At 67.4% G+C, this 56,339-nt stretch carries 55 protein-coding genes and 1 tRNA gene (2 of these 56 only partly in view); 36 read left to right on the top strand and 20 right to left on the bottom strand.

Annotated features, from left to right (window positions below; translation table 11 throughout):
* Together pbpC and Q331_RS20365 are read left to right on the top strand one after the other, a co-directional pair.
* A protein-coding gene (pbpC, locus tag Q331_RS0106560; protein WP_034491255.1) for a penicillin-binding protein 1C crosses the window boundary here: on the top strand, positions 1–13 show its 3' portion. It extends 2,072 nt beyond the left edge of the window; 13 of the gene's 2,085 nt are visible here — the last part of the coding sequence; the start codon falls outside the window, past its left edge; its stop codon occupies positions 11–13.
* Positions 14–59: 46 nt separating this feature from the next.
* Positions 60–641, top strand: a complete 582-nt coding sequence (locus Q331_RS20365; protein WP_245615524.1) for an HD domain-containing protein — start codon at positions 60–62, stop codon at positions 639–641.
* Positions 642–657: 16 nt separating this feature from the next.
* On the opposite strand, the gene Q331_RS0106550 is transcribed toward Q331_RS20365, so the two are convergent.
* Entirely contained in the window at positions 658–2,097 is a 1,440-nt protein-coding gene (locus tag Q331_RS0106550) for a homospermidine synthase (RefSeq protein ID WP_026380022.1), read from the bottom strand.
* 518 nt (positions 2,098–2,615) lie between these two features.
* Between Q331_RS0106550 and Q331_RS23675 the strand changes: the two genes are divergently transcribed.
* A complete protein-coding gene (locus Q331_RS23675; RefSeq protein ID WP_245615523.1) occupies positions 2,616–3,896 on the top strand; it encodes a tetratricopeptide repeat protein in 1,281 nt (426 codons plus the stop codon).
* Between the two features lie 4 nt (positions 3,897–3,900).
* Here the strand turns inward: Q331_RS23675 and Q331_RS20355 are convergent, their stop codons facing one another.
* From Q331_RS20355 to hutI, 7 genes are all read right to left on the bottom strand, one after another.
* Complete coding sequence (locus Q331_RS20355) at positions 3,901–4,425, bottom strand: flavin reductase family protein (RefSeq protein WP_034491254.1); 525 nt, start codon at positions 4,423–4,425, stop codon at positions 3,901–3,903.
* A gap of 400 nt (positions 4,426–4,825) precedes the next feature.
* Positions 4,826–5,872, bottom strand: coding sequence for a sensor histidine kinase (locus Q331_RS20350; RefSeq protein WP_169738472.1), 1,047 nt, complete (start codon positions 5,870–5,872; stop codon positions 4,826–4,828).
* A gap of 492 nt (positions 5,873–6,364) precedes the next feature.
* Positions 6,365–7,147 carry a response regulator gene (locus tag Q331_RS0106530; RefSeq protein WP_026380020.1) on the bottom strand — a complete coding sequence of 261 codons (783 nt, stop codon included), beginning with the start codon at positions 7,145–7,147 and terminating at the stop codon, positions 6,365–6,367.
* 242 nt (positions 7,148–7,389) lie between these two features.
* On the bottom strand, positions 7,390–9,057 hold the full coding sequence (hutU, locus tag Q331_RS0106525; RefSeq protein ID WP_026380019.1) for a urocanate hydratase: 1,668 nt from the start codon (positions 9,055–9,057) through the stop codon (positions 7,390–7,392).
* Positions 9,058–9,085: 28 nt separating this feature from the next.
* Positions 9,086–9,886, bottom strand: coding sequence for an N-formylglutamate deformylase (gene hutG, locus Q331_RS0106520; RefSeq protein WP_026380018.1), 801 nt, complete (start codon positions 9,884–9,886; stop codon positions 9,086–9,088).
* A complete protein-coding gene (hutH, locus tag Q331_RS0106515; protein WP_026380017.1) occupies positions 9,883–11,433 on the bottom strand; it encodes a histidine ammonia-lyase in 1,551 nt (516 codons plus the stop codon). Before hutH ends, hutG begins: the two co-directional genes overlap by 4 nt.
* Positions 11,430–12,662: an imidazolonepropionase gene (gene hutI, locus Q331_RS0106510; protein ID WP_026380016.1), complete on the bottom strand. Its 1,233-nt coding sequence runs from the start codon at positions 12,660–12,662 to the stop codon at positions 11,430–11,432. Before hutI ends, hutH begins: the two co-directional genes overlap by 4 nt.
* Positions 12,663–12,721: 59 nt before the next feature.
* Here hutI and Q331_RS0106505 point away from each other — a divergent pair, with 59 nt between their 5' ends.
* Positions 12,722–14,071, top strand: a complete 1,350-nt coding sequence (locus Q331_RS0106505; protein WP_026380015.1) for a formimidoylglutamate deiminase — start codon at positions 12,722–12,724, stop codon at positions 14,069–14,071.
* Entirely contained in the window at positions 14,068–14,826 is a 759-nt protein-coding gene (hutC, locus tag Q331_RS0106500; RefSeq protein WP_051630718.1) for a histidine utilization repressor, read from the top strand. The genes Q331_RS0106505 and hutC overlap by 4 nt, the downstream gene beginning before the upstream one ends.
* 44 nt (positions 14,827–14,870) lie before the next feature.
* Here the strand turns inward: hutC and Q331_RS0106495 are convergent, their stop codons facing one another.
* Entirely contained in the window at positions 14,871–15,593 is a 723-nt protein-coding gene (locus Q331_RS0106495; RefSeq protein WP_026380013.1) for a 3-keto-5-aminohexanoate cleavage protein, read from the bottom strand.
* Between the two features lie 234 nt (positions 15,594–15,827).
* On the opposite strand from Q331_RS0106495, the gene Q331_RS0106490 reads away from it, so the two are divergent.
* The gene (locus Q331_RS0106490; RefSeq protein WP_026380012.1) at positions 15,828–17,420 is read left to right on the top strand and encodes an ABC-F family ATP-binding cassette domain-containing protein; all 1,593 of its coding nucleotides are present in this window, start codon (positions 15,828–15,830) and stop codon (positions 17,418–17,420) included.
* A gap of 211 nt (positions 17,421–17,631) precedes the next feature.
* Here Q331_RS0106490 and Q331_RS0106485 read toward each other — a convergent pair.
* Positions 17,632–17,707 (bottom strand) — tRNA-Ala (locus tag Q331_RS0106485).
* A 163-nt stretch (positions 17,708–17,870) separates the two neighbouring features.
* Positions 17,871–18,311, bottom strand: coding sequence for a TIGR02300 family protein (locus Q331_RS0106480; RefSeq protein ID WP_026380011.1), 441 nt, complete (start codon positions 18,309–18,311; stop codon positions 17,871–17,873).
* Between the two features lie 191 nt (positions 18,312–18,502).
* Between Q331_RS0106480 and aroA the strand changes: the two genes are divergently transcribed.
* The 12 genes from aroA (at position 18,503) to Q331_RS0106420 (ending at position 32,211) form a co-directional block, all read left to right on the top strand.
* Positions 18,503–19,870, top strand: a complete 1,368-nt coding sequence (gene aroA, locus Q331_RS0106475; RefSeq protein ID WP_026380010.1) for a 3-phosphoshikimate 1-carboxyvinyltransferase — start codon at positions 18,503–18,505, stop codon at positions 19,868–19,870.
* On the top strand, positions 19,867–20,526 hold the full coding sequence (cmk, locus tag Q331_RS0106470) for a (d)CMP kinase (protein WP_245615522.1): 660 nt from the start codon (positions 19,867–19,869) through the stop codon (positions 20,524–20,526). The genes aroA and cmk overlap by 4 nt, the downstream gene beginning before the upstream one ends.
* Positions 20,527–20,712: 186 nt before the next feature.
* Entirely contained in the window at positions 20,713–22,443 is a 1,731-nt protein-coding gene (rpsA, locus tag Q331_RS0106465; RefSeq protein WP_026380008.1) for a 30S ribosomal protein S1, read from the top strand.
* Between the two features lie 183 nt (positions 22,444–22,626).
* A complete protein-coding gene (gene otsB / locus Q331_RS0106460) occupies positions 22,627–23,364 on the top strand; it encodes a trehalose-phosphatase (RefSeq protein WP_026380007.1) in 738 nt (245 codons plus the stop codon).
* Positions 23,365–23,468: 104 nt separating this feature from the next.
* A complete protein-coding gene (locus Q331_RS20345; RefSeq protein WP_084174830.1) occupies positions 23,469–25,019 on the top strand; it encodes an alpha,alpha-trehalose-phosphate synthase (UDP-forming) in 1,551 nt (516 codons plus the stop codon).
* 156 nt (positions 25,020–25,175) lie between these two features.
* Positions 25,176–25,967: a TOBE domain-containing protein gene (locus Q331_RS0106450; protein WP_026380006.1), complete on the top strand. Its 792-nt coding sequence runs from the start codon at positions 25,176–25,178 to the stop codon at positions 25,965–25,967.
* A gap of 16 nt (positions 25,968–25,983) precedes the next feature.
* The gene (modA, locus tag Q331_RS0106445; RefSeq protein ID WP_026380005.1) at positions 25,984–26,739 is read left to right on the top strand and encodes a molybdate ABC transporter substrate-binding protein; all 756 of its coding nucleotides are present in this window, start codon (positions 25,984–25,986) and stop codon (positions 26,737–26,739) included.
* A gap of 6 nt (positions 26,740–26,745) precedes the next feature.
* Positions 26,746–27,429 carry a molybdate ABC transporter permease subunit gene (gene modB, locus Q331_RS0106440; RefSeq protein WP_026380004.1) on the top strand — a complete coding sequence of 228 codons (684 nt, stop codon included), beginning with the start codon at positions 26,746–26,748 and terminating at the stop codon, positions 27,427–27,429.
* Positions 27,422–28,567, top strand: a complete 1,146-nt coding sequence (gene modC / locus Q331_RS0106435; protein ID WP_245615521.1) for a molybdenum ABC transporter ATP-binding protein — start codon at positions 27,422–27,424, stop codon at positions 28,565–28,567. Before modB ends, modC begins: the two co-directional genes overlap by 8 nt.
* A 189-nt stretch (positions 28,568–28,756) precedes the next feature.
* Entirely contained in the window at positions 28,757–29,752 is a 996-nt protein-coding gene (locus Q331_RS0106430; protein WP_026380002.1) for a DctP family TRAP transporter solute-binding subunit, read from the top strand.
* Between the two features lie 134 nt (positions 29,753–29,886).
* Positions 29,887–30,591 carry a TRAP transporter small permease gene (locus Q331_RS20340; protein WP_084174828.1) on the top strand — a complete coding sequence of 235 codons (705 nt, stop codon included), beginning with the start codon at positions 29,887–29,889 and terminating at the stop codon, positions 30,589–30,591.
* 21 nt (positions 30,592–30,612) lie between these two features.
* Positions 30,613–32,211 carry a TRAP transporter large permease gene (locus Q331_RS0106420; protein ID WP_026380001.1) on the top strand — a complete coding sequence of 533 codons (1,599 nt, stop codon included), beginning with the start codon at positions 30,613–30,615 and terminating at the stop codon, positions 32,209–32,211.
* Here the strand turns inward: Q331_RS0106420 and Q331_RS0106415 are convergent.
* Genes Q331_RS0106415 through Q331_RS0106405 form a run of 3 tightly spaced genes read right to left on the bottom strand, consistent with a single transcriptional unit; the run spans position 32,201 to position 34,073 of the window.
* On the bottom strand, positions 32,201–33,397 hold the full coding sequence (locus Q331_RS0106415; RefSeq protein ID WP_026380000.1) for a pyridoxal phosphate-dependent aminotransferase: 1,197 nt from the start codon (positions 33,395–33,397) through the stop codon (positions 32,201–32,203). The genes Q331_RS0106420 and Q331_RS0106415 overlap by 11 nt on opposite strands.
* The gene (locus Q331_RS0106410; RefSeq protein ID WP_026379999.1) at positions 33,394–33,786 is read right to left on the bottom strand and encodes a type II toxin-antitoxin system VapC family toxin; all 393 of its coding nucleotides are present in this window, start codon (positions 33,784–33,786) and stop codon (positions 33,394–33,396) included. Before Q331_RS0106410 ends, Q331_RS0106415 begins: the two co-directional genes overlap by 4 nt.
* Positions 33,783–34,073, bottom strand: coding sequence for a hypothetical protein (locus Q331_RS0106405; RefSeq protein ID WP_156953273.1), 291 nt, complete (start codon positions 34,071–34,073; stop codon positions 33,783–33,785). The genes Q331_RS0106410 and Q331_RS0106405 overlap by 4 nt, the downstream gene beginning before the upstream one ends.
* 143 nt (positions 34,074–34,216) lie before the next feature.
* Here Q331_RS0106405 and Q331_RS0106400 point away from each other — a divergent pair, with 143 nt between their 5' ends.
* From Q331_RS0106400 to denD, 6 genes are all read left to right on the top strand, one after another.
* Positions 34,217–36,037: an IlvD/Edd family dehydratase gene (locus Q331_RS0106400; protein WP_026379997.1), complete on the top strand. Its 1,821-nt coding sequence runs from the start codon at positions 34,217–34,219 to the stop codon at positions 36,035–36,037.
* Between the two features lie 81 nt (positions 36,038–36,118).
* Entirely contained in the window at positions 36,119–36,355 is a 237-nt protein-coding gene (locus Q331_RS0106395) for a type II toxin-antitoxin system Phd/YefM family antitoxin (protein WP_026379996.1), read from the top strand.
* Positions 36,352–36,765 (top strand): type II toxin-antitoxin system VapC family toxin, encoded by a 414-nt coding sequence (locus tag Q331_RS0106390; protein ID WP_026379995.1) that lies wholly within the window; start codon positions 36,352–36,354, stop codon positions 36,763–36,765. Before Q331_RS0106395 ends, Q331_RS0106390 begins: the two co-directional genes overlap by 4 nt.
* 74 nt (positions 36,766–36,839) lie before the next feature.
* Entirely contained in the window at positions 36,840–37,676 is an 837-nt protein-coding gene (locus Q331_RS0106385) for an isocitrate lyase/PEP mutase family protein (RefSeq protein WP_026379994.1), read from the top strand.
* Positions 37,663–38,352, top strand: a complete 690-nt coding sequence (locus Q331_RS0106380; protein ID WP_026379993.1) for a GNAT family N-acetyltransferase — start codon at positions 37,663–37,665, stop codon at positions 38,350–38,352. Before Q331_RS0106385 ends, Q331_RS0106380 begins: the two co-directional genes overlap by 14 nt.
* A 13-nt stretch (positions 38,353–38,365) precedes the next feature.
* Positions 38,366–39,349, top strand: a complete 984-nt coding sequence (denD, locus tag Q331_RS0106375) for a D-erythronate dehydrogenase (protein ID WP_026379992.1) — start codon at positions 38,366–38,368, stop codon at positions 39,347–39,349.
* Between the two features lie 22 nt (positions 39,350–39,371).
* On the opposite strand, the gene Q331_RS0106370 is transcribed toward denD, so the two are convergent.
* Positions 39,372–40,295 (bottom strand): polyprenyl synthetase family protein, encoded by a 924-nt coding sequence (locus Q331_RS0106370; RefSeq protein WP_084174826.1) that lies wholly within the window; start codon positions 40,293–40,295, stop codon positions 39,372–39,374.
* Between the two features lie 20 nt (positions 40,296–40,315).
* Here Q331_RS0106370 and mtgA point away from each other — a divergent pair, with 20 nt between their 5' ends.
* The 4 genes from mtgA (at position 40,316) to Q331_RS0106350 (ending at position 44,884) form a co-directional block, all read left to right on the top strand.
* On the top strand, positions 40,316–41,080 hold the full coding sequence (gene mtgA, locus Q331_RS0106365) for a monofunctional biosynthetic peptidoglycan transglycosylase (RefSeq protein ID WP_407637762.1): 765 nt from the start codon (positions 40,316–40,318) through the stop codon (positions 41,078–41,080).
* Positions 41,081–41,208: 128 nt separating this feature from the next.
* On the top strand, positions 41,209–41,394 hold the full coding sequence (gene rpmF, locus Q331_RS0106360; RefSeq protein ID WP_026379989.1) for a 50S ribosomal protein L32: 186 nt from the start codon (positions 41,209–41,211) through the stop codon (positions 41,392–41,394).
* Positions 41,395–41,478: 84 nt separating this feature from the next.
* A complete protein-coding gene (locus Q331_RS0106355; protein WP_026379988.1) occupies positions 41,479–43,062 on the top strand; it encodes a gamma-glutamyltransferase family protein in 1,584 nt (527 codons plus the stop codon).
* Between the two features lie 91 nt (positions 43,063–43,153).
* On the top strand, positions 43,154–44,884 hold the full coding sequence (locus Q331_RS0106350) for a bifunctional diguanylate cyclase/phosphodiesterase (protein ID WP_026379987.1): 1,731 nt from the start codon (positions 43,154–43,156) through the stop codon (positions 44,882–44,884).
* A 26-nt stretch (positions 44,885–44,910) separates the two neighbouring features.
* Here Q331_RS0106350 and phaR read toward each other — a convergent pair whose 3' ends face one another.
* A complete protein-coding gene (gene phaR, locus Q331_RS0106345; RefSeq protein ID WP_026379986.1) occupies positions 44,911–45,492 on the bottom strand; it encodes a polyhydroxyalkanoate synthesis repressor PhaR in 582 nt (193 codons plus the stop codon).
* Positions 45,493–45,751: 259 nt separating this feature from the next.
* On the opposite strand from phaR, the gene Q331_RS0106340 reads away from it, so the two are divergent.
* The 5 genes from Q331_RS0106340 (at position 45,752) to Q331_RS24270 (ending at position 50,257) form a co-directional block, all read left to right on the top strand.
* The gene (locus Q331_RS0106340) at positions 45,752–46,927 is read left to right on the top strand and encodes an acetyl-CoA C-acetyltransferase (protein ID WP_026379985.1); all 1,176 of its coding nucleotides are present in this window, start codon (positions 45,752–45,754) and stop codon (positions 46,925–46,927) included.
* Positions 46,928–47,088: 161 nt separating this feature from the next.
* On the top strand, positions 47,089–47,814 hold the full coding sequence (phbB, locus tag Q331_RS0106335) for an acetoacetyl-CoA reductase (protein ID WP_026379984.1): 726 nt from the start codon (positions 47,089–47,091) through the stop codon (positions 47,812–47,814).
* Between the two features lie 93 nt (positions 47,815–47,907).
* Positions 47,908–48,849 (top strand): YihY/virulence factor BrkB family protein, encoded by a 942-nt coding sequence (locus tag Q331_RS0106330; protein WP_026379983.1) that lies wholly within the window; start codon positions 47,908–47,910, stop codon positions 48,847–48,849.
* A 332-nt stretch (positions 48,850–49,181) separates the two neighbouring features.
* Complete coding sequence (locus tag Q331_RS24275) at positions 49,182–49,925, top strand: linear amide C-N hydrolase (RefSeq protein WP_281173888.1); 744 nt, start codon at positions 49,182–49,184, stop codon at positions 49,923–49,925.
* Complete coding sequence (locus tag Q331_RS24270) at positions 49,922–50,257, top strand: linear amide C-N hydrolase (RefSeq protein WP_281173887.1); 336 nt, start codon at positions 49,922–49,924, stop codon at positions 50,255–50,257. Before Q331_RS24275 ends, Q331_RS24270 begins: the two co-directional genes overlap by 4 nt.
* Positions 50,258–50,676: 419 nt before the next feature.
* Here Q331_RS24270 and Q331_RS0106320 read toward each other — a convergent pair whose 3' ends face one another.
* A complete protein-coding gene (locus Q331_RS0106320; RefSeq protein WP_026379982.1) occupies positions 50,677–51,129 on the bottom strand; it encodes a cupin domain-containing protein in 453 nt (150 codons plus the stop codon).
* A gap of 3 nt (positions 51,130–51,132) precedes the next feature.
* Entirely contained in the window at positions 51,133–51,903 is a 771-nt protein-coding gene (gene gloB / locus Q331_RS0106315; RefSeq protein WP_026379981.1) for a hydroxyacylglutathione hydrolase, read from the bottom strand.
* Between the two features lie 139 nt (positions 51,904–52,042).
* On the opposite strand from gloB, the gene Q331_RS0106310 reads away from it, so the two are divergent.
* Positions 52,043–52,783: a class I SAM-dependent methyltransferase gene (locus Q331_RS0106310; RefSeq protein WP_026379980.1), complete on the top strand. Its 741-nt coding sequence runs from the start codon at positions 52,043–52,045 to the stop codon at positions 52,781–52,783.
* Positions 52,784–52,806: 23 nt separating this feature from the next.
* Here Q331_RS0106310 and metW read toward each other — a convergent pair whose 3' ends face one another.
* Entirely contained in the window at positions 52,807–53,451 is a 645-nt protein-coding gene (gene metW / locus Q331_RS0106305) for a methionine biosynthesis protein MetW (RefSeq protein ID WP_407637763.1), read from the bottom strand.
* 5 nt (positions 53,452–53,456) lie between these two features.
* Positions 53,457–54,629: a homoserine O-acetyltransferase MetX gene (gene metX / locus Q331_RS0106300; protein WP_051630716.1), complete on the bottom strand. Its 1,173-nt coding sequence runs from the start codon at positions 54,627–54,629 to the stop codon at positions 53,457–53,459.
* A 131-nt stretch (positions 54,630–54,760) separates the two neighbouring features.
* Here metX and pheA point away from each other — a divergent pair, with 131 nt between their 5' ends.
* Together pheA and hisC are read left to right on the top strand one after the other, a co-directional pair.
* Positions 54,761–55,594, top strand: a complete 834-nt coding sequence (gene pheA, locus Q331_RS22930) for a chorismate mutase (protein WP_051630713.1) — start codon at positions 54,761–54,763, stop codon at positions 55,592–55,594.
* Positions 55,591–56,339, top strand: the 5' portion of a protein-coding gene (gene hisC / locus Q331_RS0106290) for a histidinol-phosphate transaminase (protein ID WP_026379977.1). Its footprint extends 337 nt past the window's final position; 749 of the gene's 1,086 nt are visible here — the first part of the coding sequence; it begins with the start codon at positions 55,591–55,593; its stop codon lies off the right edge, out of view. The genes pheA and hisC overlap by 4 nt, the downstream gene beginning before the upstream one ends.

Here is a 56,339-nt window from a genome sequence, read left to right as displayed (position 1 = left end):
CTTTCTTGAATAGTATCTTTCTTGAATAGCCGGGCGCGGCGGGCTACGGCATGAGGAACATGCCCCGTCCCGCTTCCGATACCGTCCTTCTCGCCCGCGCCTTCGACTACGCCTCCGCGCACCATAGCGGCCAGACCCGCAAGGGCTTCGCCGGCGCGCCCTATGTCGACCATGTGGCCGAGGTCGCCGCACTGCTGGCGGAGAACGTGGAGGGCGTCGGCGCGGAGGTCGTCGCCGCCGCGCTCCTGCACGACACGGTGGAGAAGAGCCAGGCGAGCCTTGCCGAGATCGCCGAGCTCTTCGGCGAGCGCGTCGCCGGCTGGGTGGGCGAGCTGACCGACGACGAAAGCCTGCCGGAGGAAGAGCGCCGGCGCCGCCAGGTGGAGGCCTTCAAGACCGCCTCGCGCCCGGCGCGCCTCGTCAAGCTCGCCGACAAGACGAGCAACCTTGCCGAGGTGGCGGCCTCGCCGCCCGAGGGCTGGGCGGCACAAGAGCTTGCCGATTACGTGGAATGGGGCGCCGACGTCGCCGCCCATTGCCGCGGCCTCGACGAGAGGCTGGAAGCGCGCTTCGAGGAGGCCTTGAAGGCGGCGCGCGAGACGGCCGACCGTCTTGGCACGAAAGCGGCACGGTCCGGCTGAGGGGGCGGCCCGCCGCTCAGCCGTGCACCAGCACGTTGCGGAACTGCCAGGGGTCTTCCTCGTCGATATCCTCCGGAAAGAGGCCAGGCCGGCCCGATAGCGGCGTCCAGTCGGTGAAATGCCCCTCCACCGGGCCGAGATAGGCAAGCTGGACCTCAAGGCAGCGGCGGTAATCCATCTCGTCCGTCTCCACGATGCCCGCCTCCGGGTTCTCCAGCGCCCAGACCATGCCGGCGAGCACGGCCGAGGTGACCTGCAGGCCCGTGGCGTTCTGGTAGGGGGCGAGGTCGCGCGTCTCTTCGATGGAAAGCCGCGAGCCGTACCAATAGGCGTTCTTGGCGTGGCCGTAGAGGAGGACGCCAAGCTCGTCGATACCGTCCTCGATCTCGTTCTCGTCGAGAATATGGTGCGCCGGCTGCGCCTTGCCGGCCTGGCCGAACATCTCGTGCAGCGACAGCACCGCGTCGTTCGCCGGATGATAGGCGTAATGCACGGTCGGCCGGTATTGCGGGTCGAGCCCCTCGCCGATGGTGAAATAGTCGGCGATGGAGACCGATTCGTTGTGCGTGACGAGGAAGCCGTATTGCGCGCCGGGCGTCGGGCACCAGCTTCTGACGCGCGTATTGGCGCCCGGCTGCAACAGGAAGCGCGCCGATTGGCAGCCCGATTTCTGCGCCCGCATATTGTCCGGCATCCACTTCTCGTGCGTGCCCCAGCCGAGTTCGGCCGGCTGCAGGCCCTCCGCGATGAAGCCTTCCACCGACCAGGTGTTCCAGAAGACGTTGAGGGGCTTGGGGTGCTTGGCGCGCTGCGTGTCGCGCTCGGCGATATGGATACCCTTCACGCCGGCATCGCGCATCAGCCGCGCCCAGCCGAGGCGGTCGCCCGGTGCCGGCTCCTCGAAATCGAGGCCGATATCTTTGGCGACGTCGACGAGGGCCTTCTTCACGAACCAGGAGACCATGCCGGGATTGGCGCCGCAGCAGGAGACGGCCGTGGTGCCGCCCGGGCTTCTTGCTTTCTCGTCGCGCACCGTCTGACGCAGGGCGTGGTTGGTCCGGAGCGCCTGGTCCATACCGCGGTCGAAATAGAAGCCCTTCCACGGCTCCACCACCGTGTCGATATAAAGCGCGCCGATCTCGCGGCAGAGTTTCATGAGGTCGAGCGAGGAGGTGTCGACGGAAAGGTTGACGCAAAAGCCCTGGCCGCCGCCCTCCGTCAGGAGCGGGATGAGAAGCTCGCGGTAATTCTCGCGCGTCACTTCCTTGTGGATGAAGGCAACGCCGCGCTCGTCAAGCAGCCGGCGGTCCTGGTCGTCGGGGTCGATGACGGTGAAGCGGTCCTTGTCGAAATCGAAATGCCGCTCCAGGAGCGGCAGCGCGCCCTTTCCGATCGAGCCGAAGCCGATCATGACGAGGGGGCCGGTGATACGGCCATGGACGGGCCAGACGGACATGGGGCGGCTCCTTGCGGCGGGCTTTCTTGAACGAATCTCGCGCCCGGTTTTCACCAATCGGCGGCAAGAGGCAAGGCAAGAGGGGAGAAAGGGCGGGCGAACCCGTGCCACGAGGAGCACGGGCCCCCACCTCCCCCTTGAGGGGGGAGGTCACCGCGCCGGGCGAAGCAAGGCGCGGTGGGAGGGGGTGAGACGAAAGGCCGGGCGCCCTTGGCTTCACCCCACCCCGGCCCTTCAGGCCGACCCTCCCCATCAAGGGGAGGGTGGGAGATCGTGGCTGCGACGCATGCAACCGGGAGGGGTGATCGGCTTGATGGCCCGGCAGGGTTGCGTCACCTTGCCTCCAGCGAAGGAGGAGAACCTTGGGAAGCTTGGCTCTCTGGGGTCTGGGTGCATTTGGCGTAGCGGTCGCCGGTTATGTGGGCGGCATGCTCACGCATCTCGTTCCGACGCCTCGGGAGCTCGCTCGCTTTCTGGGCTTCCGATACAAGAGCTGGCGGCGCCAGCAAAAGCCTACATTGAGAGAAGAGCAACGCTTTCGTATCGTGATCGTCGATCTGAGGCATGACGGCGACGGCAGGCAGACAGCTCATCTGGAAGCTGCGCTCAGGAGCTATCCCGGCCTCGATAGTCAGCCTGTCGGGCCAATCCTCGAATGGGGCTTCGGCAACCATAGCGAGCGAAAAACGCGGGCAGGGAAGCTTCTCAAGGCGGAGGATGGGGATGTCCTCATCTTCGGCGAGGTCGCCAAGGCCGACGAGCGGCTTCGCCTCAACATCCTCGGCAACCACGCCGGCGCCGAGGGCCGGCACAGCTCCTACGAGTTGCAGAAGGCCGACCTCCCCTCCGATTTCAACAAGGACTTCGACGCAGCCCTCGTGGCCCTCGTCCTGGCTCAGGTCGCGCCGGCGACCGAACGGGCAGGCCAAGATCTGGCCGGCCTCCTCCGGCCCGTCGCCGAAAAGCTCCGGCATCTGTGCGAGAACATGCCGGCAAGCCTCGACGTCGACCAGCGCGGTGGCCTGTGGCACGCGCTCGGCCTGGCGCAAGCTGTTGTCGGCGAGCAGACGGGCGACAGCGCCTGGCTGGTGGGCGCAGCTACGGCCTTCCAGAAGACCTCGGAGGAATTCACCCGCGAACGCGTCCCGCTCGACTGGGCCACGACGCAGAACAATCTAGGCAATGCGCTCCAGGCACTCGGCGAGCGCGAGAGCGGCACGGCGCGGCTGGACGAGGCCATTGACGCCTACCGCGCCGCGCTGGGGGAATTCACCCACGAGCGCGTCCCGCTCGGCTGGGCTATGACGCAGAACAATCTCGGCACTGCGCTTCTCCGCCTCGGCGAGCGCGAGAGCGGCACCGAGCGTCTGGAAGAGGCCGTTACCGCATTCCGCGCCGCGCTTGAGGAATTCACCCGCGAGCGCGTCCCGCTCGACTGGGCGATGACGCAGAACAATCTCGGCAATGCGCTCCAGGCACTCGGCGAGCGCGAGAGCGGCACGGCGCGGCTGGACGAGGCCATTGCAGCCTATCACGCCGCACTGAAGGAATGGACTCGCGAGCGCGTCCCGCTCCAATGGGCGACGACGCAGAACAATCTCGGCAATGCGCTTAGAACCCTCGGCGAGCGCGAGCGCGGCACGGCGCGGCTGGAGGCGGCGGTTGCAGCCTATGAGGGAGCGCTCGAAGTCCTCCGAGAGGCTCACGCCTCATTCTACATCAAAGGAACCGAGCGCAACCTCGCCCGGGCCAAAGCCTTGCTGGCCGAGCGCCGAGCCCCCTCAGAAGCCGGCGACTAGCCCCTCACCAGAAATCGGCCACCTTGTGCGCCGCGCCCTCAGGCTCACGCGCAAGGTGGTGATAGGCTGAGGCGTAGTAGAGCAGCGGCTCGCCGGGGAACGCCTCCATGGCGCGGATATGGCCGAGATAGAGCGTGTGGTCGCCGCAATCATGCGCGGCATGACGGTCGGCGAGGATATGGGCGATCGCCCCTTTGACGGCCGGCGCGCCGTGAAAATCGGCGAAGTCGGGCTTGGCATCCGGCGCCGGGCGGCCGGCGAAGAGGTTGCTGAGGGCCTCCTGCTCGCGGGAAAGGAAGCTCACCGTATAGCGCTCCGCCTCTTCCATGACGGCGTGCATGCGCGCCCGCTTGGCCACCGCGACGACGCAGAGAGGCGGATTGAGCGAGCCGGAGAGAAACGCATTCGCCGTCATCGCCCGCACGCCCGCCCCCGTCTCGGCCGCGATCACCGTGACGCCGCTGGCAAAGCGCGACATGACGGAGCGGAAGAGCTTGGGGTCGATGGCGGAAAGCGCCGTCTGATCCATGTGAGTTCCTTCGATCGGGAGCGCCGCCAGGCCGCTCCCCTCATTACCTAGGCGGCCTCTCTAGGCCATGAAGGGCCAAGCCTCAAATCCGCGCCAAGGCTGGCAGCTATGCCAAGGCCCGATCAAGCCACCCCGCCCCGCCCGGCTCCGCCGGGCACCCTCTCTCTCGGCGCGGGAGGGTCGCGAGCCTGTGGCAGCGCCTAGCCTTAAGGCCGCGCTCGGCGCGCGCGGCGCCCCGGCGGACGCCGCCTCCCCCGGCACCCGCGAAAGGCACGCTTTCTTGCCGGCGGCAGGCTTTCTTGCCGGCGGCAGGCTTTCGGTCCTGCGCCACCAGGCGAGCGGCGAAAGGCAGGCGGCACCCCCCCATGCGCGCGGGGGGCGGCGGCAGGAAAGAGCCGGCTTAAGGAATGAGCTGCGTCTTGGCGAGCGTCAGCTCGTAGCAGAGCCCGGTCTCCTCAAAGTCCAGATCCGCCTCGCCTCCGACCGTCGTCGGCACCACCTCGCACAGCATCACGACGCCGAAGCTCTTCGCCTTGGGCTGCTTCACCGGCGGGCCGTTGCACTCGTACCAGGAGAAGCGGTAGCGGCCACAATCGCCATGCACGCGCTCAAAGGCGACCTTCACCCGCCCCTCATCGGTGCCCAAAGCGCCGTATTTGATGGCGTTCGTCGTCAATTCGTGCAGCGCCAGGCCGAGATACTGGGCCGCGTTCGGCCGCAGGAAGCCGTTGGTGCCGCTCACTTCCACCTGGTCTAGGCGCGTCTCCGCGTAAAGGGCGATCTGCGAGCGCACCAGGTCGAAGATGCGCGCCCCGCGCCAATCCGCCTCCGTCAACACGTCGTGGGCGCGCGACAGGGAGAAGATGCGGCCGTTGAAGCGGGAAACGAACTGTTCCGTGGAGCTGGCATTCTCCGCCGTCTGGCGGGCGATGCCCTGGATCACCGCCAAGAGGTTCTTGGAGCGGTGGGCAAGCTCGCGCATGACGATGCGCAGATGCTCTTCCTGGATCTTGCGCTCGGTGATGTCGATCGCCGCGCCGACATAGGCCTGCACGATGCCGTCCTCGTCGTGCTCGGGCACCAGCATGAAGTCGAACCAGCGCGGCGTATCGACGTCGAGCGGCACGAACGCTTCGAATTGCTGCATCTCCCCGGTGCGATCGGCCGCCTGCTTGGCCTCAGCGAGCTGCTCCACGGCCTCCATCGGCAGCACCTCCGCATCGCCCTTGCCGAGTATGGAGGAAGGACTGAGGCCTTCCGGGGCATTGAAGATCCAGGTGAAGTGCCCGGCCGCGTCCTGCGAGAAAAGCGATATTTGCGAGCCGCGCAGCACCTGCGCGCAGCGCTCCCACAGCGCCGCCTTGGCGATATGGCTGACGCCCACTGGCCGGCCCGCTTTGTCGCGCTGGGGCGTGGAGCGCGGGGGCGTCGTCACGAGCGGTGGCACCGGCAAACCATGAAGTGATCAATAGCGAGTGGACGGTGCTGGCACAACGTGAGGCCGTTCAACCGGTTCCGAAGATCGGGGCGAAACTTTGCCGCGCTCCAGGCATCGCCAGGAGTGGGCCTCGGCGCCCTCGGCCCTCGACCCCGACACCGGGCGATCCAGATGGTCGGGCAAATCCTCCGACCCGAACCCGGGCACAAAAAAGAAGGCCTCCCTGAGGAGGCCCACCTTTGCCGCTTTCGCCCCGGAGTTGGAGGGCTTTGGCGGCAGTTGACGGAAACGGCGGACGCTGGGGCAAAGGGGGGAAGAGGAGGCGCGCCCGCCGTTTCCGTAACTTCGCTTTGTTCCCCTCAACGGGCCCATTGGCGAAAGGTTCCGAAAAAAGTTGCGACGGACGATTTTTTTTTGGCAAGCCTCCGGCAACGCGTTTGCCGCCATCGAGACCCGTCCGGATTTCCGGACCAAGCCCAGCCTGCACGCGGCGCGAGAAACCTAGCCTGCGCGCCGCTCGAAGAAGAGCGCCTGACTGATCACCGCCTTCACCGTATCGGGTTGGAAGGGCTTGGTGATGAGGAAGGCGGGCTCCGGCCGCTCGCCGGTCAAAAGCCGCTCCGGATAGGCGGTGATGAAGACGACCGGCACGGCGAAGGATTGCAGCATCTCGTTGACGGCATCCAGGCCGGAGCTGCCGTCGGCGAGCTGGATATCGGCCAGGACGAGCCCAGGCTTGCGCTCCCTGACCGCCTCGATGGCTTCTGAATGGGTGCGCGCCACGCCGGTCACCCGGTGGCCGAGCGTCCTGACCAGCGTCTCGATATCCATGGCGATCAGCGGCTCGTCCTCGATGATGAGGACGTCGGTCGCCACCTGCGCGGCGATTTCCTGGCCGGCCTGATCGACGAGCCGGGAGACCTCCTCGTCCGACACGCCGAGGATCTCCGCCGTCTCGGTCGTGGAGAAATCCTCCACCGACATCAACAGAAACGCCTGGCGCGGCAGCGGCGTGATCGCCTCAAGCCGGCGCATCGACGGATCGCCATTCGGATCGACGGCCTCCTCCTTCAGGTTGATGCCGACGGAATTCCAGTAGCGGCAGAAGGCCTTGAACAGCTCCACCCTGGGATCGTTGTCGGAATCGAAGGAGCTGGGATCGGCGACAAGCGCCTCCAGGACGGAAACGACATAGGTATCGCCGCTCTTCTGCCCTCCGGTGAGCGCGCGGGCGAAGCGCCTCAGATAGGGAAGATGCGGCGCGGTGTTGGCAACGAGGGACATTGTGTCATCCTGAGTGAATAGGCGGGCGAACGGTCGGGCGCATCCGTCGCGGAACTCAGCCGTCCCGTTCCACCCGATGAATGGGTGGCGCAACGCTGCCGTTATGGAATGATTGTGGCAGAACTTGCAAGGCGGCAGAGAATGAGATGCCGCGGAAATAAAGGCTTCAGACGCCATCTCGTCAAGCCGGCCGGCCGCAGCGCCATTACGCCGGCTCAGCTTCCCGCGCCCGACCGCACCCGCTAGCGAAGGATGCCCGGCAGGCGCAGGCCCTTCTGCCTGGCGCAGGCGATCGCTTCCTCATAGCCCGCATCGGCATGGCGCATGACGCCGCTCGCCGGGTCGTTCCACAGAACCCGCGCAATACGCCGCGCCGCCGCCTCGCTGCCGTCGCAGACGATGACCTGGCCGGCATGTTGCGACCAGCCCATGCCGACCCCGCCGCCGTGATGGATGGAGACCCATGTCGCCCCGGAGGCGCAGTTGAGCAGCGCGTTGAGGAGCGGCCAGTCGGAGACGGCATCCGAACCGTCCCGCATCGCCTCCGTTTCGCGGTTCGGCGAGGCGACCGAGCCGGAATCGAGATGGTCGCGGCCGATGACCACCGGCGCGGCGAGTTCCCCGCTCGCCACCATCTCGTTGAAGGCGAGGCCGAGCCGGTGCCGGTCGCCGAGCCCCACCCAGCAGATGCGCGCCGGCAATCCCTGAAAGCGGATCTTCTCGCGCGCCATGTCGAGCCAGTTGTGAAGGTGCCGGTCGTCCGGCATCAGCTCCTTCACCCTGGCGTCGGTCTTGTAGATATCCTGCGGATCGCCGGAGAGCGCCGCCCAGCGAAACGGCCCGACGCCGCGGCAGAAGAGCGGGCGGATATAGGCCGGCACGAAGCCGGGGAAGTCGAAAGCCCGGGCGAGCCCCTCCTCTTTCGCCATCTGGCGGATATTGTTGCCGTAATCGAGGACCGGCACGCCCTTGTCCCACCAGGCGAGCATCGCCTCCACCTGGATGCGCATGGAGTGCTTGGCGGCCGCCTCCACGCCCTGCGGGTCGCGCTCGCGCCGCTCGTCCCATTCGTCGAGGCTCCAGCCGGCCGGCAGATAGCCGTTGAGAGGATCGTGCGCGGAGGTCTGGTCGGTGACGGCGTCCGGCATGACGCCACGAGAAAGAAGCTCCGGAAATACCTCGGCCGCATTGCCGAGAAGGCCGACGGAGACGGCCCGTCCCTCCGCCCGCGCCCGTTCCAGAATGGCGAGCGCCTCATCGATGCTCGTCGCCTTTTCATCGAGATAGCCGGTGCGCTGGCGGAAGGCGATACGGCTTTCCCGGCATTCCACGGCCAGAAGCGAGGCCCCGACCATGGTGGCGGCGAGCGGCTGCGCCCCGCCCATGCCGCCGAGCCCGCCGGTGAGGATCCAGCGGCCGGCAAGCTCGCCTGCGTAATGCTGGCGGCCGAGCTCGACGAAGGTCTCGTAGGTGCCCTGCACGATGCCTTGCGAGCCGATATAGATCCACGAGCCGGCGGTCATCTGGCCGTACATCATCAGCCCGGCCCGATCGAGGGCGTGGAAATGCTCCCAGCTCGCCAGGGCCGGCACCAGGTTGGAATTGGCGATCAAGACCCGCGGCGCGTCGGCGAAGGTGCGAAAGATGCCCACCGGCTTGCCGGACTGCACGAGCAGCGTCTCGTCCTCCTCCAGCTCCTTCAGCGCCGAGACGATGTTGTCGAAGCTCTCCCAGTCGCGCGCCGCCCGCCCGATGCCGCCATAGACGACGAGCGCCTCCGGCTTTTCGGCGACCTCCTCGTCGAGATTGTTCATCAGCATGCGCATCGCCGCTTCCGTCAGCCAGGACTTGGCGGTGATCTCCGAGCCGCGCGGGGCGCGGATCTTGCGGGCGTTGTCGAGGCGGCTCATCGGCTCCGATCCCTTCTTCGGCTCAGCTTCACCCCATCACGCGACTGGCGGCGGCGACATAGGCTTGGAGGACGTCCTTCAGGATGGCGCGCAAACGCGCCGCCTTCTTGGCGTTCCAGACGGGCGGCTCCTCGTCCATGTAGCTGCGAGCGGCGATCTCCATCTGCACCGCCTCCACATGCTTGCCTGGCCGGCCGTAATGGCGGGTGATGTAGCCGCCCTTGAAGCGGCCGTTGAGAACCGTTTCGAAGCCGGAGGCGCGGCAGGCGCCGACCACAGACGCGGCGAGAGAGGAAGCGCAGCTCTTGCCGTCATTGGTGCCGATATTGAACACCGGCAGCATCCCGTCGAACAGGCGCGGCACGCGCGAGCGGATGGAGTGGCAGTCGAAAAGGAGCGCGTAGCCGTGGCGGGCGTGAACGCGCGCGATTTCGGCGGAAAGCGCCGTGTGATAAGGGCAGAAATAATGCTCGTGCCGCACCTTGATTTCGGCCGCGTCCGGCTCCTCGCCGGAAAGATAGAGCGGCAGGCCCTCGAAGGTGGTCAGCGGCACCATGTCCGTCGTCGCCAGCCCGGGATAGAGCGGCGTGCCGGAAGGATCGCGATTGACGTCAATGACGGTGCGCGACATCGACGTGGCGACGAAGCTCGCATCGAGCTCGGCCACGAGCGGCTGATAGAGCCGGTCGATCCACCAATCGGTGTCGGCAAGCGCCCGCTCGCGGCTCACCAGGCGGTATTCCAGCCCCACGGGCATCGCCGTGCCGGCATGCGGCATCGATAGGATGAGCGGCGAGCCGCCGCGGCCGATGCTGACGAAATCGCTCATTCGGCTTCCTCCAAGGCGGGGAACTGGCTCGCGCCGCATGCCGAAAGCGCCGCGCCTTGGCTGACGAGACCGGCCGCGAGCGCCAAATCAGGAGCAAGATAGCGATCCTCGTGAAGGGCGGGAACGGCGGCGCGCAGCCTGGCCATCGCTCTTCCCAGGGCCGGCGAGGTTCTCAGCGGCGCGCGCATCTCCACGCCCTGCGCGGCCACCAGCCATTCGATGCCGACGATGCGCGCAAGATTGCGGGTCATCGGCAGAAGCCGGAAGGCACCGTGGGTGGCCATCGACACATGATCCTCCTGGTCGGCGCTGGTCGGGGTGGAATCGGTGGAGCAGGGATTGGCGCGCTGCTTGTTCTCGCTCATCAGCGCCGCGGCGGTCACTTCCGCGATCATGAAACCGGAATTGAGGCCGGGCTTCGGCGTCAGGAAGGCCGGCAGGCCGTAGGAGAGCGCCGGGTTGACCAGCATGGCGATGCGCCGCTGCGCGATGGAGCCGAGCTCGGCGACGGCGAGCGCGATCTGGTCGGCGGCGAAGGCGACCGGCTCGGCGTGGAAATTGCCGCCGGAGAGGATGTCCCCGGTCTTCGCGATGACGAGCGGATTGTCGGTCGCCGCATTGGCTTCGATGCGCAGCGTTTTCGCGGCCTGGCGCAGAAGATCGAGACAGGCGCCGGCGACCTGCGGCTGGCAGCGGATGCAATAGGGATCCTGCACGCGCTCGTCGCCCTCGCGATGCGCTTCGCGAATTTCCGAGCCGGCCATCAGCGCCCGCAACGTCGCCGCGGCGGCGATCTGGCCGGCCTGGCCGCGCAGATGATGCATTTCCGGGCGAAAGGGCGCGGCCGAGCCCATCGCCGCATCCGTCGTCAGCGCCCCGGTGACGAGCGAGGAAAGGCCGACCCTCCAGGCCTCAAGGAGCCCGGCGAGCGCCAGCGCCGTGGAGCATTGCGTGCCGTTGATCAGCGCCAGCCCTTCCTTCGGCCCGAGCCGGATCGGGCGAAGGCCGGCCGCCTGCATCGCCGCGCCGCCGGCCATCTTCTCGTCGGCATAGAAGGCCTCGCCTTCGCCGATCATCACCGCCGCCATATGGGCGAGCGGGGCAAGGTCGCCGGAGGCGCCGACGGAGCCCTGCCGCGGCACCAGCGGCGTGACGCGCTTTTCCAGCATGCCTTGCAGGCATTCGATGGTCGTCCAAGCAACGCCGGAGGCGCCGCGCCCGAGCGAGACGAGCTTGAGGGCGAGCATCAGGCGCACGATCGCCTCCGGCAGCGGCGAGCCGACGCCGCTCGCATGCGACAGGACGAGATTGCGCTGCAAGTGCGCCGTGTCCTCTGCCGCGATGCGCGTGGAGGCGAGCTTGCCGAAGCCGGTGTTGACGCCGTAGATCGCGGCCTTGCCCGCGGCGGCTTCCGCCACCATCGCCATCGATTTTTCGACCGCAGCCCGACAGTCGCTCGCCAGCCGTGCCGGCAAGCCCTCGCGATAGACGCGCTCCAGCTCGGCGAGGCTGACGCGCCCGGGATGAAGGACGAGCGCCTCGCTCACGCCGCCCTCCTGACGCGTCCGCCGCGCACCACGCCGTGCAGAGGATTGAAGCCGATCCGGTAGGCAAGCTCGGCCGGCTTCTCGATGTCGAAGATGGCGAGGTCGCAATCCTTGCCGGGCAGAAGCGTGCCGATCCGCTCGGCCCTGCCAAGCGCCTTCGCCGCCGCGCACGTCACCCCGATGATGGTTTCCTCCGGCGTCAGGCGGAAGAGGGTCGCGGCCATGTTCATGGCAAGCAGCAGCGAGGTCATCGGCGAGGTGCCGGGATTGCAGTCGGTGGCGACCGCCATCGGCACGCCCGCCTGGCGCAGCTTCGCCACCGGCGGCTTCTGGGTCTCGCCCAGAAAGTAGAAGGCGCCGGGCAGAAGCACGGCGACCGTGCCGGCCCTTTTCATCGCCGCGATCCCGTCCTGCGAGAGATATTCCAGATGGTCGGCCGAGAGCGCGCCGTAGCCCGCCGCCAGCGCCGCCCCGCCCTGGTCGGAGAGCTGCTCGGCATGCAGTCGGACGGCAAGGCCGTGTGCCCTGGCGGCGTCGAAGACGCGGGCGATCTCATCCGGCGAGAAGGCGATCGTCTCGCAAAAGCCGTCGACCGCCTCGGCGAGGCCTTCCTCGACGATGCGCGGCAGCTGCACCTCGCAGACTTCGCGAATATAGCCGGCGCGATCGCCGGCGGCTTCAGGCGGCAGCGCATGCGCGCCCAGAAAGCTGCGCACGATGGCGACGTCGCGCATGGCGCCGAGCCTTGCCGCCGCGCGCAGCATCTTCGCCTCATCCGCGGCATTGAGCCCGTAGCCCGACTTCACCTCCACCGTGGTGACGCCTTCGGCCAGCAGCGCGTCGAGCCGCTTCAGCGCGGCGGCGACAAGCTCCGCCTCGCTGGCGGCGCGCGTCGCCTTGACGGTGGCGAGGATGCCGCCGCCGGCGCGCGCCACCTCCTCGTAGCTGGCGCCCTTGAGGCGCATCTCCCATTCGCCGGCGCGCGTCCCGCCATGAACGAGATGGGTGTGGCAATCGATGAGACCGGGCATCACCCAGCGCCCGTCGAGAGTGAGAACCTTCGCCGCGGCAAAGGCGGGCAGCTCCGCCTCCGGCCCGACCCAGAGGACCTTGCCGTCGCGGGCGGCCAGCGCGCCACGCTCCAGGACGCCGAGCGCGCCCTTGCCGATTCCGGGCTCCAGCGTCGCGATGCGTACATCGCGCAAGAGAAGATCGACCCGTTCCGCCAATAGCCTTTCCCCGATCCTTAAATTTGTCTATACAAATGAGGGTATCCAGGACGAGGTCGATGGGCAAGCTCCGATTTGCCGCTGCGCTGACCCCGCAGGGCTGGGTGGAAAACGTCACCGTGGAGACGGCGGCCGACGGCACCATCGCCGCGCTTGCCACCTCGGGCGAGAGCGGCCGCTATGACGGCATCGCCCTTGCCGGCATGCCGAACCTGCACAGCCACGCCTTTCAGCGCGGCATGGCCGGCCTTGCCGAGCGCCGCGGCACGGCGGAGGATTCCTTCTGGACCTGGCGTGAAGTCATGTACGCCTTCCTGCACCGGCTGACGCCCGAGGATGTGGAGGCGATCGCCGCCGAGGCCTATGTCGAGATGCTGGAAACGGGCTTCACCGCGCTCGGCGAGTTCCACTATCTGCATCATGCGCCGGCAGGCGCGGCCTATGCCGACCCGGCCGAGATGGCCGGCCGCGTCGTCGCCGCCGCGCGCACCGCCGGCATCGGCCTGACCCTTCTTCCCGTCTTCTACGCCCATGGCGGCTTTGCCGGCGCCCCGCTCGGACCCGCCCAGCTTCGCTTCGGCAGCGATCCGGAAGGCTACGCCGCCCTCCTTCAAGCCGCCCGCCCCCATCTCGCCGACCTGCCGGAGGCGCGGCTCGGCATCGCCCCGCATTCGCTGCGGGCGGTGACGCCGGAAACGCTCGCTGAAGTTCTGCCGCTTGCCGCCGGCGGCCCTGTCCATATCCATGCCGCCGAGCAGGAGAAGGAGGTGGCCGACTGCCTCGCAGCTCTTGGCGCCCGCCCCGTGGAATGGCTCCTGAACAACGCGCCCGTCGGTCCCGGCTGGTGCCTGGTCCACGCCACCCATATGACGGAGGCCGAAACGAAGGCGCTTGCCCGCTCCGGCGCCGTTGCCGGCCTTTGCCCGGTGACGGAGGCCAATCTCGGCGACGGGCTCTTTCCGGCGCCGGATTTTCTGGGCGCCGGCGGCGCCTTCGGCATCGGCTCCGACAGCAACGTCCTGATCGACGCGGCCGAGGAACTCCGTCTTCTGGAATACGGCCAGCGCCTCCGCCATCGCCGGCGCAATGTCCTCGGCACGCCGGACCGCTCGACCGGCCGCCATCTCTACGAGCGCGCCTGCCTTGGCGGCGCGGCAGCCCTCGGCCGGCCCGTCGGCGCGCTCGCCCCCGGCCGGCGCGCCGATATCCTCGTTCTCGATGAGGAGCATGCCGCGCTCGCCGGCAAGAAGGGCGACGCGCTTCTCGATTCCTTCCTCTTTGCGGGGGGAAGGAAGGCCGTCCGCGACGTCTATGTCGGCGGCGACAGGCTCGTGGAGGCCGGGCGTCACCGCCGCCGCGACGAGGTCGCCGCGCGCTTTGGCGCCACCATGAAGCGGCTTTTGGCATGAACCCGCGCCAGGCAAATCCCGAAGGAGACGAGGAGCTGCGGCTCGACGGCACCGGCCCTCTGCACGACCAGATCCGCCGCGCCATCGCCGCGCCGATCCTTTCCGGCGCCTGGAAGCCCGGCACCCGTATCGCGCCGGAGATGGAGCTGATGCGCCGCTTCGGCGCCTCGCGCATGACCGTCAACCGGGCGCTGCGCGCCCTTGCCGATCAGGGGCTGATCGCCCGCCGCCGCCGCGCCGGCTCCTTCGTCGCGCCGCGAGCCGGCGAGCACGCCGTCACCTTCATCGGCGACATCCGCCGCGAGATCGAGGCGCGCGGCGAGCGTTACGGCTACGAGCTCGCGCTTCGCCGGCAAAGCCGTGTCACGCCATCGCTGAGCCTTGCGAGCGGCGTTGCCGCCGGCACGCCCGTCCTGCATCTCGCCTGCCGCCATTTCGCCGGCGCGCGGCCCGCCGTCCTGGAGGATCGCTGGATCAATCTTGCCGCCGTGCCGGACGCCGAGGCCGTGTCCTTCGAGCGTGAGCCGCCCGGCCCCTGGCTCCTTGAGAACGTGCCCTTCACAGAGGGCGAGCACCGCATCGCCGCCATCCGCGCCGGCACGACGGCAAGCGCGCTTCTGGCCATCGCGCCCGACGCGCCCTGCCTGTCGGTGGAGCGGCGCACCTGGCGCGGGCGCGAGATGCTCACCTTCGCGCGCTTCGTCTATCCGGGAGAGAGCCACATCCTTGTGGGGCGTTTCGCCGGCGCGAGCTGAGAGCGCCGCTGCCTGTGCTCCAACGACGAGCCCTTGCGAGCCCCTCAGCGCGGCGCGGCGTGAAGGATACCGCACGCATCGGCGACCAGCTCGGCATTGCCGGCGGCGATATCGCCGCTTGAGAGCAGGCAGCCGTCCTCCAGTCCGACCCGCGTCGACCAGCGGCGCCGATGCGCGCGCTCGACGAAATGCCAGACGGTCGCGTCGAAGCCGTGCAGGAGGATAGGCCGCGCGATATCGGCGCGCGCAAGAACCCTTGTGATCCCCTCGGCGGTGGCCTCGGCCGCGTTGAGGTCCTGCCCTTCGATCTCAAGGAGGATACGCAGAACGCGATGACAATCAGGCATCGCCACAAACCGCTCCGCATCCGCGATGTTGGCGAGCCCGGCTTCCACGCCGACGCCCATCCTGTCGAGCAATGCCATGACGGCCGGAGCGTCCGGCTCGCAGAGATTGACGGAGGCGTGGTCGGGCAGGACGCGCCACGCCGCGATGCCATCGCGCGTCCGCTTCTCCTCGCCCTCGATCCAGGCCCCGGTGGAGACGCCGATGAGCGTTCCGGGGCATGCCCGCCGCACGGCGCGCATCGTCTCCTCGACCGCAAAAAGGCTCTCGCGCCCGTCCCGGCCGCGCGGATGCAGGTGTATTTCGCCGGCCCCCGCCGCAACGCATGCGGCGCTTTCAAGGGCCATCGTCTCCGCCGTCAGCGGCAAGCGCGGGTGATAGCCCTCGGGACGTGCGCCATTGATGCAGGCTTGGACGATCATGCCATTCTCCTGTCTTTGATGAGGCGCAACGTTAGCTTTCCGCGGAGCCTGCGCAACCGGCCAAGACCCGCGCGCTGCGCCAATCGGCAGCGGCGAAGATGGCGCGGCCGAGCTTGCATTGCGCCCACGCGCACCTAGCTAGGGCACGAACCTTAAAGGACCGGATCATCCTCCACATGGACAAGAACCTCGCCGCCTTCGCCCATCCGCTTTCGCTGCGAGAAGTCCTGTCCGATGCCCGCATCCCTCACCCTTTCCGGCCTGTCCTGGTCGACGTCTGACGGCACCCCCCTCTTTTCCGATCTGAACCTCAGCTTCGGCTCTGAGCGCAGCGGCATTGTCGGGCGCAACGGCACCGGCAAGACGACGCTGTTGCGGCTCATCGCCGGCGAGCTCTCGCCTGCATCCGGACGCCTTCAGATCTCCGGCACGCTCGCCCTGATGCGCCAGGATGTGCGCGCGCGCCACGGCGACACCATCGCCGATCTTTTCGCCGCAGGGCCCGCGCTGGCGCTGCTGCAGCGCGCCGAGGCGGGCCTCGTCGATACGGCCGAACTGGCCGAGGCCGACTGGACGCTGCCGACACGGATCGAGGCGGCTCTGCTGCGATGCGGCCTGACCGCCGATCCGCAGATGCCGCTGGCCGCCCTATCCGGCGGCGAGCGCGCCCGCGTCGGCCTTGCCGCTCTGGTTTTCGCGCAGCCGGATTTTTTGCTTCTCGACGAGCCGACGAACAACCTCGACCGGGCCGGGCGGCAGGCTGTGGTGGAGCTGCTCGGCGATTGGCGAAGCGGCGCCATCATCGTCAGTCACGACCGCGAGCTTCTTGAGCACATGGATGCCATCGTGGAACTGACGCCGCTTGGCGCCGCGCGATACGGCGGCAACTACAGCTCCTACCGCGCCCGCAAGGCCGCGGAGCTCCAGGCGGCGGAGCGCGATCTGGCGAGCGCCGAAAAGCACCGTGCGCAGACCAGGCGCCGCGCCCAAGAAGCGGCCGAGCGCAAGGCGCGCAAGGACGGCGCCGGAAAGAGGGCCCGCGCGAAGAAGGACCAGCCGAAAATCCTGCTGGATGCGGCCAGGGGCCGGGCCGAGGCCTCCGGCGGGGCGAATGAGCGCCTGCGCGAGGCACGGCGCCAAGAGGCGGAAGCGGCGCTGACCGCGGCCCGAGAGAAGATCGAGGTCTTGCAGCCCCTGCATATGGACATTCCCTCCACGGGCCTGCCGGCGGGCAAGACGGTGCTGCGGCTCGATGCGGTGACCGGAGGCCACGACCCTGCCCGGCCGCCCATCCGCGACATGTCTCTAACCGTCACCGGGGCCGAGCGCCTCGCCATCACCGGCCCGAACGGCAGCGGCAAGACCACCTTGATTAAGCTGATCATCGGGCGGCTTCGCCCGCAAGCCGGCAAGGTGGAACTGAAGGTGCCTTGCGCGCTTCTCGATCAAGATGTCGGCCTTCTCGATGCGGGCCGCACGCTGCGCGAGAATTTCCTGCACCTGAACCCGCGGGCCGACGAGAACGCGGCTCGGGCCGCCTTGGCCCGTTTCCGCTTCCGTGCCGAGGATGCGCTGCGCAAGGCGGCAAGCCTCAGCGGCGGCGAGCTTTTACGGGCCGGCCTTGCCTGCACCCTTGGAAGGGCCACCCCGCCCGCGCTGCTCATCCTGGACGAGCCGACCAACCATCTCGATCTCGATGCGCTCCAAGCGCTGGAGAGCGCGCTCGCGGCCTATGACGGAGCGCTTCTGGTGGTCAGCCACGACGAGACGTTCCTGGACCGTCTGGCGCTGCATCGAAGAGTGGTATTGGGCGAGACGGCGGGCTGAGCGGCGGAAGTGAGAGGCGAAACCGCCAACCGGAGCCGGCGCCACGGCTCGGCGGGCGGCATCGCGCAGCCGGATATGGCGGAACGGAAAATTGGTAGAGATTTGGGGAGAAACCTCAAACCGCAACAAGCCGCGACTGCGGCCCGGGCTTTCGCCCGCCCCCGCGGAGCCATCGAGCGCAGCGAGATTGGCGCGAGCGACGTAGACGTAATGGTGGAGCCGAGGGGAATCGAACCCCTGACCTCGTGAATGCCATTCACGCGCTCTCCCAACTGAGCTACGGCCCCGTTCCTTGGGATTGGCCGGAAGATCCGGCCAGCTTGTCCTGCGCCGCCTTGGAGCGGCCTGGGACTGGCAACGGCCGCGAGACGTCTCGCGACCGAAGCGGGCGGAAACTAGGCGCGCCGCCGCGCTTTTGCAAGCCCTGCTATGCGGCTTTTCAACGGCCGCTCAGCGCTCCTCCTCGTCCTTCACATCGCCGAGAATATCGGAGACGTCTTCGTCCCCATCCTCATCCTCGTCAAGGAAGGTGTCGTCGTCCTCTTCCTCCAGATCGATGCCGCCTTCATCGAGGTCAGGGACGTCCTCATCGTCGTCGGAGGCTTCCGGGCCGGCGCCCTTCGGGCTTGCCTGCTCCTCGTCCTCCTCCTCCGCATCCTCCAGGGAGACGACCTCCACATCGAGGTCCTCCTCCTCTTCCTCCTCTTCGGAGACGTCGGCGATCTCTTCCTCCTCCTGCTCGGCGGCGGCCGCTTCGGCGGCCTTTTCGCGGGCGGAGAGTTCGTAGACGGCGCCGCAATGCGGGCAGATGATCGGATCGCGCGCGAGATCGTAATACTTGGTGCCGCACTCCTGGCACACGCGCTTGGTTCCAAGATCCGGCTTGGCCACGTGGATGTTCCTTGGGCTGTCAGAAAATCGCCGGTCCCGATAACGGCAGGCCCCGGCCCTGTCAAACGCCTTCTCCGTTGATCGCCCTTGCACCGTGCCGGGCGGGGATGACCGAAGGCGGAGAGGATGCTAACGGGGGCCGCCGCAACCGGTCCACCACCTTTTGCGCCGATCGCCAGGAAAAGCTGCCGATGTCCCATCTTCCCGTCCGCCCGCTCACGGCGCACCCCTCCTCCGCCTTGCGCGGCCGGGTCAGGGTGCCCGGCGACAAGTCCATCTCCCATCGCGCCCTGATGCTGGGCGCGCTCACCGTCGGCCGGACGCGGGTGACCGGCCTTCTTGAATCCGAGGACATCCTGGCCACGGGTGCGGCCATGCGCGCCTTCGGCGCGACGGTGGAGCGCACCGGCGAGGGCGCCTGGTCCGTCGACGGCCTCGGCCCCGCCGGCCTTCTGGAGCCGGAGGGGCCTCTCGATTTCGGCAATGCCGGCACCGGCGCGCGCCTTGCGATGGGCATCGCCGCCGCCCATCCCTTCGCCTCCACCTTCATCGGCGACGCTTCCTTGTCGCGCCGGCCGATGGGACGCGTGCTCGATCCTCTGCGCCAGATGGGGGCGGAGGTGATCGCCCGCTCCGGCGACCGCCTGCCGCTGTCCATTCGCGGCGCCGACCCGATGGCGCCGATCGCCTACCGCGTGCCGGTGCCCTCCGCGCAGGTGAAGTCGGCCGTGCTTCTGGCCGGCCTCAACATCGCCGGCATCACCGCCGTGATCGAGCCGGTGGCGACCCGCGACCATACCGAGAAGATGCTGGCCGGCTTCGGCGCCGAGATCGAGGTCGGCCGCAACCCCGATGGCGAGACCGTCATCCGCCTTGAGGGCCTGCCGGCGCTACGCCCGCAGAATATCGAGGTCCCGGCCGATCCGAGCTCGGCCGCCTTTCTCATCGTCGCCGGCCTCATCGTGCCGGACAGCGACATCGTGGTGGAAGGCGTTCTCCTCAATGAACGCCGCACCGGCCTTCTGGAAGTGCTCGCCGAGATGGGCGCCGACATCGCCATTGAGAACGAGCGCCGCACAGGCGGCGAGCGCCTCGGCGATATCCGCGCCCGCACCTCGCGCCTGAAAGGCGTGACCGTCGCCGCCGAACGCGCCCCCTCCATGATCGACGAATATCCCGTGCTCGCCGTCGCCGCCGCCTTCGCGGAGGGCAGGACGGTCATGCACGGCCTGGAGGAGCTGCGCGTCAAGGAATCGGACCGGCTTGCCGCCGTCGCCGCCGGCCTCGCCGCCAACGGGGTGGAATGCGAGGAGGGCAGCGCCAGCCTCGGCGTCACCGGCGTGCCGGGCGGCCAAGGCCTCGGCGGCGGCCGCGTCGCCACGCATCTCGACCATCGCATCGCCATGAGCTTCCTCGTCATGGGCCTTGCCGCCGAAAAGCCGATGACGGTCGACGACGCGGCCATCATCGCCACCTCCTTTCCAGGCTTCGCCGAGCTTCTGGCCGGCCTCGGCGCCAGGCTGGGCGAGGCAAAGACGCCAGCGCGGGGCGCCGCGTGAGGGGGCCGCTGGTCATCGCGATCGACGGGCCCGCCGCTTCCGGCAAGGGCACGCTGGCCAGGAAGCTCGCCGAATACTACGGCCTGAAGCATCTCGACACCGGCCTCACCTATCGCGCCGTCGCCGCCTTGCTGATGGCGGAGGGCGGTCTGGAGCCGAACGGCGAGCGAGCCGTTGCCGCCGCCGGGCGCCTCGATCTTTCCGCCATGGACCGCGACCTTCTTTCCGCCCACGACATCGGCGAGGCGGCCTCCAAGATCGCTGTCATCCCGGAGCTGCGCCAGGCCCTCGTCGAGCGCCAGCGCGCCTTCGCCTCGCAGCCGCCCGGCGCCGTTCTCGACGGGCGCGATATCGGCACCGTCGTGTGCCCGCGCGCCCTTACCAAGCTCTACGTCACCGCCTCGCCCGAGGTGCGCGCCCGCCGCCGCACCGACGAATTGCTCGGCCGCGGCAAGCCGACCGACTTCGCCGCCGTCCTCGCCGATCTGAAGCGTCGCGACGCCCGCGACATGGAACGGGACGACTCGCCGCTGCGCCCGGCCGACGACGCGCACTTGATCGATACCAGCGCAATGACTATAGAAGCCGCGTTCCGCGCTGCTGTCGCGATCGTCGATGCGGCCATCTCGGCCAAGGATCGGGCGAGCCCTTCGTGAAGGGTTTCGCCCTTCTGGCGTATGAGCGGCGGCGCGGGAACGAGATAGGAAAAAGCCGCTTTCTGCCCAATGCGCCGACCGCTGATGAGCGGGGGCCGGAGCGGCCGGTTCAACACTAACCTTGGCGCTGATCCCGCGACTGGCCGACGGAAATGCCGCGCCTCGTGGGCCCTAACAGGAGCATTGATGGCCAATACTGAGCAGGCTGTTCCGCAGCCGACCCGTGAGGATTTCGCGGCGCTTCTCGAGCAATCCTTCGCCGATAGCGATGTCCAGGAGGGCACCGTCGTCGAAGGCACGGTGGTGGCGATTGAGAAGGATGTCGCCGTCGTCGATGTCGGGCTGAAGGTCGAGGGCCGGGTGCCGCTGAAGGAGTTCGGCGTGCGCGGCCGCGACGGCGAATTGAAGCCAGGCGACAAGGTCGAGGTCTATCTGGAGCGCGTGGAGAACGCCCTCGGCGAGGCCATGCTGTCGCGCGAGAAGGCCCGGCGCGAGGAGAGCTGGGTCCGCCTGGAGGCCAGCTTCGAGAAGAACGACACCGTCCAGGGCACCATCTTCAATCAGGTGAAGGGCGGCTTCACCGTCGATCTCGACGGCGCCGTGGCCTTCCTGCCGCGCAGCCAGGTCGATGTGCGCCCGGTCAAGGATGTCGGGCCCTTGATGCAGACGCCGCAGCCCTTCCGCATCCTCAAGATGGACAAGCGCCGCGGCAACATCGTCGTCTCGCGCCGTTCCGTCCTGGAGGACACGCTGGCCGAGCAGCGCTCCGAGCTGGTCGCCAAGCTGAAGGAAGGCCAGGTGGTCGACGGCGTCGTCAAGAACATCACCGAATACGGCGCCTTCGTCGATCTCGGCGGCATCGACGGCCTCCTGCATGTCACCGACATGGCCTGGCGGCGCGTCAACCATCCTTCCGAGATCCTCTCCATCGGCGAGACGGTGAAGGTGCAGATCATCCGCATCAACCCGGAGACCTTCCGCATCTCGCTCGGCATGAAGCAGCTGGAGGCCGATCCCTGGGAGGGCATCGAGGTCAAGTACCCGGTCAGCGCCAAGTTCACCGGCCGCGTTACCAACATCACCGATTACGGCGCCTTCGTGGAGCTGGAGCCGGGCATTGAGGGCCTCATCCACGTCTCCGAGATGAGCTGGACGAAGAAGAACGTCCATCCGGGCAAGATCGTCTCCACCTCCCAGGAGGTCGAGGTGATGGTGCTGGAGGTCGATCCTCAGAAGCGCCGCATCTCGCTCGGCCTCAAGCAGGCGATGCGCAATCCCTGGGAGGAGTTCGCCGACCAGCATCCGGTCGGATCGCTGGTGGAAGGCGAGGTCAAGAACAAGACCGAGTTCGGCCTCTTCCTCGGCCTCGACCACGACGTCGACGGCATGGTGCACCTCTCCGACCTGTCCTGGGACCGCCAGGGCGAAGAGGCGATGGAGGAGTACAAGAAGGGCGAGATGGTCCGAGCCGTCGTCCTGGAAGTCGACGTCGACAAGGAGCGCATCTCGCTCGGCATCAAGCAGGTGGAGGGCGATCCCTTCGCCGAGGCCGTGGAAGGCATCCGCAAGGGCGCCATCGTCACCGGCGAGGTCGTCGAGGTGAAGGATTCCGGCATCGAGGTGAAGCTGGCCGACACGGAGATGACCGCCTTCATCCGCCGCGCCGAGCTGTCGCGCGATCGCTCCGAGCAGCGTCCCGAGCGCTTCGCCGCCGGCGAGAAGGTCGATGCCCGCGTCACCAATATCGACAAGAAGGCGCGCCGCATCACCTTGTCGATCAAGGCGCTGGAGATCGCCGAGGAGAAGGAGGCCGTGGCCCAGTACGGCTCCACCGACAGCGGCGCCTCGCTCGGCGACATCCTTGGTGCGGCGCTGAAGAAGCGCAACGCCGAGGAGAAGGACAAGGGCGAGGAATAGTCGTTCTTTCGCCGCGCCCGGCAAAACCGCCGGAGAAGTCTAGAAAGCTGAGAGAATCCGATGGCCCGCGGGAGAAATCTCCCGCGGGCTTTTGCTTGCGCTTGAGCGCCGACGACACGTCTCGCCTTTGCTGCACTGCGGCGGAAATTTGACGCCGAGGGCAAGGCATCCTACATCGGGGCCATGGGCGAGCTTGGCGAACCTCCGCTACTTGATCACGAACGACACGCCCTCTTTCTCGATTTCGACGGCACGCTGGTCGGCTTCGCCGACGATCCGGAAGGGATCGAGCTGGAGCCGGGCACGCTGCAGCGCCTGAAGGCGCTTCAGACCAGCCAGGGCGGCGCGCTGGCGCTGATTTCCGGCCGGGCGCTCGCCTCCATCGACCGTTTTCTCGCCCCCTTCACCTTTCCCGCCGCCGGGGTGCACGGCCAGGAGCTGCGCTTTCATCCCGGCGAGAGCGTCGAGGCCGCGCCCCCGCCCGCCGCGATCGAGGTGGCGCGCGAGCGTCTGGGCTTGGAAATCGGCGCGCACGACCCGCTCCGCCTGGAGGACAAGGGCGCCGCGCTCGTCATCCATTACCGCACGGCACCGCACGAGGAGGAGCGCGCCCTGGAGCTCGCCGAGGCCGCCATCGCGGGCCTTGATGGGCTGCGTCTCGTCAAGGGTCACGCCATCGCCGAAATCAGGCCGCAGAATGTGCACAAGGGAAAGGCGATCGAGCGCCTGATGGCCCGTTCGCCCTTTGCCGAACGAGCCCCGGTCTTCGTCGGCGACGACACCACCGACGAGGACGGTTTCCGTTTCGTCGCTTCCAGGGGCGGCTTCGGCGTGAAGGTCGGCGAGGGCGAGACGGCGGCAAGCTACAGGCTTGCCGACGTGCCGGCCGTGCATCGCTGGCTGCAGGAGGCGGCGAGATGAAGTTTCATCACCGGCGGAGGAACTGGAATGACCTCTCCCGGGTTTTTGCATCCAAAGAGAGTTTCGAACGAGCGGCGGAAAATCGGGGAGGGAGCACCGGACCAATGAGGCGTCTGATAGTCGTGTCGAACCGGGTCGGACCGCTGAAGGATGGCGGCAAGGCCGGCGGTTTGGCGGTGGGTCTCGGCGATGCGCTACGCTCGCGCGGGGGCATCTGGTTCGGCTGGTCCGGAGAGAAAAGCGCCAAAGGCACCTTCGGTGAGATGAAGGTGGAAGACCACGGCAAGGTGCGCCTTGCCACCATCGATCTCACCCCGGAGGACGTGGAGGAGTTCTACGCCGGCTACGCCAACCGCACCCTGTGGCCGCTTCTGCATTACCGCCTCGACCTCGCCGAGTTCGACCAGCGCTTCGAGAACGCCTATCGGCGCGTCAACGAGCGCATGGCGGCGCGGCTGATGCCGCAGCTGAAGCCGGACGATATGGTCTGGGTTCACGATTACCACTACATCCTTCTCGGCGAGCGGCTGCGCGAATCCGGCTTTTCCGGCCCCATGGCCTATTTCCTCCATGTGCCGTTCCCCAGCCCGGAGATCATGACGGCGCTGCCCAATTCCAACTCCATCATCCGCGCCCTCACCGCCTATAACGTGATCGGCTTCCAGACCGACACCGACCGGCGCAACTTCGCCCGCTACGTGGTGGAGGAACTCGGCGGCAGCGAAGGCGAGAACGACGAGCTTTTCGCCTATGGGCGCAGCTTCCGCGCCTCCACCTTCCCCATCGGCATCGATACGGAGAGCTTCGCCGATTTCGCCGTCAGCGACGAGGCCAAGGAGCACGAGGCGCAGCTCAAGGTGCTGCTGCGCGACCGCCAGCAGATCATCGGCGTCGATCGGCTCGATTATTCCAAGGGCATCCCGGAGCGCTTTCGCGGCTTTGAGCGTCTGTTGGAGGATTATCCGGAGAATCGCGGCCGCGTCAGCCTGATGCAGGTGGCGCCGCTGTCGCGCTCCGACCTTGAGGCCTATTCGGAGCTCAGAAGCGAGCTGGAAGAGCTCGCCGGCCACATCAACGGCGCCTATTCGGCGCTCGACTGGGTGCCGATCCGCATCATGACCCGCGGCTTCACCCGCCGCGCCCTTGCCGGCATTTATCGCGCCAGCCGCGTCGGCCTGGTCACGCCGCTGCGCGACGGCATGAATCTCGTCGCCAAGGAATATGTGGCCGCGCAGGATCCGGATGACCCCGGCGTGCTCGTCCTGTCGCGCTTTGCCGGCGCGGTAAAGGAGCTTCCCGAGGCGCTGATCGTCAATCCCTACGACACGGCCGCACTGGCGCGCGCCCTGCAGCAGGCGCTCAACATGCCGCTGGAGGAGCGCAAGCGGCGCTGGCAGGCCATGTTCGAGCGGCTGAAGACACAGACCGCGCAGACCTGGTGCCACGACATCCTCAGCGCCCTGGAAGAGCGGGCCGACAAGGGCCCCGCACGCTCCACCGTCCCGACCGCCAGCGGCAGGCCGCCCAACGCCCTGACGCCCAAGCGCCCGAAGGAGCCCGTCGTCGCCAAGGTGCCGGGCACGCCCCCCGCGCAACCTCAGCGGCCGGCGGAAAGGCGCGGCGCGCTCTCCTCCTTGCGCAGCCTCTTCCTTTAGGGCGACCCGTCAAGATATCCGAAAAGCCGGCGCCCGAAGCCTCGGGCGCCGGCTTTTCGTTGCTCAAAGGGCGGGCAGCGAATGCCCGGAATTGAAGCTGGCAGCCGGCCCATCATCGTTATATAGTCCTGCTATATGACGCTGGATGGCCCGCCGATGGAAATCGAAGCCCTTGTCTCCCTGCGCAGCGCCAGCTCGTCTTCCGTCGGGCCCGAGCGCATCCGCCTTCTGGAGGCGGTGGCGCGCGAGGGCTCCATCACCGCCGGAGCCAAGGCGACCGGCCTCACCTACAAGGCCGCCTGGGACGCGCTCGACGCCATGGCCAACCTCTTCGGCCAGCCGCTCCTGGAGACGCGCGCCGGCGGCAGGGCCGGCGGCGGCGCCCGGCTGACGAAGACCGGCATCGGGGTGATCGAGGCCTATCACCGGCTGGAGGCGGAGATGGCGCGCGTCCTGCGCGCCATCGAGCCGCAGCTTTCCGGCACCGGCATCTCGCCGCTCAACCTCGTCTCGGGACTGCTTATGAAGACCAGCGCGCGCAACGCTTTGCGGGGCAGGATATCGGCCATCGCTTCAGGCGCCCTCTCCGCCGAGATCGCCGTCACGGTCAGCGAGGAGACGACGATCTACGCCCTCGTCACGCAGGAGAGCGTGAAGGAGCTCGGCCTATGCGTCGGCCGCGAGGCGGTCGCGCTCATCAAGGCGCCCTTCGTCGTGCTTGCGCCGGGCAGCGTCCCGCCTCCCGTCTCCGTGCGCAACGCCATCGCCGGCACCGTCAAGCGCCTGACGCCTTCCGCCGTCACCGCCGAGGTGGTGCTCGATATCGGCGCCGGCAGGAGCCTTGTCGCCAGCATCACCGCCGAGAGCGCCCGCAACCTTGACCTTGAATCGGGCAAGCCCGCCTGCGCCCTCTTCGACGCGGCGCATGTGATCCTTGCCATCGACTGAGCCATTGGGGGACGAAATGAAGACCTGGAAGATGCTCGCCGCGGCCCTTGCCGCCTTCGCCCTGTCGCCGGCGGCGGCCCTTGCGGGCGCCACGCATGTCGCGGTGGCCGCCAACTTCACCGACGCGGCGACGGAGATCGCCGCCGCCTTCAAGGAAAAGACCGGCGAGGAGGCGGTTCTCTCCTTCGGCTCCACCGGCCAGCTTTATACCCAGATCAGCCAGGGCGCGCCTTACGAGGTGTTTCTCGCCGCCGATGCGGCGCGGCCGGAAAGGGCCGTTGCGGAAGGCTTGGCCGTTGACGGCAGCCGCTTCACCTACGCCATCGGCAGGATCGTCCTGTGGAGCGCCGATCCGGATCTGGTCGAAGGCGCCGAGACGCTGAAGGCCGGCGCCTTCGACAAGCTCGCCATCGCCAATCCCGCGACGGCGCCCTATGGCGCCGCTGCCTTGGAAGCGATGCGCGCCCTCAGCGTCTACGACGGGCTGAAGGCGAAGATTGTCACGGGCAACAACATCGCCCAGGCCTTCCAGTTCGTTCAGACCGGCAATGCCGAGCTCGGCTTCGTCGCCTTGTCGCAGATCGCCGGAAAGGAGGACGGTTCGCGCTGGCAGGTGCCGGTGGAGCTCTATCAGCCGATCCGACAGGACGCGGTGCTGTTGACCAAGGCCGCCGAAAGCGACGCCGCCAAGGCCTTCCTCGCTTTTCTCAAAGGGCCGGAGGCCGGCGCCATCATCGAGAAATACGGCTACGCCACCGGGGCCGGGAGCTGAGCCGCCGTGGACGCTTCCTCGGAGATATTCTCGGCGGTCGCCCTGACGCTCAAGCTGGCGACCGTCACCACGCTCATTCTCCTCCTCCTCGGCACGCCGCTCGCCTGGTGGCTCGCCCGCTCCGGGAGCTGGTGGAAGGAGACCATCGCCGCCATCGTCGCGCTGCCCCTTGTGCTGCCGCCGACCGTGCTCGGCTTCTATCTTCTCGTCGCGCTCGGCCCCTCCGGGCCGGGCGGCGCGCTCGCCAGCCTTTGGGGCGCGCGCACCCTTGCCTTCACTTTCGAGGGCCTCGTCATCGGCTCCGTCGTCTATTCCCTGCCTTTCGTCGTGCAGCCGATCCGCAACGCCTTCGAGGCGATGGGCGAGCGTCCCCTGGAGGTGGCGGCGACGCTCCGCGCCTCGCCCCTGCAGGCTTTCTGGAACGTCGCCGTTCCCCTGGCGCGGCCGGGCTTTCTCACCGGCGCCGTTCTCGGCTTCGCCCATACAGTGGGCGAGTTCGGCGTCGTCCTGATGATCGGCGGCAACATTCCCGGCGAGACCAAGGTCCTGTCGGTGGCCATTTACGATTACGTGGAGACGCTGCGCTGGCGCGAGGCGAACATTCTCGCCGCCGGCATGGTGGCCTTCGCCTTCGCCGTCATCCTGGCCATGACCCTGATTGAGAAACGGGTGGCGCGGCCAGGTGCGTGAGAGAAAGGAAAACGCAGCGCCGGGCCGTATCGAAGCCGCCTTCAACGGCAGGCTCGGCGCTTTCCGACTCGACGCCGCCTTCAGCGTGCCGGCGCGCGGCGTGACGGGGCTTTTCGGCCCCTCCGGCTGCGGCAAGACCTCGGTGCTGCGTTGCGCCGCCGGCCTGACGCGCCTTGCCGGACACTTTTCCGTCGACGGCGATGTCTGGCAGGACGAGGCCGCCTTCCGCCCCACCCATCGCCGCCCGCTCGGCTATGTCTTTCAGGAGGCCAGCCTCTTCGCGCATCTGTCGGTGCGCCGCAACCTCCTCTACGGCGCCCCCGGTCGCCGCCCGCCCGCCGCCGATGCCGGCACCGGCTTTGAGGAAGTCATCGGGCTTCTGGGCATCAGCCATCTCCTGGAGCGCGCCCCGGCGAACCTCTCCGGCGGCGAGCGCCAGCGCGTCGCCATCGGCAGGGCGCTTCTCTCCCAGCCGAAGCTGCTCTTGATGGACGAGCCGCTCTCCGCCCTCGACCGGGGGACCAAGGACGAGATTCTGCCGTTTCTGGAACGCCTGCACGAGCGCCTCGCCATTCCCGTCCTCTATGTCAGCCACGACATGGCGGAGCTGGAGCGCCTCGCCGACCATCTCGTGCTGATGGAGAAGGGAGGCGTTCTTGCCGCCGGTCCCCTCGCTGATATTCAGAGCGACCCGTCTTTGCCGCTCGCCACCTCGCGCGAGGCGGCCGTCAGCCTCAATGCCGTGGTCACGGCCTACGATGCCGCCTACGGCCTCGCCACGCTGAAGGTCGATGGCGGAGAGATCGTCATACCCTCGCCGGCCGGACGACCGGGCACGCCGCGACGTCTGAGGATCGCGGCCGGCGATGTCAGCCTCGCCCGCAAGCCGCCGGAGGCGACCACCATCGTCAACATCCTGCCGGCGCGCATCCTCTCCCACCGGCCGGCCGGCTCTCACGAAATGGTGATCGTGTTAGGCCTCGGCGCCGAGGGCGTCGGCGCCCGGCTTCTGTCGCGGGTGACGCTGCGCTCTTTTGAGCATCTCGGCCTTGCCGAGGACATGCGCGTCTACGCGCAAGTGAAGGGCGTGGCGCTCGCCCCTGCCGGCGCGTCGGCGTCAGAGGTCGCCAGCCTCTGAGAGATATTGGCGGTCGCGCGCACTGCAACCGTTGCGACTATCGTAGGGGCTGCGACAACCGGGCTAGTCAAGCCACAAGGGCAAGTCGTATAAAGGCTTAGATCAAGGGAAGGCCCTTCATCCGACGCAGTGTCGGCGGGCCCAACTCTTGCGCTTTGCTTGTGTGGGTAAGCCACAGGGAGGAACTCCATGCACAAACTGCTCGGCGGCCTTGCCGCCATTGCCCTGATCGTCGGCGCGGCACCGGCCTATGCGCAGTGCGACGACGGTGAGATGGTCATCAAGTTCAGCCATGTCGTCGCCGCCACCGGCCATCCCAAGGGGGAGATGGCGGGCGCCCTCGCCGACCGCATCAACGAGGAGATGGACGGAACGGCCTGCATGCAGGTCTTCCCGAACTCCCAGCTCTTCGATGACGACAAGGTGATGGAGGCGCTGCTTCTTGGCGACGTGCAGCTCGCCGCCCCGTCGCTGTCGAAGTTCGAGGCCTATACCAAGAAATACCGGATCTGGGACTTTCCGTTCCTCTTCCCCAACATGGCCGCGGTGAACGCCTTCTCCAATTCCGAGAAGGGCCAGGAGCTGCTCGGCGCCATCGAGGATAAGGGCTTCGTCGGCCTCGGCTACATCTATAACGGCCTGAAGCAGTTCTCCGCCAACAAGCCGCTGATGGAGCCTTCCGACGCGCAAGGGCTGAAGTTCCGCATTCAGACCTCCGACGTCGCCGAGGCGATGATCGAGGCGCTCGGCGCCAACGCCCAGAAGCTCGCCTTCTCCGAGGTCTACGGCGCGTTGCAGACCGGCGTCGTCGACGGTCAGGAGAACTCCTGGTCCAACATCTACACCCAGAAGTTCTTCGAGGTGCAGGACGGCATCACCGAGACCAACCACCAGCTCCTCACCTATCTGGCGGTGACCTCCACGGAATGGCTCAACGGCCTCGATCCTGAGGTGCGCGATCAGTTCCTGGCCATCTTCAAGGAGGTCAGCGACGAGTACAACGCCCGCGCCGAGGAGATCAACGAAGAGGCCAAGCAGAAGATCATCGATGCGGGTGGCACGGTGCGTCAGCTCACCCCCGAGCAGCGCCAGGCCTGGGTCGAGGTCATGAAGCCCGTCTGGGAGCAGTTCAAGGGCGATGTCGGCCAGGACGTGATCGACGCGGCCGTCGCCGCCGGCAGCTGATTTCAAGCTCTGCCCGCGCCCTATCCGGGGCGCGGGCTTCTCTCCTTCATCCGCCACGCCATCGCCGCCGCCCAAAGTCGGGCTTGCGGCCACGCCTCGGCCTGACATTTTAGGCGCCCTGGGGAGGGGCTCGCATGCGCACAAGCAAGAGCTGGGTGACGTCGATCGAGGAGATCGTCATCGCGCTGCTGCTGGCGGCCATGACGTTGACCCAGTTCACCCAGGTCGTGGCGCGCTACGTCTTCCATTCCGGCTGGACGGGCGCCCTTGAGTTTACCCGCATCCTCTTCGCCTGGCTCATCCTTTTCGGCATGTCCTACGGCGTGAAGATCGGCGCCCATCTCGGCGTCGACGCCTTCATCCGCATGTTCCCGCGCCCCCTGTTTCGCGCCGCGGCGATCTTCGGCGCCCTCGCCACGCTGCTCTATGCTGTCATCCTGCTCTATTCAGACTGGCTGCAGGTCTTCGGCGCCAATGCGCGCGGCGGCGCCATTCACTATTGGCTGCGTTTCTACAACCTGCCGATCGGCCTGGACGACCTGCGCTATCCCGTCATCGTGCAGGAGACTTTCGGCACGCCGGAGCGCGTGCAGCGTTGGATCGCCTATATCATCCTGCCGTTCGGCCTGGCGCTGCTCGCCTTCCGCTGCCTGCAGGCGCTTTTCGACATTGTCCGCGGCAAGCGCGAGCTCATCGTCGCCGCCCATGAGGCGGAGGAACTGGTGGCCGAGCACGAGGGCGCCCTGCGCGAGGACGAGGACGAGATTTCCCGCCGCCAGGAGCCGTTCCAGGAATCGATCGAGGATTCGCATCGCCCGCCCGATCGGGACCGGCGGTAAGAGCGCCAGGAGCACGCGCCGATGGAATCCGCCATCCTCTTCATTCTCGTCCTCGCCTTCCTTTTTCTCGGCGTGCCGATTGCCATTTCGCTCGGCCTTTCGAGCGTCCTCGTCATCGCCTTCTTCTCGTCGGACTCCATGTCCTCGGTGGCGCTGCAGCTCTTCACCGCCTCGCAGAACTACACGCTTCTCGCCATTCCCTTCTTCATCCTCGCCTCCTCCTTCATGTCGACGGGCGGGGTGGCGCGCCGCATCATCCGCTTCGCCATCGCCTCCGTGGGGCATATGCGCGGGGGCCTCGCCATGGCCTCCGTTCTGGCCTGCATGCTCTTTGCCGCCCTTTCCGGCTCCTCGCCGGCGACCGTCGTCGCCATCGGCACCATCGCCATCGCGGCGATGCGCCAGACCGGCTATTCGCGCGAATTCTCCGCCGGCGTCATCGCCAATGCCGGCACGCTCGGCATCCTCATCCCGCCCTCCATCGTCATGGTCGTCTATGCCGCGGCGACCGACGTCTCCGTCGGGCGGATGTTCCTCGCCGGCGTCATCCCCGGCCTTCTCGCCGGCCTGATGCTGATGATCGGCATCTACATCAATGCCCGCATGCGCAGGCTGGAGCCGCGGCCTTTTCCCGGTTTCGGCGAGTTCTTGACCGCCGGCAAGGACGCGGCCGCCGGCCTCTTCCTCATCGTCGTCATCCTCGGCGGCATCTATGGCGGCGCCTTCACCCCGACGGAGGCGGCCGCCGTCGCCGCGGTCTATGCCTTCCTCGTCGCCCTCTTCGTCTATCGCGACATGGGCCCCTTGAAGGAGAAGGCCTGGGTGGTGGAGAGCGACAGCCGCGCCGCCCGCAACGGCTTCTTCGGGCTCGTCTACGCCCTCGCCCTCTTCGCCCTCATCCTCATCTTCGCCTTCTTCCTGGCCCCCGACACGCCGCTTGAGGATCGGCGCACCATCGCGCTCGCCAGCTCCGCGGTGGCGCTTGTCGCCTATCTTCTCTGGAAGGAGGGCGCCGGGGCGCCGCGAGCGCTATTTGCCAGCCTGCCCGTCTGGGGCCGCGGCATAGCGGACACGCTCTTGCGCTTCCCGGCCGCCTGCGTTCATCCCGACACGCGCAAGGTGCTCGTCGATTCCGGCAAGACGACGCTGATGCTCATGTTCATCATCGTCAACGCCTTGCTGTTTGCCCATGTGCTGACCTCCGAGCGCATCCCGCAGGCCATCACCGACTGGATGCTGGAGGCCGGCTTCAACTGGTTCACCTTCCTCATCGCGGTGAACCTTCTCTTGCTTCTCGGCGGCCAGTTCATGGAGCCCTCCGGCCTGCTCCTCATCGTCGCCCCGGTGGTCTTTCCGATCGCCATTCAGCTTGGCATCGACCCCATCCATCTCGGCATCATCATGGTGGTGAACATGGAGATCGGCATGATCACCCCGCCGATCGGCCTCAACCTCTTCGTCACCTCCGGCATCACCGGCATGAGCCTCATACGCGTGGTGAAGGCGGCCCTGCCCTTCACCGGCATTTTGATGCTGTTCCTGGTGATCGTGACCTATGTGCCGTCGATTTCCACCTATCTGCCGACGACGCTGATGGGCCCGGAAATCGTCACGCGCTGATCCTGGCCGCCGTCCCGGAAGCGAGGAAATCGCCGAGCCTTTCCATGGCTCTTCGGATGTTCTCCTCCGAATTGGCGCAGGAGACGCGGATATAGCCCTCGCCATGGACGCCGAAATCCGGCCCGCCGATGAGGGCCACGCCCGCCTCCTCCAGGAGCGCCGAGGCGAGCGCCTTCGCCTTCCAGCCGGTCTCGGCGATATTCGGGAAGGCGTAGAAGGCGCCCTTCGGGGTGACGCAGGAAACGCCCGGCAGGGCGTTGAGGAGCTCCGTGACCACCTGCCGCCGCCTGTCGAAGGCCGCCACCATCTCGCGCGCGCCGTCCTGAGGCCCGTCGATGGCGGCGATGCCGGCACATTGCGCCGGCGCGTTGACGCAGGACCAGGCATTGACCGCCAGCTTGCGCATCTTGTCGTAAAGCGCCTCCGGCCAGATCGACCAGCCGAGCCGCCAGCCCGTCATCGCCCAGGTCTTGGAGAAGCCGTTGAGGAGGATGAGCCGGTCGGCGATCGCCGGATAGGTCAGCAGCGAGACATGTTCCTCGCCGTCATAGACCATCTGGTCGTAGATCTCGTCGGAAAGGATGGCGATGTCCGGCCGCTCGGCGAGCCCGGCGACGAGCTTGTCGATCTCCGCGCGCGGCGTGACGCCCCCGGTCGGGTTGGCCGGCGAGTTGACGATGACGAGCCGCGTTTGCGGCGTCAGGAGCGACAGCGTCTCCTGCGCCGAAAAGGCAAAGCCGTTTGCCTCGCGGATGGGGATCGGCACCGGCCTTGCGCCGGTGAATTCGATCATCGAGCGGTAGATGGGAAAGCCGGGGTCCGGATAGAGGATATCCGCGCCCGGCTCGCCGAACATCAAGATGGCGGCGAACATCGTCACCTTGCCGCCCGGCACGATGACGACGCGCTCCGGCGAGACCTCCACCCCCGTCGTCGTCAGCGTGCGCCGCGCCACCGCCTCGCGCAGGGGCAGAATGCCGGTCGCGTCGGTATAGCCATGCGCCCCGTCGCGAAGCGCCTTCACCGCCGCCTCCACGATATGCTCCGGCGTTGAGAAATCCGGCTGGCCGATGCCCAGATTGACGATATCGCGCCCCTTAGCGGCAAGCGCGCCCGCGCGGGCCAGGACGGCGAAGGCGTTTTCTTCTCCGATACGCTCGAAGCCGGCGATGGTGGTGAGGCTCATGTCAGCGCGCTTTCGATGTCGGTTTCGGCGAAATCCGTCCCCTTATACAGCAAGGGGGCGCCAAGATGCTTGGCTACCGCATAGGAAAGACAATCGCCGAAATTGAGCCGCGCTGGATGGCCGGAGCCGCGCCCGTATCTTTCGGCCGCTTCGGCGGCGATATCAACCATGGGTGCAGAGAACGGCTCGATGCGCATCACCTGCGTCGCGACCAGCTTGTCGAGCCAACCTTTTGTGTCGCCGCCGTATCGGCGCAGCAGCAAGAACTCAACGACGCATGTCGCCGGAATGACGCACGCCTTGGCCCTCACAATCGCTCGAAAAAACAGCGGCGCATCAGGTTCGCGGAGGAAAATGGCCGCCAGCGCCGAGGTGTCTGCGACGATCACGAGGCTTTCCGCTCGCTCTGCTCATCTTCCTTCAAGTAGTCGAAGAGACTGTCCATCTCCCGTTCCACATCCTCCCAGGTGAGATCGGGGTCACGCGGCGGCGCCAGCTTCATGATCTCGTCCCAGGCTGCCATGCGCCGCTGAAACTCCCCCTCCGAGACCCCGGCGGAGCCGCCAAGCTCATCTTCCGCCAGCCGGCGCACCACACCGCTCGGCCCCAGGCCCCAGCGCCTGCCGAGCCGACGGATCATCGCCTCCGTTTCCTTGTTGCGAATGGTGATCGCCATCATCCTCTCCTGCGGCGGTAATCTAGCAGCCCCGCCCTGCGCAGCATAGCTGCATATGCTGCGCCATCGCTTTGCCGGCGAGCCGGCGCTTTCGCGACCGACCGGCAATCGGCATAGTCGCCGCAAGCTGAATGGAGGAGCACATGCCGTTCGATCCCAAGCGCGGCACGAAGGTGAAGCTGCGCTCGCAGCTCTGGTTCGACAATCCGGACGACCCGGACATGACGGCGCTCTACATCGAGCGCTACCTCAATTGGGGCATTACCCGCCAGGAGCTGCAATCGGGCCGCCCGGTCGTCGGCATCGCCCAGACGGGCTCCGATCTCGCCCCCTGCAACCGCCATCATCTGGAGCTGGCCAAGCGGGTACGCGAAGGCATCCGCGATGCCGGCGGCATCGCCTTTGAGTTTCCCGTCCATCCCATCCAGGAGACCGGCAAGCGCCCGACGGCCGCGCTCGACCGCAACCTTGCCTATCTCGGCCTGGTGGAGACGCTCTTCGGTTACCCGCTCGACGGCGTGGTGCTGACGACCGGCTGCGACAAGACCACCCCGGCGCTCCTGATGGCGGCCGCCACCGTCAACATCCCCGCCATCGCCCTTCCCGGCGGCCCGATGCTGAACGGCTGGTATCGCAACGAGCGGGCCGGCTCAGGCACCATCAAATGGGAGGCCAAGAAGCTGAAATCGGCCGGCAACATCACCTGGCCGGAATATGTGGAGATGGTCGCCTCCTCCGCCCCCTCGCCCGGCCATTGCAACACCATGGGCACGGCGACGACGATGAACTCGCTCGCCGAGGCGCTGGGCATGACGCTGCCGGGCGCCGCCGCCATCCCAGCCCCGCACAAGGAGCGCGGGCAATGCGCCTATCTCACCGGCAGGCGCATCGTGGAGATGGTTCATGACGACCTGAAGCCCTCCGACATCATGACCCGCGAGGCCTTCGAGAACGCCATCGTCGTCAATTCGGCGATCGGCGGCTCCACCAACGCGCCCATCCATCTCAATGCCATCGCCCGCCATCTCGGCGTGCCGCTTTCCAACGACGACTGGCAACGGCTCGGCCACAAAGTGCCGCTTCTCGTCGACATGCAGCCGGCCGGCCGCTTCCTCGGCGAGGATTATCACCGCGCCGGCGGCGTGCCGGCCGTCATCGCCGAATTGATCGGCGCCGGCGCCCTGCCCCATGCCGATGCGCGCACCGTGAACGGGCGCTCCCAGGCCGACAATTGCGCCGGCCGTTTCGCCACCGACCGGGAGGTCATCCGCCCCTATGGCCAGCCGCTGATGGCCGATGCCGGCTTTCTCAACCTGAAGGGCAATCTCTTCGATTCCGCCATCATGAAGACCTCCGTCGTCTCGGAGAGCTTCCGCCGGCGCTACCTTTCCAACCCGGACGACCCCGACGCCTTCGAGGGCCGCGCCGTCGTCTTCGACGGGCGCGAGGATTACCACGCCCGCATCAACGATGAGGCGCTCGACATCGACGAGGACACCCTGCTCGTCATCCGCGGCGCCGGCCCGCTCGGCCATCCCGGCGCCGCCGAGGTCGTCAACATGCAGCCGCCTGACGCGCTCCTGAAGAAAGGCGTCAAGGAACTGCCCTGCATCGGCGACGGACGCCAGTCGGGCACCTCCGGCTCGCCCTCCATCCTCAACGCCTCGCCGGAGGCGGCCGCGGGCGGCGGCCTGGCGCTCCTGAAGACAGGCGACCGGGTGCGCATCGATTTGAAGACCGGCAGCGCCGATATCCTCATCGAGGAGGACGAGTTGGAGGCGCGCCGCCGGGAACTCAAGGCGAAGCTGGAGAACGGCGGCCTCGCCTATGTGCCGGAAAGCCAGACGCCCTGGCAGGAGATCCAGCGCGCCATGGTGGACCAGTTGGCCGAGGGCATGGTGCTGAGGCCGGCGGTGAAATACCGCGACGTCGCCCGCCGCGCCGTCCCGCGCGACAACCACTGACAGGTCCCGGCACCGCTGGTGGGGAAGATTGTCGCGCCGAACAACCTAGCTTATCTAGCTTGTTAGGAGCCGGAGAGAGCGATGGATGAGATCGGAGCCTTCCAGGCCAAGAACACTTTGGGCAGCCTTCTCGATCGTGTGGAGAAGGGCGAGGAGATCGTCATCACGCGGCGCGGCAAGCCGGTTGCGCGGCTCGTCCCGGAGCGGGCATTCGACCGGCCGGCTGCCGAGCGCGCCGTCGAAAGAATCCTCAAGCGCAAGCACGCATCGCTTGGAGGCCTGAAGATCAAGGATCTGATCGAAGAGGGCCGCAGGTGAGCCTAGTCCTTGATGGCTCGGTTGCGCTCTCCTGGAGCTTCGTGGACGAGCAGAACGAGGATTCCAGCTCCCTCCTGCGCCGGGTCGGACGTCACGGCGCCGTGGTCCCGCCGCTGTGGCGGTATGAAATCGCCAACGGATTGCAGATGGCGGTCCGTCGCCGCCGGATTGACATCGCTTTTCGTGACGAAACTCTGCGCGACCTCGAAAGTCTTCCCATCGTCATCGATCAGGAATGTGAAGCCCATCTGTGGTCGACAACGATCAAACTTGCCGAGCGCCATGATCTCACCGTCTACGACGCCGCCTATCTGGAGCTCGCCCAACGCCGGCGCCTTCCGCTGGCGACTTTCGACGCAAAGCTCATTGCCGCGGCCGAAGCGGAACTGGTACCGGTGGTCCAGGAGTAGGTCGTGGGCTCGTCCGCGTCGCGAGCCACATGAGTTCTTCAACAACCTGCTAGATGAGAGGAGCCCGGCACGTCATGGCCTCCGCCGCAGCCAGCTTCCGCGCCCTGCATGCGCGCCGCGAGCTCTTCCTCATGCCCAATCCCTGGGATGTGGGAACCGCCAGGCTTCTCGCCGATCTCGGCTTCAAGGCGCTGGCGACCTCTTCCGCCGCGCTCGCCTGGTCGCTCGGCCGCCCGGATGCGACGGGCGCCGTGACGCGCGCCGACGCCATCGCCCATGCCGGAGAAATCGTCCGTGCCACGCCCCTGCCGGTGAACGGAGATTTGGAATCGGGCTTCGGCGACAGCCCTTCCGAGGTCGCCGAGACCATCCGCCAGGCCATCGATATCGGCCTTGCCGGCTGCTCCGTTGAGGATATGGACCAGGCAAGCGGCGAGCTTTACCCACTGGCGGAGGCGCTCCGCCGTTTTGCGGCCGCCAGGGAGGCGGTGGCGAAGTCGGGCTCCGATTTCGTCCTGACCGGCCGCTGCGAGGTTTTCTTTACCAGGAACGCCGACCCGCTCGGCGAGGCGGTCCGGCGCCTGAAGGCCTTCGAAGCGGCCGGCGCCGATGTTCTCTATGCGCCGGGCCTTACCACCGAGCGGGAAGTCGCCGAGATCCTCGCCGCCGTCTCCGCGCCGGTGAACGTGCTCGGCGGCGTCGGCGGCGTCTCAAACGACGTCGCGGCGCTGGAGCGCCTGGGCGTCACCCGCATCTCCATCGGCTCCGGCCTCGCCAAGGTCGCCCTCGGCGCTTTCCTTGACGCCGCGGGCGCTCTCGCGCACCGCCGCTTCGCCTTCGACGGAGCGGCGACCTCCTCCACCCTCAACGGCGCCTTCGCCGCGCCTCCGCGCGATGATGACGAAGACTGACCTTTCCGGTTTTACCCCGCGGCCCTTGCCGGGCGGCAGGGTGCTTCAGGGCCGCCTGGTGCGGCTGGAGCCCTTGTCCTGGCCGGCCCATCGCGACGGCCTCTTCGCCGCGCTCGGCGGCGCCGCCCACGCCGCCATCTGGCGCCATATGGCCATCGGCCCCTTCGCCTCCGCCGAGATGCTGCGCAAGAGCTTCACCGAAGCCGCCTCCGACGATTGGCGCACGCTCGTCATCCGCCTTCTCGCCGACAGCGACATCGTCGGCATGGCGAGCTATATGCGCAACCGCCCCGAGCACGGCTCCACCGAGGTCGGCTGCATCGCCTACGCGCCGCGCCTGCAGAACTCGGCCGCCGGCACCGAGGCGATGGCGCTGATGGCCGCCCATGTCTTCGACGAATTGCGCTACCGCCGCTACGAATGGAAATGCGACGACGCCAACGTCGCCTCCAAGCGCGCCGCCATCCGCCTCGGCTTCACCTTCGAAGGCGTCTTCCGCCAGGACATGGTGGTCAAGGGCCGCAACCGCGATACCGCCTGGTTCTCCATGCTGGATGGTGAATGGCCGGAGGTGAAAGCGGGCTATGACGCCTGGCTGGCGCCGGATAACTTCGACGCAAATGACCGGCAAAGGCGGCGGCTGGAGGCGTGTCGCCAGCCTCTTGCGGCTCAGTGAGGAGCGCGGCGCCATGCATATCCTGATCACCGGCGCGGCCGGCATGCTCGGCCGCAAGCTCGCCGAGCGGCTCGTCGCCGACGGCCATCTCGGCGGGCGTCCGATCACCAAGCTGACCCTGCAGGACGTCGAGGCGCCGCCCGTCTGGGGCTCCGAGGAGACGGCGATTTTCCCGGTTGCCGGCGACATCGCCGATCATGTGCTTGTGGAGCATCTCCTCGCCGAGAAGCCCGACCTCATTTTCCATCTCGCCGCCCTTGCCTCCGCCGGCGCCGAGGCGGAGATGGACAAGGGCTACCGCATCAATCTCGACGGCATCCGAGGCCTCCTGGAGACCATCCGCAAGGCGAACTATGCCCCGCGTCTCGTCTTCGCCTCCACCATCGCCGTCTATGGCGCGCCGCTGCCCGATCCGATCCCGGACGAGTATCCCGCCGCGCCGCTCACCAGCTACGGCACCGCCAAGGCCATCGCCGAGCTTCTGCTTTGCGACTATAGCCGCCGCGGCTTTCTCGACGGCATCGCCCTGCGCCTTCCCACCATCTGCGTGCGCCCCGGCGCGCCCAACGCGGCGGCCTCCGGCTTCTTCTCCGCCATCATCCGCGAGCCGCTTGCCGGCAAGCCGGCGGTGCTGCCCGTCGGCGAGGAGGTGCGTACCGTCTTCGCCAGCCCGCGTTCCGCCACCGGCTTCTTCCTCCATGCCGCAACGCTTGACACGGAGGCGCTCGGGACGCGCCGGGCTCTGCCCATGCCAGGCGTCAGCGCGACCGTCGGCGAGCAACTTGAGGCCCTGCGTCAGGTCGCCGGCGACAAGGCGCTCGCCCTCATTCGCCGCGAGCCCGACGACGGGATTGCGCAGATCGTCGCCGGTTGGCCGCGGGCGCTGGAGGCAAGACGCGCCCGCGAGCTCGGCTTTGTCGCCGAAGCGAGCTTTGCGGAGATTGTCGCCGCCCATATGGAGGACGAGTACGACGGCAGGCCGCCGATACTGGATTGAGGCAAGGCGCCTTTGAGTTGCGTCAGTGGCTGCGCTGGGCGATGAAGCGGGCGGTGGCGAGAAGAACCTCGGCCCGCTCGCCATAGGGCTCCAGCCAGGCCTCCGCCTCGCGCACCGTCTCCTCCAGGAGCTGCCGCGCCGCCGCCGGCCCCATCAGCGAGACCAGCGTCGCCTTGCCGGCCGCCGCGTCCTTGCCGGTCGCCTTGCCGGCCACCTCCGCGGAGGATTGGGTGTCGATGAGGTCGTCGGCGATCTGGAAGGCGCGGCCGATGGCGGCGCCGAAATGCCGCAGCGCCTCCCTCTCCGTTTCCCCGGCGCCGGCATAGGCGGCGCCCATCTCGCAGGAGACGGCGATGAGCGCTCCCGTTTTCATCGCCTGCAACTCCCTGACGGCAGGAGCATCAAGCTGGCAATGCTCGGCTGCAAGGTCGCGCATCTGCCCGCCGGTCATGCCGCCCGCTCCCGTGGCGCGGGCCAAGAGCAGCACGAGCTCGGCGCGCACCGCCGCATCGGCGTGCGTCTCAGGCTCGGCCAGAAGCTGGAAGGCGAGCGTCAAAAGCGTGTCGCCGGCCAGGATCGCGGTCGCCTCGTCGAAGGCCTTGTGCACCGTCGGCATGCCGCGGCGCAGATCGTCGTCGTCCATCGCCGGCAGATCGTCATGGACGAGCGAATAAGTGTGCAGGCATTCCACCGCCGCGCCCGCCGTGAGCGGCTCCTTCTCCGCCCCGAACAAAGCCGCCGCCTCCGCCATCAGGAACGGGCGCAGCCGCTTGCCGCCGGCCAGAAGCGCATGGCGCATGGCCTCAACCAGCCGCTCGGGCGCCCGGCCGACCTCAGAAAGCCTGTCGGCATTTATCAGCCGCTCCAGCTCGGCGTTCAGCCGATCCACAAAATCGGCGTGGCGCGGTAGGAAGCGGTTCGGATTTGTCTCACTTGTCGTCGGCATGGTTTTCAATCAGGCAGGGCATGACAGCAAGGAATGGGACCGCAAGGATGGCCGAAGAAGGCGGCAAGGCGCCACAGGGACCGAGCGGCACAGAACGACGCAGGCCGCGCCGTCGCGGCCGATGGCTGAAAAGGCTTGTGCTTGCCCTCCTCCTTCTTGCCCTCGTGCCTCTGCTTCTCATCCCGATCTACGGCGCCGTCAACCCGCCCGTCTCCAGCCTGATGCTGATCAAGCGCTTTGCCGGCGTCCCGATCGAGAAGCGATGGGTGCCGCTCGCCGACATCTCCCCCAATCTCGTCAATGCCGTCGTCATGGCCGAGGACGCCAAGTTCTGCAGCCATCGCGGCATCGATTTCGGCGAGCTCAAAGCGGTTCTGGAAGAGGCGCGCCGGGGCGGCGAGCTGCGCGGCGCCAGCACCATCACCATGCAGACCGTCAAGAACCTCTTCCTCTGGCCCGGCCGATCCTACCTTCGCAAGGCGCTGGAATTTCCGCTGGCGCTTTACACCGACCTCGTTCTGCCCAAGCGGCGCATTGCGGAAATCTACTTCAACATCGTGGAATGGGATCGCGGCGTTTACGGCGCCGAGGCCGCCGCCAGGCATTATTTCGGCAAGCCCGCCTCCGCCTTGAGCCGCGCCGAGGGCGCCCGTCTGGCCGCCACGCTTCCCGCCCCCCTGGAGCGCAATGCCGCACGCCCCGGCCCGGTCACCTCCGACCTTGCCCGCCTGTTTGCCCGTCGCGGCGCGGCGGCCGGTCCTTATGTCGGCTGTCTGGCGCAGTAATTTTCTCCGCCCGGCTGGTCAAAGGCGCTTGGAGCGGCTATATCGCGCGCCAAAGCGCCGAAGCCTGCCCCGCGCGGGCCGTTCGGGCATGGGCCAAGCGCCCTTTCGACCCATTCACGGAGCACGACATGGCCGTCCCGAAAAGAAAAACCACGCCGATGAAGCGCGGCTTCCGCCGTTCTGCGGATGCGCTGAAGGCACCGACCTATGTGGAAGACAAGGATTCCGGCGAGCTGCGCCGGCCGCACCATGTCGACCTGAAGTCCGGCAAGTATCGCGGCCGCCAGGTTCTCGCGCCGAAGGCCGGCCTCTGAGCCGGGCTCGCATCGCTTCTGAGATCGGGCCGGCCGCGTGCCGGCCTTTTTTGTCGCCCTGGCGCATGCGCCCGGTCTGAGCCCATGCGCGACTTCCAGAGCCCCGGCCGCTCCGCCGTCTATTCCCGCAACGGCATGGTGGCCACCTCGCATCCTTTGGCGAGCGAGGCGGGACTTGCCTGCCTGAAATCCGGCGGCAACGCCGTCGATGCGGCGGTGACGGCCATGGCCCTCGCCGCCATCGCCGAGCCGCATATGGTCGGCATCGGCGGCGATTGCTTCGCCCTTGTCAGCGAGCCGGACGGCAGCATCCACGGCCTCAACGCTTCCGGGCGGGCGCCGGCGACCGCCGATGCCGATAGGCTTCGCGCCACCGGCGTGACGGCGATCACGCCGGACATGGTGGAGGCCGTCACCGTTCCGGCCGGGCTTCGCGGCTTTGCCGCTCTCCTCTCCCGCTTCGGCCGCCTCGGCCTCGACGCGGCCCTGGCGCCTTCCATCGACCTTGCCGAGAAGGGCGTGCCGGTGGCCCCGCGCGTTGCCCACGACTGGGCGGGCCTTGCCCCGCGCCTGCACCGCGATGCCGGCGCGCGCCGCCATCTCCTGCCGACCGGCGAGGCGCCGAAAGTCGGCGACATCGTTCGCTTCCCCGCCCTCGCGGCCACCTTGCGCCGCATCGCCGAGGCGGGGCCCGACGCCTTCTACGCCGGGCCGGTGGGCGAGGATATCGTGGCGGCCATCGCCGCCCATGGCGGTGCCCTCACCCTGGAAGATCTCGCCGGCGCAAAGGCCGAATGGGTGGAGCCTCTGTCTCGCGCCTATCGCGGCCGCGAGGTCGTCGAGCTGCCGCCCAACGGCCAGGGCGCCATCGCCCTCCTCATCCTGGCCATCCTGGAGCGCTTCGACATGGCGCGCCTGCCGATGCTGGCGCCGGAGCGCCTGCATCTTGAGGTAGAGGCGGCCCGACTTGCCTATGGCGTACGCGACGCCTGGCTGGCAGATCCCGCCTTTCTGACCACCCCGCCGGCCGCGCTTTTGGAGGAGGGCTTCATCGACGGCCTCGCCGGCCAGATCGATCCGCGCCGCCGCAACCCGGCGATCCGCGCCGCCCCGCCGCCTCCTTCCGGCACGGTCTATGTCGCCGCCGCCGACGGCGAGGGCCGTTTCGTCTCGCTGATCGCCTCGCTGTTTCAAGGCTTCGGCTCCGCCATCGTGGCGCCTGAGACCGGCGTCGTCCTGCACAGCCGCGGCACCGGCTTTTCTCTGGCGGAGGGCCATCCCAACGAATACGCGCCCGACAAGCGCCCGCTGCACACCATCATTCCGGCGCTCCTGCGCCAGGACGGTCAGACAAGCGCCGCCTTCGGCGTCATGGGCGGGCATTTCCAGGCCATGGGTCACGCCCATCTTCTCGGCAACCTCCTCGACCACGACGCCGATCCGCAAGCGGCGATCGACTGTCCGCGGCTTTTCTTCAACGCCGAGCGCACCGTGCTGGAAACAGCCATGCCGCGCGCCAGTCGCGAGGGCCTCGTGGCCATGGGCCACGAGCTCGCCTGGGCGCCCGCCCCCCTTGGCGGGGCCCAGTTCGTGGGTCTCGACCGTGCCCGTGGCGTCCTTGTCGGCGCCTCCGATCCGCGCAAGGACGGCTGCGCCCTCGGCTACTGAAGGTTGCAGAAAAAGCCGCCACGCGTCTTAACCCAGGATTTATCAGCCTTTGGCACCTTGCGGGGGGCTTGTGGCCAGCGGGAACGACGCTTTGCCAGAGAAAGGTATACTGAAGAAACTGGATCCGGCTGAGGCCTACGTGCCGGACTTGACGCCCGTCGTGCGCGCCCATGCCGAGGATGACGGTCCGGCGCCGGGCGCCACGGCGCAGGCGATCCTGACGGAGATCGGCGAGACCGTCTACGAATGGGATCTCCTCAGCGACCGGTTGCGCTGGGCCAGCAACGCGGCGAGCGCCCTGGGCATCGCGGCGCTGAAGGACATCGTCACCGGCGCGGCCTTTGAGAAGCTTGTCGACCCCGATAGCCTGACCAACCGCACCCAGACGGTGCGCAGCGCCATCGCCATCGATTACGGCGAGGGCGTTCCCTACGACATCACCTATGCGCTGCTGTGCAAGGACGGCAGCGCCTCGCGCCGCATCTGGGTGCGCGACCGCGGCCGCTGGTATGCCGGCCGCTCCGGCGAGCCGGTGCTGGCCCGCGGTGCGGTGCGCATGCAGCCGCGCCAGGACGCGGAGGGCGTGCCGGCCCCGCCCGGCTGCGCTCTGCGGGATCGGGCCAATTTCCTGCGTCTTCTGGAAGACACCATCGTCGTCTCCCGGCACTACGAAGTGCCCTTCGTCCTCGCCCTTGTCTCCATCGACAATATCAAGCTGGCGAGCGAGACCTACGGCCCGCAGGTCATCGATCCGATGCTGAACGCCATCGCCCTCACCCTGTCGCAGACGGTGCGCGACACCGACATCACCGGCAAGCTGGGCGATGGCGAGATCGCCATCATCCTCAACCGGGTCGCTCCCGGAGAGGCGGAAACGGCGCTGCAGCGCCTCACCGAAAGCCTGAAGACGGCTTCCGTGCCGTTGCGCGACCGGGTGATCCTGCCCGTGGTCTCCGTCGGCGCGGTTTCCCTGGCGGGCGACGAGGCGGACAGCCTGCGCCAATGCCTCGACAGCGCCCGCAGGGCCCTCGCCCGGGCGCAGGAAGCCGGTGGCGGCCATCTCGTCCTGGACCGGAGCGATACGGCGCTGGCGCCGATCCCGGCGCAGCGTGGCGGCGAGGAGGTGGAGGAGCTGCTGGTCGCTCTGCGCGAGGGCCGTGTGCGTCTTCTGCCGCAACCGGTCCGCAGCGCTGCCAGCGGCGAGACAACCTTCTTCTGTCTGGAGCCGATCCTCATCGGCGAAGACGGCAAAGCCAAGTCGGCCGCCACGGCCCTTATGCGCGCCGAGGGCCTCGGATTTGCCCAGCTTGTCGATATGCGCCTCCTGCATCTGGCGCATGAGGCGCTCGCCGCCTCGCCGCAAGACCGCTTCTTCCTGAACGGCTCCCTCGGCGCCCTTTCCAGCGACGTGTGGCTCGCCAATCTGTCGCGCATTCTCGGCGAGGACGGAAACAACGCCGGCCGCCTCATCTTTGGTTTCCCCTTCGCCGCCCTGGTGCGCGACGGCGAGGAGCTTCACGGGCTGCTTGCCCGCCTGGGCGAGCTAGGCTGCGCCGTCGGCATCACCGGCTTCGACGGCCGCTTCTGGGAGCTCGGGCGCATGCATGGCGTGAACGCCAACTATGTCGGGATCGCGTTTTCCGCCCTCGCCAATCGTCTTCGCGCGGGCGACGACGAGACCTGGAAGCTGACGGCGGATTATCTCGCCGCCCTTGGCCTGACGGCCTTCGTCACCGGCGTGCCGGACAAGGCAACGGCGGAGCGTCTCGTCGCCGCCGGCTTCGATCTTCTCGCCAACGCCTCTTCGCCGCAGGAAGGCTAGCGCCGCCCCGGCCCGTTCCTTGCTGACTATTCCTTGCTGTCGCCGGCGATCGTATCGATGGTGCGCTGCATCTCGCGCAGCTGCGTGCGCAGCGCCTCGATTTCGCGCGCCTGCGCCTCCGGCGATTTGCTCGCCGGCCGGCTGCCGGCACCGCCATCGGGCGCGCCGAAGGGCGTGAACATCTTCATCGCCTCGGTGAACATCTCCATGTTGCGCCGCGCCTGCTCCTCCATCACCCCGAAGGCGTCGCCCTTGAAGGCGCGCGTCATCTGCTCGCGCAGCTTCTCCTGATCCTTGGAGAAGGCGGCGAGCGAGGTTTCCAGATAGCTGGGCACGAAGGCCTGCATGCTATCGCCGTAATAGCGGATGAGCTGGCGCAGGAAGGTGATGGGCAACAGGTGCTGGCCCTTGTTCTCCTGCTCGAAGATGATCTGGCCGAGCACGGCGCGGGTGATGTCCTCGCCGCTCTTGGCGTCGACGACCGCGAATTCCTCGCCGTCCTTCACCATGCGGGCGAGATCCTCCAGCGTCACATAGGTGGAGGTGCCCGTATGGTAGAGGCGCCTGTTGGCGTATTTCTTGATCACGGTCGGCTGCGCTTTACTCATGCGACTTGGGGCTCGTTCCAAAAGAGGTTGCAGGATAGGAGCGCCTTCTTCCTCCCGGCGGATAAGCCGGCAGGATAAGGAGATAACGCCGGCCTTGCCAAATTCTTTTTGCACTGCCGAATCGAGCCCACAAAGCCGCCTTTGCTGCCCCCGCCGGCGTTGACAGGTCAGCCCCCCGCGCTTTTTAAGATTGAACGAGCCGCCGCGCCTCGCCTCTCCTTCGGGGCGGCGCGTTTTCCCACCATCAGGAGGTGATCTCTTGTCCGCCATTGTCATTGCCAGCGCCGCGCGCACGCCCGTCGGCTCCTTCAACGGGGCCTTCGCCACCCTGCCGGCGCACCAGCTCGGCGCCGTCGCCATCAAGGGCGTGCTGGAGCGCGCCGGCGTTGCCGGCGAGGAGGTCGACGAGGTGATCATGGGCCAGATCCTCGCCGCCGCCGAAGGCCAGAACCCCGCCCGCCAGGCGGCCATGGCCGCCGGTTGCGCCAAGGAGACGACGGCCTGGGGCATCAATCAGCTTTGCGGCTCCGGCCTCAGGGCCGTCGCCCTCGGCATGCAGCAGATTAGCTGCGGCGACGCCGCCATCATCGTCGCCGGCGGCCAGGAATCGATGTCCATGGCTCCCCATGCCGCGCATCTGCGGCAAGGCGTGAAGATGGGCGACTACAAGATGGTCGACACCATGCTGAAGGACGGGCTTCTCGACGCCTTCAACGGCTACCACATGGGCATCACCGCCGAGAACGTCGCCCGGCAATGGCAGATCACCCGCGACGAGCAGGACGCGTTCGCCGTCGCCTCGCAGAACAAGGCCGAGAAGGCGCAGAAGGAAGGCCGCTTCAAGGACGAGATCGTCCCGGTGACGGTGAAGGGCCGCAAGGGCGACACGGTGGTGCAGGACGACGAATATATCCGCGCCGGCACCACCTTGGAGAAGGTCGCCTCGCTGCGCCCCGCCTTCGACAAGGAAGGCTCCGTGACGGCCGGCAACGCCTCCGGCATCAACGACGGCGCCGCCGCCGTGCTGCTCATGTCGGAGGCGGAGGCGGAGCGCCGCGGCGTCGCTCCGCTGGCCCGCATCGTCTCCTGGGCGACGGCCGGCGTCGACCCGGCGATCATGGGCTCCGGCCCGATCCCGGCCTCGCGCCGGGCCCTGGAGAAGGCCGGCTGGACGACGGAGGATCTCGATCTGGTGGAAGCCAACGAGGCCTTCGCCGCCCAGGCCTGCGCCGTCAACAAGGATCTCGGCTGGAACGGCGACATCGTCAACGTCAATGGCGGGGCCATCGCTATCGGCCATCCGGTCGGGGCCTCCGGGGCGCGCATTCTGAACACGCTCCTGTTCGAGATGCAGCGCCGCGACGCCAAGAAGGGCCTTGCCACGCTTTGCATCGGCGGCGGCATGGGCATCGCCATGTGCGTGGAGCGCCCCTGAGGGCCTTCGCCGCGACGATGAGGCGCCGTTGCAGGTGTAGCCAGGGAGACAGTCGCAAAGCTGAAAGACCGCACCGATAGTAAGCTGATCACGCCTTTATCGGCACAAGCGCCGAGGCGACCCGACAGAGGTCCCCGGCTTCCAAGAGGGGAAAAAGCGAGATGGGCAGAACGGCAATCGTCACCGGCGGCACGCGCGGCATCGGCGCGGCCATTTCCAAGGCCTTGAAGGAGGCCGGCCACCAGGTCGCCGCCAATTACGCCGGCAACGAGGAGAAAGCGAACGCCTTCAGGGAGGAGACGGGCATCTCCGTCTTCAAATGGGACGTCTCCGAGGAGGCCGCCTGTCGCGAGGGCATCGCCGCGGTGGAGGAGGAGCTCGGCCCGGTGGAGATCCTCGTCAACAATGCCGGCATCACCCGCGACGCCATGTTCCACAAGCTGAGCGGCGAGGCCTGGCGCGCCGTCATCGACACCAATCTCGGCTCGCTCTTCAACATGTGCCGTCCCGTCTGGGATGGCATGCGCGAGCGCGGCTTTGGGCGCATCGTCAACATCTCCTCCATCAACGGCCAGAAGGGCCAGATGGGCCAGGTCAATTATTCCGCCGCCAAGGCCGGCGAGATCGGCTTCACCCGCGCCCTCGCCCTGGAAGGGGCGAGGAAGGGCATCACCGTCAACGCCATCTGCCCCGGCTATATCGCCACGGAGATGGTGACGGCGATGCCGCAGGAGGTGCTGGACAAGCATATCCTGCCGCAGATCCCGGTCGGCCGGCTTGGCGAGCCGGAGGAGATCGCAAGAGCCGTCGTCTTCCTCGTCGCCGACGAGGCGGGCTTCGTCACCGGCTCTACCCTCTCCGCCAATGGCGGCCAATATATGGGTTGAGGCAACACAGCCGCGGCCTCCCGCTGCGCCTGCCCGCCCGTCCGCACCGCCGACGGCCTTGCCGGCCACGGCGGCGCGTGGTTGAGAGCAGCCATGCAGCAAGGCCGCAGCGATTTATCCTGGCCGTTATGGCTCCTTTACTGGGGCTGGCGCATCCTGCGCCTTATCTGGCGCATCAATATCAACGCCATCTCCGGCCTGTTGCGCCATGACGGCATCATGCTGGCGAGCGCCATCGCCTTTTCGCTGATCTTCGCGCTGTTTCCCTTCCTGCTCCTTCTCATCGCCCTTGCCGGCGCCTTCGGCGGCCAGGAGCTCGCCGACTATCTGACGCGCGAGGCCTTCCACGTCATGCCCGAGCACATGGTCAAGACCATCGAGCCGGAAGTGCGAAGGGTGCTGAACACGCGCACCGGCGGCCTCATCACCCTTGGCCTGCTTGTCACCCTCATCTCCATCACCGGCGCCGTGGAGGCCGTGCGCGAGGCGCTCAACAAGGCCTATCGCTGCGCCGACGAGCGGCATTTCCTGGAGCGCTACGGCGGCAGCCTCGTCTTCGTCTTCCTCGGCATGGTGTTCCTCATCGTCGTCTCCGCGCTCGCCGTCGCCCTGCCGATCTGGCTCGCCGTGGTGCGCGCCTGGTTCCCGAACCAGGGCTTCTATCAGGAGATGATCGTCCTTGGCGGCCGTGTCCTGCTCTTCCTGGTGATGGTGGCGATGCTGACGGCCGTGCATGTCTTCCTGCCGGCGAATCACAGGCGGGTGCGCGTCATGGCGGCGGGCGTCATCCTGACGGTGGCGCTGTGGTGGATCTCGGGGCGGATCTTCTCGCTCTACATCGGCGCCTTCGCCAATTACGCCGCAACCTATGCCGGCCTCGGCGGCATCGTGGCGCTGATGTTCTTCCTCTATATCCAGGCGCTCATCTTCCAGTACGGCGCCGAGCTCAACCGCGCCATCGACGACGAGATCACCGACTACAAGGAAAGCTGGATGATGCGCCGCCAGCTCCGCCTGCCGTTCGGCCGCCGCTAAGACACATTTTCCAGCCGGCACGCGGCGGGCGCCTTTCGCCTCAGCCCGCCGGGTCGCAATCGGTCGGCGCGAGCGCGAGCCCCTTCAACCGAAAGCCCGGCGCCACAGGGCGGTGCCGGCCCCACCCGGCTCCAAAATCACACTCCCTTAGGAAAGACCGGGTTAGACCAGCTGTTTCGCGCCAAGCGCCGTGTCGGAGTTGCGGCAGGGGCGATGTTTCGCTTGGCTTGGGCTTTTCGCCGGCCGAAAGCTCAACAACGAGGACTCGAACGCGGCGCCTCATCTCGGAAAGATGAAACCAGCGTCCCATCAGAAGCTTAAGAGTATCTACGATGAAATACAAAGCCTATAAGTCACGACGTCTTCAAACGCCATTCGCCTGCGCCTTCGCGGCTATGACGCTATTTGCCGGCCAGCACGCCGAGGCCTGCACCCGCCTGATCTATGAAACGGGCACCGGCACGTACATAACCGCGCGCGGTATGGACTGGAACGACGCTGCCGCGCCAACTGCGCTCTGGGTGTATCCCAGAGGCATGGAACATGATGGCGGTGTCGGAGAGAACCCCATTACGTGGACGTCCAAATACGGATCGGTCTTCGCCTCGTTTTACGACGCGGCGAACGCCGACGGCATGAACGAGGCTGGTCTGGTCGCGAACATCCTGTACCTCGCCGAGTCCGATTTCGGCGACGCGGCCGCGACCGGAAAGCCGACCCTGTCGGTCGGCGCGTGGGGCCAATACTTCCTGGACAAATATGCGACTGTGGAAGAAGCCGTCGCAGACATGCAGGATCCCCCGTTCACGGTCGTCGCGCCGCTCTTGCCGAATGGTCGCCCTGCCGCGGTGCATCTTTCGCTTTCCGATGCGAGCGGCGATTCTGCGATCTTTGAGTATATCGACGGCGAACTCCACATCCATCACAGCCGCGACTACGACGTGATGACCAACTCGCCTGCATTCGAGGAGCAGTTGGCGCTGGTCAATTACTGGAGGATTATTGGAGGAGATCGGTTCCTACCTGGCACGATCAACGCCGCAGACCGCTTTTTGTGCGCACGGACTACCTCTTGAAAAGCACACCGAAGTTCGATGACGAAGACTTGGCGCTGGGCGCGGCGTTCTCCGTCATCCGTTCGGTCGGGGTGCCGGTCGGGATGGAAGATCCCAACCACCCCAACATCTCCATGACGCTGTGGCGGACCGTGGCCGATCATGAAAACAGCACCTATTACTTCGAGTCTGTTCTCTCCCCGTCCGTGCTCTGGGTGGACTTGAACAACATCGACTTCGCGGAAGGTACGGGCGCGAGGACGATCCCCCTTGGACGGGAGACGAGGCTTGCGGGCGAGGTCTCCGCGAAGTTCGAGCCGGCGGAGCCTTTCGCGTGGCTCGCGGGAGAATAGTCCTCAAGACCGGCACCTTTTAACGGGGCCTGTATCGCCGCCGCTGCGGACAGCATTGCGAGCCGGTCATGCACCGGCGGCGACAATCAGGAAGAGGCCACGACCCGTGGCAATCATGAAGCATCCGGGTTGAGGAGACGGCCTGGCCCGCGACCGGGCTGGAATGGCTCGCCTCGCCGGGCTCGGCCTGATGCCCGTCGGCGCCGCCTTCGATGTCTGGGATATCGATTTATCTGGGATATCGACATCAAGCGCGTCGACATCCAGCTTCTGGGCGCGGCGAGCTACGCCGCGCCGCTCCTTCCAACGCTCATTCCCATCCTCGCCGGTTACGGTGAGGCGACCGCGACCATCGCCCTTGCCGCGCTCTTCATCGCCGGCGGAGCGCTTCCGGCGGCCCGCGGCCGGCGCCTTTCGCCTCAGCCCGCCGGATCGAAATCGGCCGGCGCGAGCTCGAAACCCTCGAACTGAAAGCCGGGCGCCACGGTGCAGCCGACGAGGCTCCAGGCGCCGAGGCTCGTCGCCGCCTGCCAGGCGCCGGCCGGCACGACATGCTGCGGCCGCTCGCCGGCGGCAAGATCGGCGCCGAGAAGCCAGCGCTCCGGCGCCTCGCCCTCCTCCACCACGTTAAGGGCGAGGGGTGCCCCGGCGTAGAAATGCCAGATCTCGGCCGCGTCGACCCGGTGCCAGTGCGAGCGCTCGCCGGCGGCGAGCAGGAAATAGATGGCGGTGCCGTGCGCCCGTCCGTCGCGCGCGGCCGGATCGCGGAAGGTCTCGCGAAAATGCCCGCCCTCCGGATGCGGCTGGAGCCCGAGCAGGGCAATGACCTCATGGGCGCTGAGCGCGCCGCAAATCCGCCCCCCTTCGCTCATGGCTCAGAACCTGTCCTTGCGCTGCCGCAGTTCGGCGAAGACGGCGGCGGGCTCCGCCCCTTCCATGCCGAGCGCCTTTTGCAGCTGTGCATCGTCGGCTCGCAGGAAGGGATTGGTCGCCTTCTCCACCGCAATGGTCGTCGGCAAGGTCGGCTTGCCCTCTTCGCGCAACGCCTCGATCTCGCGCTTGCGCTCGGCGAGCGCCGCGTTCTCCGGATCGACGCTGGCGGCGAACTCGGCGTTCGCCAGCGTGTATTCGTGGCCGCAATAGACCTTGGTGTCGTCGGGAAGCTCGCGCAGCGCCTTCAGCGACGCCCACATCTCTTCCGGCGTGCCCTCAAAGACCCGCCCGCAGCCGAGCGCGAACAGCGTGTCGCCGACGAAGGCGAGCTCGTCCTGCGGCAGGTAATAGGCGACGTGATCCAGGGTATGGCCCGGCGTGGCGATCACCTCCACGCGGCGCCCCGCCCAGGTGAAGCTCTCGCCTCCGCCCACCGTCTGATCGTAGAGACCGGTCGCCGCCGCGCTCTTGCGCGGGCCGATGGTGCGCGCCGAATAGGATTCGCGCAGCGCCGGCACGCCCTCCACATGGTCGAAATGCTTGTGGGTGACGAAAATATCCGTCAGCCCCCAGTCGCGCTCTTTCAGGGCGGCGGCGATGGAAGCGGCCTCCGGAGCGTCGATCGTCACCGTCGCGCCGCTGTCGGGGTCGTGCACCAGAACGGCATAATTGTCGGAGCGGGCGGGAAACTGGACGATTTCGAGTGGCGCCAAGGCCATTCTCCTTTTTGCGTTGACGTGGGCTTGGGCTGATTGGGTTGGCGTCGCCGGCAGTATAGGGCGATATTTGGTGTCATGAAGCCGTGGCACAAAGGCCACGCACGGCAAGGCGGAAGAGGTTCAAGGCGCAACCATGCATGTCGACGTCGCCGAACTGCGTGACTTTTATGCCGGCCTTCTTGGCCGCATGGTGACGCGGCATATCCGCGAGGCCTTGCGCACGACGATCGACGTCTCGCCCAGCGACCGCATTCTCGGCCTCGGCTTTGCCACGCCCTTTCTCGGCCCGCAACTCGGCCGCGCCGAGCGCGTCCTCGCCTTCATGCCGGCGCCCCAGGGCGTCCTCGACTGGCCGCCGGGCGAGCTCTCGGCGACCGCGCTGGTGGAGGATACCGCCCTGCCGCTCCCGGATGCGGCGGTCGATCTGGCCATCCTCGTCCACGCCCTTGAGACCTCCTCGCGCCCGCCGGAGCTGATGGCCGAGCTTCGGCGCGTTCTGACGGCAAACGGCCGCCTCTTCCTCGTCGTGCCGAATCGTCAGGGCGCCTGGGCGCGTTCCGATACCTCGCCCTTCGGCTATGGCAGGCCCTATTCGCGCAGCCAGCTCCGCTCGCTGCTCGGCGAGACCGGCTTCAACGTCGTCTCCTGGGCGACGGCGCTGCATATGTGGCCGACCAAGCAGCGCTCCCTGCTCAGCCTGTCGCCGGCGATGGAGAAGATCGGTCGTCATGTCTGGCCGGCCTTTGCCGGCGTCACCTGTGTCTACGCACAGAAATCCACCATCGCCGCGGTGACGGCAAGGCCCAGGCGCCGCTTCGCGCCCGCCCTGGAGCCGGCGCTGCAGCCGGGGGTCGGCATGGTGGACGCGGCCTGAGCGCCGGCAGGTCCTGACGCGTTCTAAAACATCTGCGGCTGATGGCGGCTCAGGACGAAGACCGCCTGCTCGCCGAGAAGGTTCCACACCGTCCAGGAAGCGCTTTGCGTCAACCGGTGGCCGTTGCCGAACAGGCAGACGGCATCCTCGATCTTCGCATCGAGCTCCTCCGTCAGGCCGAGAAAGTCCTTGATGGTGCAGAAATGGATGTTCGGCGTGTCGTACCAGCTATAGGGCAGGTTGGAGGTGATCGGCATCCGCCCCTGGCTGATGAATTGCAGGCGGATGCGCCAATGTCCGAAATTCGGAAAGGAGACGATGGCCCTTCTGCCGATACGCAGGAGGTCCTCCACCACCGTGCGCGGATTGCGCGTCGCCTGCAGCGTCTGGCTCAAGATGACGAAGTCGAAGGCGCCGTCCGGATAGGTGGCAAGGTCCCGGTCGGCATCCCCCTGGATGACGGAAAGCCCTTCGGCGACCGCCTGGTTCACCCCGCGCTGCGACAATTCGATGCCGCGCCCGTCCACGCCCTTCTCCCCCTGGAGCAGTTTCAGAAGCGCGCCGTCGCCGCAGCCGACATCGAGGACGCGCGAGCCCGGCGTGACGAAGGAGGCGACGACCTCAAGATCGACGCGCTCCGGATTGGCCGCCATGGTGGCAAGCTGCATGTCGCTCACGGCTCAAGCCCCCTTACCCGCGCCGCGCCGCGCAGGAAGCCGGAGACGGTGCGGAAAAGCTCCGGTTCGTTAAGCAGGAAGGCGTCGTGGCCGCGGTCGCTCTCCACCTCCACGAAGGAGACATTGGCGCCCGAGGCGTTGAGCGAATGCACGATGGAGCGGTTCTCCGAGGTCGGGAAAAGCCAGTCGCTGGTGAAGGAGATGACGCAAAAGCGCGCGCTCGCCCCGCGGAAGGCCTCCGCCAGCCGTCCGCCGTAATCCTTGGCGAGATCGAAATAGTCCATCGCCCGCGTCAGGTAGAGGTAGGAATTGGCGTCGAAGCGCTCCACGAAAGTCATGCCCTGATGGCGCAGATAGGATTCGATCTGGAAATCGGCGTCGAAACCGAAGGTGAGCGCTTCCCGGTCCTGTAGGTGCCGGCCGAACTTCCTGTGCAGCGCGCTTTCGGAGAGATAGGTGATATGCGCCGCCATGCGCGCCACGGCGAGGCCCTTCCGGGGGCTTTTGCCCTTGTCGAGATACTGGCCGCCGCACCATTCCGGATCGGCCATCACCGCCTGGCGGCCGACCTCGTGAAAGGCGATGTTCTGCGAGGTATGGCGCGCCGCCGTGGCGATCGGGATGGCCGCGAAGATGCGGTCCGGATAGCTGGCCGCCCATTGCAGCGCCTGCATGCCGCCCATGGAGCCGCCGGTGACGGCGAAGAGTTTCTCGATGCCCAGCGCGTCGATGAGCCGCGCCTGCGCGCGCACCATATCGCGGATGGTGATCACCGGCAGATCGAGCGCATAGGGCGCCCCCGTCGCCGGATTGACCGAGGCGGGACCGGTGGAGCCCATGCAGCCGGCCAAAACGTTGGCGCAGATGACGCAGTAGCGGTCGGTGTCGATCGGCTTGCCCGGCCCGACCATCAGCGACCACCAGCCGTCCTTGCCGGTGACCGGATGCTGGTTGGCCACATGCTGGTCGCCCGTCAGTGCGTGGCAGACGAGGATGGCGTTGGATTTGTCGGCGTTGAGCTCGCCATACATCTGATAGGCGAGCTGAAAGCCCGGCAGTTCGTCGCCCGCGTCGAGTTCCAGCGTCTCCGCAAAGCTCATGCAGAGACTGGAAGGCTTCTCCACCTGCAGGGCGGCAGGGGAGGCATGGTTCGGCACGCCGGCACTCATCAAGCACGCATCCTTGTGGGTGAGCGGCTTAGGAAGCGCGGCTCTTGCATGTCAATCTTTTCTTTGCGTCCCGCATCCTGGCTCGCTAAGGAGCAGCCAGCATCATCTCGCCCCCGACGACCGGATAGGAAATGAGCGCCATGGGCCCCGGGGCGCTGGCCGAAATCCGCCAGCGCATCGACACGATCGACGCCGATATTCACCGCCTCCTGATGGAGCGCAGCGCGGTGGTGGACGAGCTCATCCATATCAAGGGCACCAGCGCGCCCGCCGCCGCCTTCCGGCCGGACCGCGAGGCCCATATGATCCGCGCCCTCGTCATGCGCCATCACGGCATTCTGCCGCTGGCGACGGTGGAGCATATCTGGCGCGAGGTCATCTCCACCTTCACCGCCATGCAGGCGCCCTTCCGCATCCTCATCGGCGAGGCGCCGGACCGCGCCGCCTTTCAGGATCTGGTGCGCTTTCAATTCGGCTTTTCCGTGCCCGCCGAGGAGGCCGGAAGCGACGACGAGGCGCTCAAGGCCCTGCGCGCCGATGAAGGCCTCATCGCCATCTTCTCCCCGCATTCGGTTTCCTGGTGGCAGGGCCTGCGGCCTGAGGACGACATTCAGGTCTTCGCCCGCCTGCCCTTCATCATCGCGCCCGAGCATCCCGTCCAGGCCGAGGCCTACGTCGCCGGCCCGCGCCTTTCCGTGCCGCCGGAGGCCGATATCAAGCTTGTGCGCATGCGCGCCAAGGGCGCCTTCGCCAAGACGCTCGCCGCCTTCAACGGCCGTGTCGTCGCCAGCTCCGGCGACCACATCCTGGTGGAGATGCCGGGCGCGTTGACACAAGAAGAACTGAGCGCCGAGGGCGACAAGCGCGGCGCGGAATTCGCCGAGCCGGTGCTCATTGGCTCCTTTGCCGCACCGATCCATTTCGTGGAGACGGACGCGGCGGAAAGCGAAGACGAACGCGTATGACCGGCCCCATTCCCCGCAAGGGCGTCCTCGACATCGCTGCCTATGTGCCGGGCGATGCGGGCGCCGAGGATCGCAAGAGCCACAAGCTCTCCTCCAACGAGACACCGCTCGGCACCAGTCCGGCGGCGATGGAGGCCTTCCGCGCCATCGCGGACAAGCTGCATGTCTATCCCGACGGCTCGGCGGAAAAGCTGCGCCAGGCGATTGCCGCCGTGCACGGCCTGCATGCGGAGCGCATCATCTGCGGCAACGGCTCCGACGAGCTTCTGACGCTCGCCGCCCAGACCTTCCTGTCGCCGGGCGACGAGGCGATCTATTCCGCCCATGGCTTCCTCGTCTACCGCATCGCCATCCTCGCCTCCGGCGCGACCCCCGTCATTGCCCCGGAGAAGGAGCTCACCGTCGATGTCGACGCCATCCTTGCGCGGGTGAGCGAGAAGACGCGCCTCGTCTTCCTGGCCAATCCGAACAACCCCACCGGCACCTACATCCCCTTCGACGAGGTGAAGCGGCTGCATGCCGGGCTGCCCTCTCACACCCTTCTCGTCGTCGACGCGGCCTATGCCGAATATGTCCGCCGCAACGATTACGAGAGCGGCGTGGAGCTCGCCGGCGAGGCGCCGAACGTCTTGATGACGCGCACCTTCTCCAAGATCCATGGCCTTGCCGGCCTGCGTCTGGGCTGGGCCTACGGGCCGGCCGCCGTCATCGACGCCATGAACCGCACACGCGGACCCTTCAACGT

Source organism: Afifella pfennigii DSM 17143 (genome assembly GCF_000688515.1).
In the GTDB taxonomy this organism is placed as follows: Bacteria; Pseudomonadota; Alphaproteobacteria; order Rhizobiales; family Afifellaceae; genus Afifella; species Afifella pfennigii.
Note: the sequence above shows the minus strand (reverse complement) of the source record. Positions and strands in the feature narration are given on the sequence as shown.

Coding starts and splice junctions, on each gene's coding strand:
- Q331_RS0106395 (WP_026379996.1), top strand. CDS start 36,119: ATGGATGAGATCGGAGCCTTCCAGGCCAAGAACACTTTGGGCAGCCTT.
- modA (WP_026380005.1), top strand. CDS start 25,984: ATGAAGACCTGGAAGATGCTCGCCGCGGCCCTTGCCGCCTTCGCCCTG.
- Q331_RS0106310 (WP_026379980.1), top strand. CDS start 52,043: ATGCATGTCGACGTCGCCGAACTGCGTGACTTTTATGCCGGCCTTCTT.
- Q331_RS0106320 (WP_026379982.1), bottom strand. CDS start 51,129: ATGAGCGAAGGGGGGCGGATTTGCGGCGCGCTCAGCGCCCATGAGGTC.
- aroA (WP_026380010.1), top strand. CDS start 18,503: ATGTCCCATCTTCCCGTCCGCCCGCTCACGGCGCACCCCTCCTCCGCC.
- rpmF (WP_026379989.1), top strand. CDS start 41,209: ATGGCCGTCCCGAAAAGAAAAACCACGCCGATGAAGCGCGGCTTCCGC.
- Q331_RS20340 (WP_084174828.1), top strand. CDS start 29,887: ATGCGCACAAGCAAGAGCTGGGTGACGTCGATCGAGGAGATCGTCATC.
- Q331_RS0106370 (WP_084174826.1), bottom strand. CDS start 40,295: ATGCCGACGACAAGTGAGACAAATCCGAACCGCTTCCTACCGCGCCAC.
- rpsA (WP_026380008.1), top strand. CDS start 20,713: ATGGCCAATACTGAGCAGGCTGTTCCGCAGCCGACCCGTGAGGATTTC.
- mtgA (WP_407637762.1), top strand. CDS start 40,316: ATGACAGCAAGGAATGGGACCGCAAGGATGGCCGAAGAAGGCGGCAAG.
- denD (WP_026379992.1), top strand. CDS start 38,366: ATGCATATCCTGATCACCGGCGCGGCCGGCATGCTCGGCCGCAAGCTC.
- Q331_RS0106380 (WP_026379993.1), top strand. CDS start 37,663: ATGACGAAGACTGACCTTTCCGGTTTTACCCCGCGGCCCTTGCCGGGC.
- Q331_RS0106330 (WP_026379983.1), top strand. CDS start 47,908: ATGCAGCAAGGCCGCAGCGATTTATCCTGGCCGTTATGGCTCCTTTAC.
- phaR (WP_026379986.1), bottom strand. CDS start 45,492: ATGAGTAAAGCGCAGCCGACCGTGATCAAGAAATACGCCAACAGGCGC.
- hutU (WP_026380019.1), bottom strand. CDS start 9,057: ATGAGCCGCCTCGACAACGCCCGCAAGATCCGCGCCCCGCGCGGCTCG.
- Q331_RS0106495 (WP_026380013.1), bottom strand. CDS start 15,593: ATGATCGTCCAAGCCTGCATCAATGGCGCACGTCCCGAGGGCTATCAC.
- Q331_RS0106420 (WP_026380001.1), top strand. CDS start 30,613: ATGGAATCCGCCATCCTCTTCATTCTCGTCCTCGCCTTCCTTTTTCTC.
- Q331_RS0106490 (WP_026380012.1), top strand. CDS start 15,828: ATGCCCGCATCCCTCACCCTTTCCGGCCTGTCCTGGTCGACGTCTGAC.
- Q331_RS0106415 (WP_026380000.1), bottom strand. CDS start 33,397: ATGAGCCTCACCACCATCGCCGGCTTCGAGCGTATCGGAGAAGAAAAC.
- Q331_RS20355 (WP_034491254.1), bottom strand. CDS start 4,425: ATGGATCAGACGGCGCTTTCCGCCATCGACCCCAAGCTCTTCCGCTCC.
- Q331_RS0106400 (WP_026379997.1), top strand. CDS start 34,217: ATGCCGTTCGATCCCAAGCGCGGCACGAAGGTGAAGCTGCGCTCGCAG.
- Q331_RS0106430 (WP_026380002.1), top strand. CDS start 28,757: ATGCACAAACTGCTCGGCGGCCTTGCCGCCATTGCCCTGATCGTCGGC.
- Q331_RS24275 (WP_281173888.1), top strand. CDS start 49,182: ATGAAATACAAAGCCTATAAGTCACGACGTCTTCAAACGCCATTCGCC.
- pheA (WP_051630713.1), top strand. CDS start 54,761: ATGAGCGCCATGGGCCCCGGGGCGCTGGCCGAAATCCGCCAGCGCATC.
- Q331_RS20365 (WP_245615524.1), top strand. CDS start 60: ATGCCCCGTCCCGCTTCCGATACCGTCCTTCTCGCCCGCGCCTTCGAC.
- phbB (WP_026379984.1), top strand. CDS start 47,089: ATGGGCAGAACGGCAATCGTCACCGGCGGCACGCGCGGCATCGGCGCG.
- hutG (WP_026380018.1), bottom strand. CDS start 9,886: ATGAGCGATTTCGTCAGCATCGGCCGCGGCGGCTCGCCGCTCATCCTA.
- Q331_RS0106530 (WP_026380020.1), bottom strand. CDS start 7,147: ATGTCCCTCGTTGCCAACACCGCGCCGCATCTTCCCTATCTGAGGCGC.
- Q331_RS0106405 (WP_156953273.1), bottom strand. CDS start 34,073: ATGGCGATCACCATTCGCAACAAGGAAACGGAGGCGATGATCCGTCGG.
- Q331_RS0106385 (WP_026379994.1), top strand. CDS start 36,840: ATGGCCTCCGCCGCAGCCAGCTTCCGCGCCCTGCATGCGCGCCGCGAG.
- Q331_RS0106550 (WP_026380022.1), bottom strand. CDS start 2,097: ATGTCCGTCTGGCCCGTCCATGGCCGTATCACCGGCCCCCTCGTCATG.
- Q331_RS0106450 (WP_026380006.1), top strand. CDS start 25,176: ATGGAAATCGAAGCCCTTGTCTCCCTGCGCAGCGCCAGCTCGTCTTCC.
- hutC (WP_051630718.1), top strand. CDS start 14,068: ATGAACCCGCGCCAGGCAAATCCCGAAGGAGACGAGGAGCTGCGGCTC.
- metW (WP_407637763.1), bottom strand. CDS start 53,451: ATGCAGCTTGCCACCATGGCGGCCAATCCGGAGCGCGTCGATCTTGAG.
- metX (WP_051630716.1), bottom strand. CDS start 54,629: ATGAGTGCCGGCGTGCCGAACCATGCCTCCCCTGCCGCCCTGCAGGTG.
- otsB (WP_026380007.1), top strand. CDS start 22,627: ATGGGCGAGCTTGGCGAACCTCCGCTACTTGATCACGAACGACACGCC.
- Q331_RS20345 (WP_084174830.1), top strand. CDS start 23,469: ATGAGGCGTCTGATAGTCGTGTCGAACCGGGTCGGACCGCTGAAGGAT.
- Q331_RS0106505 (WP_026380015.1), top strand. CDS start 12,722: ATGGGCAAGCTCCGATTTGCCGCTGCGCTGACCCCGCAGGGCTGGGTG.
- Q331_RS0106355 (WP_026379988.1), top strand. CDS start 41,479: ATGCGCGACTTCCAGAGCCCCGGCCGCTCCGCCGTCTATTCCCGCAAC.